The sequence below is a fragment of the Eggerthella sp. BIOML-A1 genome (assembly GCF_009875595.1).
Classification (GTDB): Bacteria; Actinomycetota; Coriobacteriia; order Coriobacteriales; family Eggerthellaceae; genus Eggerthella; species Eggerthella lenta.
On record NZ_WWRZ01000004.1, the window covers coordinates 148,664 to 206,016 of the forward strand.

The 57,353-nt window shown below is 65.4% G+C and carries 53 protein-coding genes (1 of these 53 cut by a window edge); 8 read left to right on the forward strand and 45 right to left on the reverse strand.

From position 1 onward, the window contains the following. Positions 1-94: 94 nt before the first annotated feature. The gene (locus GT590_RS05905; RefSeq protein WP_086414614.1) at positions 95-592 is read right to left on the reverse strand and encodes an FMN-binding protein; all 498 of its coding nucleotides are present in this window, start codon (positions 590-592) and stop codon (positions 95-97) included. Between the two features lie 21 nt (positions 593-613). Next, on the reverse strand, positions 614-1,174 hold the full coding sequence (locus GT590_RS05910) for a cytochrome c3 family protein (protein WP_086414615.1): 561 nt from the start codon (positions 1,172-1,174) through the stop codon (positions 614-616). Between the two features lie 794 nt (positions 1,175-1,968). Here GT590_RS05910 and GT590_RS05915 point away from each other — a divergent pair. The 5 genes from GT590_RS05915 to GT590_RS05935 all read left to right on the forward strand — a co-directional run bounded on the left by GT590_RS05915 (position 1,969) and on the right by GT590_RS05935 (position 9,725). Further along, positions 1,969-2,586, forward strand: a complete 618-nt coding sequence (locus tag GT590_RS05915) for a TetR/AcrR family transcriptional regulator (protein WP_009304476.1) — start codon at positions 1,969-1,971, stop codon at positions 2,584-2,586. A 107-nt stretch (positions 2,587-2,693) separates the two neighbouring features. Then, positions 2,694-3,692 carry a DUF5692 family protein gene (locus GT590_RS05920; protein ID WP_009304477.1) on the forward strand — a complete coding sequence of 333 codons (999 nt, stop codon included), beginning with the start codon at positions 2,694-2,696 and terminating at the stop codon, positions 3,690-3,692. 121 nt (positions 3,693-3,813) lie between these two features. Next, positions 3,814-6,162, forward strand: coding sequence for a cation:proton antiporter (locus tag GT590_RS05925; protein ID WP_009304478.1), 2,349 nt, complete (start codon positions 3,814-3,816; stop codon positions 6,160-6,162). Between the two features lie 410 nt (positions 6,163-6,572). Continuing rightward, a complete protein-coding gene (locus tag GT590_RS05930; protein ID WP_227100869.1) occupies positions 6,573-7,655 on the forward strand; it encodes a response regulator transcription factor in 1,083 nt (360 codons plus the stop codon). 258 nt (positions 7,656-7,913) lie between these two features. Beyond that, positions 7,914-9,725 (forward strand): FAD-dependent oxidoreductase, encoded by a 1,812-nt coding sequence (locus GT590_RS05935; RefSeq protein WP_009304480.1) that lies wholly within the window; start codon positions 7,914-7,916, stop codon positions 9,723-9,725. Between the two features lie 226 nt (positions 9,726-9,951). Here the strand turns inward: GT590_RS05935 and ppdK are convergent, their stop codons facing one another. From ppdK to GT590_RS06020, 17 genes are all read right to left on the reverse strand, one after another. After that, entirely contained in the window at positions 9,952-12,690 is a 2,739-nt protein-coding gene (ppdK, locus tag GT590_RS05940; protein WP_009609124.1) for a pyruvate, phosphate dikinase, read from the reverse strand. Positions 12,691-12,749: 59 nt separating this feature from the next. Next, on the reverse strand, positions 12,750-13,640 hold the full coding sequence (locus GT590_RS05945; RefSeq protein WP_009304482.1) for a pyruvate, water dikinase regulatory protein: 891 nt from the start codon (positions 13,638-13,640) through the stop codon (positions 12,750-12,752). A gap of 3 nt (positions 13,641-13,643) precedes the next feature. Continuing rightward, positions 13,644-15,734: a glycine--tRNA ligase subunit beta gene (gene glyS / locus GT590_RS05950; protein ID WP_086414630.1), complete on the reverse strand. Its 2,091-nt coding sequence runs from the start codon at positions 15,732-15,734 to the stop codon at positions 13,644-13,646. After that, the gene (locus GT590_RS05955; RefSeq protein ID WP_009304484.1) at positions 15,731-16,693 is read right to left on the reverse strand and encodes a glycine--tRNA ligase subunit alpha; all 963 of its coding nucleotides are present in this window, start codon (positions 16,691-16,693) and stop codon (positions 15,731-15,733) included. Before GT590_RS05955 ends, glyS begins: the two co-directional genes overlap by 4 nt. A gap of 46 nt (positions 16,694-16,739) precedes the next feature. Then, the gene (gene lepB / locus GT590_RS05960; RefSeq protein ID WP_161170952.1) at positions 16,740-17,306 is read right to left on the reverse strand and encodes a signal peptidase I; all 567 of its coding nucleotides are present in this window, start codon (positions 17,304-17,306) and stop codon (positions 16,740-16,742) included. A gap of 157 nt (positions 17,307-17,463) precedes the next feature. Beyond that, positions 17,464-18,030, reverse strand: coding sequence for a signal peptidase I (lepB, locus tag GT590_RS05965; protein ID WP_009304486.1), 567 nt, complete (start codon positions 18,028-18,030; stop codon positions 17,464-17,466). Next, positions 18,027-18,749 carry a tRNA (guanosine(37)-N1)-methyltransferase TrmD gene (gene trmD / locus GT590_RS05970; protein ID WP_009304487.1) on the reverse strand — a complete coding sequence of 241 codons (723 nt, stop codon included), beginning with the start codon at positions 18,747-18,749 and terminating at the stop codon, positions 18,027-18,029. Before trmD ends, lepB (GT590_RS05965) begins: the two co-directional genes overlap by 4 nt. Before the next feature lie 40 nt (positions 18,750-18,789). Beyond that, the gene (locus tag GT590_RS05975; RefSeq protein WP_229068478.1) at positions 18,790-19,266 is read right to left on the reverse strand and encodes a ribosome maturation factor RimM; all 477 of its coding nucleotides are present in this window, start codon (positions 19,264-19,266) and stop codon (positions 18,790-18,792) included. Positions 19,267-19,311: 45 nt separating this feature from the next. Next, a complete protein-coding gene (locus tag GT590_RS05980) occupies positions 19,312-19,566 on the reverse strand; it encodes a KH domain-containing protein (protein ID WP_009304489.1) in 255 nt (84 codons plus the stop codon). 5 nt (positions 19,567-19,571) lie between these two features. Continuing rightward, positions 19,572-19,817, reverse strand: a complete 246-nt coding sequence (rpsP, locus tag GT590_RS05985; RefSeq protein ID WP_009304490.1) for a 30S ribosomal protein S16 — start codon at positions 19,815-19,817, stop codon at positions 19,572-19,574. Positions 19,818-20,197: 380 nt separating this feature from the next. Then, a complete protein-coding gene (locus GT590_RS05990; protein ID WP_086414632.1) occupies positions 20,198-20,704 on the reverse strand; it encodes a GNAT family N-acetyltransferase in 507 nt (168 codons plus the stop codon). A 75-nt stretch (positions 20,705-20,779) separates the two neighbouring features. After that, complete coding sequence (locus GT590_RS05995; protein WP_114526168.1) at positions 20,780-23,215, reverse strand: ABC transporter permease; 2,436 nt, start codon at positions 23,213-23,215, stop codon at positions 20,780-20,782. A 13-nt stretch (positions 23,216-23,228) separates the two neighbouring features. Further along, a complete protein-coding gene (locus GT590_RS06000; protein WP_114526170.1) occupies positions 23,229-24,002 on the reverse strand; it encodes an ABC transporter ATP-binding protein in 774 nt (257 codons plus the stop codon). A gap of 132 nt (positions 24,003-24,134) precedes the next feature. Next, positions 24,135-25,382 carry a HAMP domain-containing sensor histidine kinase gene (locus GT590_RS14805; protein WP_161170953.1) on the reverse strand — a complete coding sequence of 416 codons (1,248 nt, stop codon included), beginning with the start codon at positions 25,380-25,382 and terminating at the stop codon, positions 24,135-24,137. Beyond that, positions 25,379-26,074, reverse strand: coding sequence for a response regulator transcription factor (locus tag GT590_RS06010; protein ID WP_114526174.1), 696 nt, complete (start codon positions 26,072-26,074; stop codon positions 25,379-25,381). The genes GT590_RS14805 and GT590_RS06010 overlap by 4 nt, the downstream gene beginning before the upstream one ends. A gap of 123 nt (positions 26,075-26,197) precedes the next feature. Next, the gene (gene ffh / locus GT590_RS06015; RefSeq protein ID WP_009304492.1) at positions 26,198-27,616 is read right to left on the reverse strand and encodes a signal recognition particle protein; all 1,419 of its coding nucleotides are present in this window, start codon (positions 27,614-27,616) and stop codon (positions 26,198-26,200) included. A gap of 1,054 nt (positions 27,617-28,670) precedes the next feature. Continuing rightward, on the reverse strand, positions 28,671-29,540 hold the full coding sequence (locus GT590_RS06020; RefSeq protein ID WP_157011139.1) for a hypothetical protein: 870 nt from the start codon (positions 29,538-29,540) through the stop codon (positions 28,671-28,673). A gap of 142 nt (positions 29,541-29,682) precedes the next feature. Here GT590_RS06020 and GT590_RS14500 point away from each other — a divergent pair, with 142 nt between their 5' ends. After that, positions 29,683-29,898, forward strand: a complete 216-nt coding sequence (locus tag GT590_RS14500) for a helix-turn-helix domain-containing protein (RefSeq protein ID WP_009304494.1) — start codon at positions 29,683-29,685, stop codon at positions 29,896-29,898. Between the two features lie 56 nt (positions 29,899-29,954). Here GT590_RS14500 and GT590_RS06030 read toward each other — a convergent pair whose 3' ends face one another. The 5 genes from GT590_RS06030 to GT590_RS06050 all read right to left on the reverse strand — a co-directional run bounded on the left by GT590_RS06030 (position 29,955) and on the right by GT590_RS06050 (position 34,041). Next, positions 29,955-31,100: a HipA family kinase gene (locus GT590_RS06030; protein ID WP_009304495.1), complete on the reverse strand. Its 1,146-nt coding sequence runs from the start codon at positions 31,098-31,100 to the stop codon at positions 29,955-29,957. Positions 31,101-31,193: 93 nt separating this feature from the next. Further along, positions 31,194-32,180 (reverse strand): MBL fold metallo-hydrolase, encoded by a 987-nt coding sequence (locus GT590_RS06035; RefSeq protein ID WP_009609129.1) that lies wholly within the window; start codon positions 32,178-32,180, stop codon positions 31,194-31,196. A gap of 1 nt (position 32,181) precedes the next feature. Then, positions 32,182-33,102 carry a signal recognition particle-docking protein FtsY gene (gene ftsY / locus GT590_RS06040; protein ID WP_021410536.1) on the reverse strand — a complete coding sequence of 307 codons (921 nt, stop codon included), beginning with the start codon at positions 33,100-33,102 and terminating at the stop codon, positions 32,182-32,184. Between the two features lie 53 nt (positions 33,103-33,155). Next, on the reverse strand, positions 33,156-33,707 hold the full coding sequence (locus GT590_RS06045; RefSeq protein ID WP_021410529.1) for a DUF2812 domain-containing protein: 552 nt from the start codon (positions 33,705-33,707) through the stop codon (positions 33,156-33,158). Further along, positions 33,700-34,041 (reverse strand): PadR family transcriptional regulator, encoded by a 342-nt coding sequence (locus GT590_RS06050; protein WP_009304499.1) that lies wholly within the window; start codon positions 34,039-34,041, stop codon positions 33,700-33,702. Before GT590_RS06050 ends, GT590_RS06045 begins: the two co-directional genes overlap by 8 nt. A 111-nt stretch (positions 34,042-34,152) precedes the next feature. Here GT590_RS06050 and GT590_RS06055 point away from each other — a divergent pair, with 111 nt between their 5' ends. Next, on the forward strand, positions 34,153-34,506 hold the full coding sequence (locus GT590_RS06055; RefSeq protein ID WP_009609139.1) for a hypothetical protein: 354 nt from the start codon (positions 34,153-34,155) through the stop codon (positions 34,504-34,506). A 240-nt stretch (positions 34,507-34,746) separates the two neighbouring features. Here GT590_RS06055 and smc read toward each other — a convergent pair whose 3' ends face one another. From smc to GT590_RS06135, 16 genes are all read right to left on the reverse strand, one after another. Then, the gene (gene smc, locus GT590_RS06060) at positions 34,747-38,307 is read right to left on the reverse strand and encodes a chromosome segregation protein SMC (RefSeq protein WP_114526178.1); all 3,561 of its coding nucleotides are present in this window, start codon (positions 38,305-38,307) and stop codon (positions 34,747-34,749) included. Between the two features lie 7 nt (positions 38,308-38,314). Next, entirely contained in the window at positions 38,315-39,160 is an 846-nt protein-coding gene (gene rnc / locus GT590_RS06065) for a ribonuclease III (protein ID WP_009304503.1), read from the reverse strand. A gap of 72 nt (positions 39,161-39,232) precedes the next feature. Beyond that, positions 39,233-40,255, reverse strand: a complete 1,023-nt coding sequence (gene plsX / locus GT590_RS06070) for a phosphate acyltransferase PlsX (protein WP_114526180.1) — start codon at positions 40,253-40,255, stop codon at positions 39,233-39,235. Between the two features lie 294 nt (positions 40,256-40,549). Continuing rightward, complete coding sequence (rpmF, locus tag GT590_RS06075; RefSeq protein WP_009304505.1) at positions 40,550-40,729, reverse strand: 50S ribosomal protein L32; 180 nt, start codon at positions 40,727-40,729, stop codon at positions 40,550-40,552. Between the two features lie 140 nt (positions 40,730-40,869). Continuing rightward, a complete protein-coding gene (locus tag GT590_RS06080; RefSeq protein WP_368854013.1) occupies positions 40,870-42,651 on the reverse strand; it encodes an ABC transporter ATP-binding protein in 1,782 nt (593 codons plus the stop codon). Continuing rightward, positions 42,623-44,065: a chloride channel protein gene (locus GT590_RS06085; RefSeq protein ID WP_368854012.1), complete on the reverse strand. Its 1,443-nt coding sequence runs from the start codon at positions 44,063-44,065 to the stop codon at positions 42,623-42,625. The genes GT590_RS06080 and GT590_RS06085 overlap by 29 nt, the downstream gene beginning before the upstream one ends. A gap of 220 nt (positions 44,066-44,285) precedes the next feature. Further along, complete coding sequence (locus GT590_RS06090; RefSeq protein WP_114519657.1) at positions 44,286-44,993, reverse strand: hypothetical protein; 708 nt, start codon at positions 44,991-44,993, stop codon at positions 44,286-44,288. Beyond that, positions 44,990-45,853: an ABC transporter ATP-binding protein gene (locus tag GT590_RS06095; RefSeq protein ID WP_114519656.1), complete on the reverse strand. Its 864-nt coding sequence runs from the start codon at positions 45,851-45,853 to the stop codon at positions 44,990-44,992. Before GT590_RS06095 ends, GT590_RS06090 begins: the two co-directional genes overlap by 4 nt. Next, on the reverse strand, positions 45,846-46,217 hold the full coding sequence (locus GT590_RS06100; protein WP_114519655.1) for a GntR family transcriptional regulator: 372 nt from the start codon (positions 46,215-46,217) through the stop codon (positions 45,846-45,848). Before GT590_RS06100 ends, GT590_RS06095 begins: the two co-directional genes overlap by 8 nt. Positions 46,218-46,346: 129 nt before the next feature. Continuing rightward, a complete protein-coding gene (locus GT590_RS06105; protein ID WP_114519654.1) occupies positions 46,347-46,904 on the reverse strand; it encodes a DUF177 domain-containing protein in 558 nt (185 codons plus the stop codon). Beyond that, on the reverse strand, positions 46,905-47,378 hold the full coding sequence (locus GT590_RS06110) for a hypothetical protein (RefSeq protein ID WP_009304513.1): 474 nt from the start codon (positions 47,376-47,378) through the stop codon (positions 46,905-46,907). It lies immediately after the preceding gene. A gap of 186 nt (positions 47,379-47,564) precedes the next feature. Further along, positions 47,565-48,047 (reverse strand): pantetheine-phosphate adenylyltransferase, encoded by a 483-nt coding sequence (coaD, locus tag GT590_RS06115; RefSeq protein WP_009304514.1) that lies wholly within the window; start codon positions 48,045-48,047, stop codon positions 47,565-47,567. Between the two features lie 26 nt (positions 48,048-48,073). Then, a complete protein-coding gene (gene rsmD, locus GT590_RS06120) occupies positions 48,074-48,667 on the reverse strand; it encodes a 16S rRNA (guanine(966)-N(2))-methyltransferase RsmD (protein ID WP_009608378.1) in 594 nt (197 codons plus the stop codon). Between the two features lie 6 nt (positions 48,668-48,673). Further along, entirely contained in the window at positions 48,674-50,878 is a 2,205-nt protein-coding gene (locus GT590_RS06125) for an ATP-dependent DNA helicase RecG (RefSeq protein ID WP_009304517.1), read from the reverse strand. Continuing rightward, positions 50,871-52,505 (reverse strand): DAK2 domain-containing protein, encoded by a 1,635-nt coding sequence (locus tag GT590_RS06130; RefSeq protein WP_009304518.1) that lies wholly within the window; start codon positions 52,503-52,505, stop codon positions 50,871-50,873. Before GT590_RS06130 ends, GT590_RS06125 begins: the two co-directional genes overlap by 8 nt. A 90-nt stretch (positions 52,506-52,595) precedes the next feature. Continuing rightward, the gene (locus GT590_RS06135; protein ID WP_009304519.1) at positions 52,596-52,943 is read right to left on the reverse strand and encodes an Asp23/Gls24 family envelope stress response protein; all 348 of its coding nucleotides are present in this window, start codon (positions 52,941-52,943) and stop codon (positions 52,596-52,598) included. 221 nt (positions 52,944-53,164) lie between these two features. On the opposite strand from GT590_RS06135, the gene rpmB reads away from it, so the two are divergent. Further along, entirely contained in the window at positions 53,165-53,356 is a 192-nt protein-coding gene (rpmB, locus tag GT590_RS06140; RefSeq protein ID WP_009304520.1) for a 50S ribosomal protein L28, read from the forward strand. Positions 53,357-53,466: 110 nt separating this feature from the next. On the opposite strand, the gene GT590_RS06145 is transcribed toward rpmB, so the two are convergent. The 5 genes in view from GT590_RS06145 to rpe are tightly spaced (at most 56 nt apart) and all read right to left on the reverse strand, a layout consistent with a single transcriptional unit that may run on beyond the window. After that, positions 53,467-54,186, reverse strand: a complete 720-nt coding sequence (locus tag GT590_RS06145; RefSeq protein WP_009608302.1) for a zinc ribbon domain-containing protein — start codon at positions 54,184-54,186, stop codon at positions 53,467-53,469. Between the two features lie 49 nt (positions 54,187-54,235). Beyond that, complete coding sequence (locus GT590_RS06150) at positions 54,236-55,141, reverse strand: Nif3-like dinuclear metal center hexameric protein (RefSeq protein WP_114519652.1); 906 nt, start codon at positions 55,139-55,141, stop codon at positions 54,236-54,238. Positions 55,142-55,187: 46 nt separating this feature from the next. Continuing rightward, positions 55,188-55,997 (reverse strand): histidinol-phosphatase HisJ family protein, encoded by an 810-nt coding sequence (locus GT590_RS06155; protein WP_114519651.1) that lies wholly within the window; start codon positions 55,995-55,997, stop codon positions 55,188-55,190. Positions 55,998-56,053: 56 nt separating this feature from the next. Further along, entirely contained in the window at positions 56,054-57,259 is a 1,206-nt protein-coding gene (locus GT590_RS06160; RefSeq protein ID WP_114519650.1) for a cysteine desulfurase family protein, read from the reverse strand. 5 nt (positions 57,260-57,264) lie between these two features. Continuing rightward, a protein-coding gene (rpe, locus tag GT590_RS06165; protein ID WP_114519649.1) for a ribulose-phosphate 3-epimerase crosses the window boundary here: on the reverse strand, positions 57,265-57,353 show its 3' portion. It continues 619 nt past the right edge of the window; 89 of the gene's 708 nt are visible here — the last part of the coding sequence; its start codon lies off the right edge, out of view — the gene reads right to left on this strand; its stop codon occupies positions 57,265-57,267.

The window sequence follows — 57,353 nt, forward strand, 5'->3', positions numbered from 1 at the left end:
CCCGCGGCGGCTCCCACCGTCAAGCCCGCCCTCGTCAAGAAATCGCGGCGAGACAGCGGCGCATGCGCGCCCGTCTGCCCGTGAACCTGCTTCGTCATCGGGATCCCCCCTGTTCCTGCTTCGCGGCGGTGGCTTCTGCCTGCGAGAGCGCGTCCTCCACCGCCTGCCTGACGCCCGCCGTGGTGATGGTGGCGCCGCTGATCGCGTCGATGCCGGCGCCTTGCGCGGCCTCGATCATGGCGGCGAACCTGCCGTCGCGGATGGCCTCGTAGCCTCCGCGGCTCTGGCTCTCGCCCTCCTGCGCGGTTTCCAAACACGAGATGCGGTTGTCCTGCACGAGCAGCTTGACGGTCACGAGGCCCTCCATCCCTTTGCCCGTGCCCGTGTACACGCCGTCGGCGAGCTCGCCTTCGGCCTTCGCGCCCTGATCGGCCTGAACCTCCTGAGCCCACGGATCGTCCAGGCGCATGGCCAGCTGCTCGGCGCTGGCCGCGTCCTTCGACCCCGAGCCTTCGAATCCCGCGCTGCAGCCCGTCATGCCCGCCGCCAGCACCGCGGCCCCGCATACGGCCGCTGCCGTCCTCTTCATCATCGCTCCTCCTTTTCGCACGCCCTACCGGGGGCTTTCCCAACCGTCGGGAACCGCGTAGTCGTGACACGCGTTGCAGTACATATACGACGATCCATGCGCGCCGTGGCAGTAGCTGCAATCGACGGCCTCGCCCTGATGCGACGCATGCGGGTTCACCCCCGCCTCGCCTCCCCAATCCTCGGTGGCGGCCAACACGCCTTCCCAATCATGGCAGCCGGCCGATGCGCACATCTTCTTGTCGGCCGTCACGCCATGGGTAGTCAGATGCCCCGTCTCGTCAGTGGCGAAATCGCCGCGCACCCACGACAGCCCTTCGGCGACCTGATCGGACAACTTCGCTTCGTGGCACTTCAAACACGTAACGTCGGCGCGCTCGTGGGCGTTCGCCATAAGCGTCGCGTCGTTGAAGTAGCCGTCCACGTAGGCGTCCATCGGATCGTGGCAAACGGCGTTGCAGAAGCTCGGCTGCTCATGCCAAACCCAGAAACCCGCGCCCGCCGCCACGACGACCGCCGCGATCACGCCGACCACGATAGGCCAGCGCCTCCCTCTCCGCTTTCCGCTCGGCTTGCTCTCCTCCATGACCCCTCCTTCTCGGTTTCGCGTCCGCTGCTCCGCGATGCCCTCGGCATCGGATCGCCCGACGCCGCCTCGGCCGAGATGCGACCCTGCGTCCGCTTGCTCCCTCATTAGTTCATCTGCGTTCTTTTTTCGTTTCACAAATGAACTTAATGACCTGCATACTAGCATCCTCGCAGGCAAAGAGGAAGCCGCGGTTGACGGCTTCGCGCGTTTCGTCATCGCATGCCGCGAACGCGCAAGGGCACGGAGGGTTCTCAATCGAAGCCGCATGCGCCTTGCCGTGCGGAGCGCCCGCATCGCATGCCGCTCGCACGGCTCGATCTTGCCAAGTCCTCGAGTTATGCGCATCTCTGACATCGAAAACCGTCGAAATCGACCATGTAGCCGAGTTATGAGCACCTTTTCAGAGGGTTTTTCAAGGCTTGTCTCATGCCCCGCCCAACTCCATCTCTCTCTGAACTGGCATTTTACTGAAGCCGTTTCGAATGTCGTCCCCATCAAGCGTCGATTCACCTGACAGAAGTGCGCATAACTCGGGGACTTGGCTTTTTTCAGGCTTTTCGATGGCAGGAGCGCGGCGCGAGCGAGACGAGCGGCATCTCGCTCGGCAACCGGATGCCGCCCTCGCCATTCGCCGTCCCCGTTCCTCCCCCTCGTTGACGAATCCCTGAAACTGTCTATTGACGCTCCGTCAACCAGGGGCGTATGCTGCGCTCATCAGGGGATCGAACGAAACACGCCGCCATGGCGGCGAACCGCAGGATCGTTCAAGCGAACGGGGCAAGGAGGGCGGCATGGCAACCTCGAACGAGAAGGCGCGCAACGCGGCATCGGCCGAGCGTCGAGCCGACATCGTGGCCGCGGCCCGCGAGCTGTACGAGGAGCAGGGGCTCTCGAAAACCTCCGTGCAGGACATCACCAACCGCATGGGCGTGGCGCGCTCGCTGTTCTACCATTACTTCCCTGACAAGGAGGCCGTCACCTCGGCCGTCCTCGACGACTACGTGGCCGACTTCATCGAGGCCACTCATTACTGGAACGCGCAACGGCACCCGGGCGACATCGAAAGCGCCCTTTCCAGCGTCGTAAAGCTCATGCGCCTCGGCGTGTTCGAGCACGACGCGTTCCGCCGCTCGCTGGCCTCGCACGAGAACGCGGCGCTTTACATCGACTTCGTGAACCGCGTGGCCGACCGCGTGGCCACGTACATCGTGGACACCACGGTGCGCGACTACGGCGCGCTGCACGAGATACGCATCGAGCACGTCTACGAGACGTTCTACGTGCTCATCTTGGGCATCGTCGGCTACCTGCGAACGCATCCGGACGTCGACGACGAGGTGCTGAAAGATCTCATCGCCCAAACGCTGCACATGGACCGCGGCGCGAACGGCGCACCCGAAAGCGGATAGAACCTGCGCAGGCGAACCCGCATGCAACGGTATCGATAATCTCATCTGAAGAAACAGCAGGCCGGAAGGCGGCCTGTGCGAAGCGTACCCTGAAGAAGGAGGGTGTCATGTTGTTCCAAGTCTACGGGGAGAACGCCCTGTACCAATGGCTCGGCTGGGCCATCGTGTTCATCGGGTTGATCCTCATCAACGAAGTGGCGCGCCGCACGAAGGCGGGCGGCGTGTTCTGCTTCATCGTGCTGCCCGTCGCGTTGACGGCGTACTTCGTCGCCATTTCCATCGGCGCCGGCATCGGCCAGCAGTGGGCGCTCGACAACCCCACGCACGTGCACATGAACAGCTGGTTCCACTACGCGAAGCTCTACGCGGCCACCATCGGGTGCATCGGCTTCATGGCCATCAAGTACTCGTGGGGCGCTATCGGCAAGGCGCACTGGTTCAAGTGCTTCCCGTTCGTCATCGTGGCCATCAACATCCTCATCGCCGTGGTCAGCGACTTCGAGAGCGCCATCCGCGCCTGGGGCACCACCTGGGTGTCCTCCGAGGGCGTCACGCTGTACGGCGGTTGGCACAACGTGTTCAACGGCGTGGCGGGCATCATCAACATCGCCTGCATGACCGGCTGGTTCGGCATCTACATTTCCAAGAAGCGCCAGGACATGCTGTGGCCGGACATGACCTGGGTGTTCATCATCGCCTACGACCTGTGGAACTTCTGCTACACCTACAACTGCCTGCCCACGCACTCCTGGTACTGCGGCCTGGCCCTGCTGCTGGCCCCCACCGTGGCGGCGTTCTTCTGGAACAAAGGCGGCTGGATCCAGAACCGCGCGTTCACACTGGCCATCTGGTGCATGTTCGCCCAGTGCGTGCCGGCGTTCCAGGACTACAGCGTGTTCAGCGTGCAGTCGGTGAACAACCCGAACGTGAACCTGGCCGTGTCCGTCATCGCGCTTCTGGCCAACATCGCCGCGTTCGCCTACATCATGTACCGCGCCAAGAAGCTCAAGGTGAACCCGTACATGAACGAGGTGTTCGCCGGCACGAAAGACTACGACAAGGCCATGGCGCGCCGCGCCACCCCCGCGGAGCTGGCGGAATCGTAAGAAACCAGAAACCGATCCATGTTTGGGAAGCGGCCCGCAAGGGCCGCTTCTTTTTCGTCCGCCGACGCGTCTCGGCTTGCTACAATGAGGTTTCGACCGTACAGTGCGCGAAGAGGAACCTATGCAGTCCATACCCCAGCTCGTCAACGACCTCGCCTTGCTGCTCGCCGTGGCGGCGGTGGCCACCATCGTCTGCCGGCGTTTCAAACAGCCGCTCGTGCTGGGGTACGTGGTGGCCGGATTCCTCGTGAGCCCCGCTATCGGCTGGATCCCCAACATCGTGGAGACGGCCGACGTGTCCACCTGGTCGCAGATCGGCGTCATCTTCCTCATGTTCGGCCTGGGACTGCAGTTCAGCGTGGTGAAGCTGACCACCGTGGGCCGTCCGGCGCTCGTCACGGCCGTCGTGGAGATGTCGCTCATGATAGCGGCAGGGTTCGCCTGCGGCACGCTGCTTGGCTGGTCGCCGTCAACCAGCCTGTTCCTCGGCGGCATGCTGGCCATCTCGTCGTCCAGCATCATCGTGAAGACGTTCGGCGAGCTGGGCCTGCGCACCAAGGCCTTCGCCCAGCTCGTGTTCGGCGTGCTGGTCATCGAGGACATCGCAGGCGTGTTCCTGCTCGTGGTGCTGTCCACGGTGGCGGTCAGCGCGTCGGTGGACGGCGGTGCGGTGGCCGTGCGTATCGGACGCATGGCGCTGTACCTCGTGGTATGGTTCGCGCTCAGCGTCATCCTCGTGCCGAGCGCCCTCAAGCGCCTGCGTTCCGAGCTCAACGACGAGATCCTGCTCATCGCGTCCATCGCGCTGTGCTTGGGGATGGTGGTTCTGGCCGACGCCATCGGGTTCTCTTCGGCGCTGGGCGCGTTCCTCGCCGGATCCATCCTGGCCGGCACCGTGCAGGCAAAGCGCGTCGACGCGCTGTTCAAGCCCATCAAGGATCTGTTCGGAGCCGTGTTCTTCGTATCGGTGGGCATGCTGGTCACACCCGCGGCCGTGACGGAGAACCTGGGAGCCATCGTCGTCATCGCCTTGGTGGCCATCATCGGACGCTCGCTGTTCTGCGGGTTGGGCGCTCTGTTGTCGGGGGCAACGCTGAAAACCTCGGTGATGAGCGGGCTCAGCCTGGCGCAGATCGGCGAGTTCTCGTTCATCATCGCCGCGCTAGGATCGGCGACGGGCGTGACTCCCGACTTCCTCTACCCCGTCATCGTCACCGTGTCGGTGGCGACGACGCTCGCCTCGCCTCTTCTGGTGAAGAATTCCGAACGCATCTACCACCTCCTCGTGCGCGTCTTGCCCGAAAGCCTGTTCGCACTGCGCCATGAGCATCTGGAGCGCGCGCAGGAAGAGGACGGCGAACCGAACTTATGGGTGGACTACCTCAAACGCTGGACGCTCAAGCTGGGGCTCGTGGTGCTGGCCGGCATCGCATCGGTGGAGGTGCTCATGAACACGGCCCTTCCTTTGCTGTCGGGTTTCGTGCCGGAGGCCGTTCTCAACCCGTTGCTTGCCGCGGTGGGCATCTTCGTGACGGGACTGTTCCTGTCGAACCTGTTCTACACGGGACGAAAGAACGAGTTCGGCGTGCTGTGGATGAAGAGCCGTCGAAACCATGTGCCGTTGGCCGTCCTGATGCTGGCGGGCGGCGCGGCGTCCTGCGGCGTGGTGGCCTACATCGTGCATGCGGCCGGCGCGCGCCAATCGGTGTGGATGTTCGTTCTGGCGGCGACGTGCTCGCTGTTGCTCGCGCGCTCGCGCACGCTGCATTCGTGGTTCCTCAAGCTGGAGACGAGCTTCGTCGGCAACCTCAACGAGTCCATCCTGGCCGAGCGCCTGGCGGAATCCGACGAGGAGGAACGCGCCGGGTGGGTGGAGGAGCGCCTGTACGTGGTGGAGGTCGAAGCGTCGCGCACGCTGCGCCGATTGGGCGCCGAGCGGTCGAGCGACTTCCTGTTCGGCATAGCGCACAACCTGGATCTCATGGCCATCGAGCGCGAGGGCGTGCGCATGGGATCGCAAGCGCTCGCGCGACTGACCAAGGAGGAGCTTGTGCGGCGCATCAACGACCCGGCCGACCCGCTGGGCATACGCGAGGGCGACGTGCTGACGTTCCTCGGCACCGAGAACGAGGTGGACGCCTACCTGCAAACCCTGCTCAAGGAGGACTCCATCGACGAGGCCGATGCCGTCAGCGCATCGTTCGACGAGTACGCGGCCGCGCACCCCGACAAGTTGGATCTCGCATGCGTGTCGCTTTCCGTGGAAGCGGGCTCGCCCTTCGCCGGCAAGACCATCGGCGCCGTCGATTTCAAGGGCTCCTTCGGCTGCCTCGTCGTCGCACACGAGCATGAGAAGCTGCTCAAGATGAAGCCGAGCCGCAACACGCGCCTGTTCCCCGATGACCGCATCTGGCTCGTGGGCGAAACGGCGGCCGCCCAAGCGCTACCGGAAAAAGACGGTGCCGCATGACCGGAGCGCGAAGATCCATGCACTTGGCAGATAGGTACAAGCGAGAAGGATTCGACATGAGCCAGCCATCCGCATTCGAACAAGTTTGTTTCGTAGCCTTTTTCGCAACCTTGCCACTCTACTCCCCGAACATGATATTCAGCCCCGACTTGGCAGGCTTCGACTTGGCCATGCCGTATTTCGTCCACTCCACGTTGGCGAGCGCCATGGTCGCCGGCATGGCAGCCGCGTGCATCGCGCTGTGCGCGAAAGAACCAAGTCGGATAACATTCCTAACTCCTCTTCGAATGACGATCGTCGCGCTTCTCTACCTGACGGGGCTTTTCCTGCTCTTCGCTTCCCTTCTTCTCCCCGGAGTTCCGGTCGAATTGTGCTCCTTGCTCGGAGGAACGCTCTGCGGAACGACGACCTTGCTCCTTTGCATCGCTTGGGGAAGCGTATTCTCCACCCTCACGTTCCGGGAAGCCCTCATTCGCCTGAGCGTCCTGCTGGCCATCTGCGCGCTCATCAATACGGGATTCGTTTACATGGGTCCCGAAACCGGGGTCGCGAGCTTTCTTCTGCTCAGCATTCTCGGACTCGTGCCCCTGCTGATCCGCTCTACGCACGGCGAGTTCGTTCGCCTGCTGAACGTGCAACGCGATGCGAAAAGCCAAGATTCCACCGTGTTCCACTCCTTCTTCTCGGTCGCCCTCGGTCCGTTCGTGGGTTTTTTGCTGTTCGCCTTGACGATGGCGGTACGCAAGATCGCGGTTTTCGGCAACATGTACGCCGAAAGCATCGGCACGATCCTCGCCGTCGTCTCGGTTCTGCCTTTATGGCTTAGGAAGTCGGACAAGCCTCTTTTGCCGTTCGTGTTCCAAATATACCTGCCCATCTTCGCCGCCATATTGTTGTTTCTCAGCAGCTTCCCCACAGGTCATGCGGTGCACAGCATCGGCATGATCGGCATTTACGTGTTCTTCGGCGCTATAGGGGTGCTTGCGCTGGCCTCGTTCTGCGCGATCGCGCACGCGCAAGAGTTCTCGGTGCCTCTGATCTTCGGTAGCTCGATCTCCGCTTTTTGCTTGGTTTCGATCATCGGCTTGCATTTCGGCGATCTTGCGGGCATCAGCGGGAACGAGGAAGCAGTATTGCTTGCGCTTTCCACCCTGTACTTCATCTCGTTGGTTCTGGTGCCCAATATACGCTCGTGGAAAACAATGTACCTCCCTTCGCAGCAGGCGAACAAGCCGAACCTGCTGTCGGACTTGGAAACATGCTGCAATCGGGTTGCCGACAAGGGCGGCCTGTCGAAACGCGAGAGAGAGGTGCTCTTGTTCCTAGGGCGCGGCTACTCCCCCGCCTACGTCGCAAAGAAGATGTTCTTGTCCGACTCCACCGTCCGCTCCCATATCAAGAGCATCTACAAAAAGCTGGACATCCACTCGCGCGAGGACCTTCTGCAGCTTATAGAAAACGAGAACGAGCCGTCTTCGATGACGGATTTCTAAAACCGGAGACTCGTCGCCCAAGCAGCTTCGCTCCGGCGAACCGGCGAACGCCATAAGCGTTTCACCTCGTGTTTTGCGTAATTCCCCAAAAACCGCGATGCTTTCCAGGCGCTTTGCAAGGACTCTTTTCCCAATTCCCTCAATATCGCGATTCCGAAAAAGAAGCGGTTTGCGTAGTCTTTGCCTTGCTGCCCGGCTTGAAGGCAAACCGACCGGCAGCATCTTTCGTGTTAGCTGTTGAGATGAACGGAGAGAGGGATGGATAGGCGTAGTTTCATCAAAGGCGCAGCGCTTGCTGGCGTAGGAACCGTAGGAGCGGGTTTCTTGGCGGCGTGCTCGCCGAACGGAAAAACGGACAGCGACAAGTCCGATGAGAAGAACGTATCCGACGGCAGCGCGACGGAGGGCGCAATCTCTTGGCGGACGCCGCAAGATTACTCCGCGCAAGCAAGCGAAGCCGGTGATTACGATGCGGTCGTGGTGGGCCATGGGTACGCGGGCGTAACCTCGTGCCGAGAGCTGTCCGAGCAGGGTTACCGGGTCGCCCTTCTCGAGTTCCAACCCGAAGAAACGTACATGGCAACGGGCAACGAGAGCTGTGGCGTCAACTCGAACCTTGTCAACAAGATCACCGAAGGCAACCAGTACCATGATGTCGACCCGGTCGAGTACTACCAGAATTGGATGACCATGATCGGCAACCAGGGCAACCCCGGGCTCATCATGAGGTACTGCCAGAACATGGGCGATAACATCGATTGGTACTACGACAGCCTGACCGATTCGGACATCGCCACCTTGAGCCATAGCGGATCCCCCGCAGCAGGCGAAACATGGCCGCACCTGCTGCCCAATATCGGACCCATCAAGTTCTACCCCGGCGTCATATCCGCATATGCGGAAGAGTGTAATCAGACCAAGATCCAGGGATACAACCGCGAAAAGGCGAAAGCCGCAGGAGCGGAGTTCTTCTTCAACACGCGGGGACTGCAGATCCTGCAGGACAATGGCAAGGTGTCCGGCGTCATCGCCGAGAACCGGGCCGACGGGTCGTACCTCAAGTTCAGCTGCAAGGCCGTGGTGGTGGCCACGGGCGGCTTCGCCTACAACGAGGAAATGCTCAACGACCTGATGCCCGACATCAAGAACAACATGATCGAGGGAGAAGCTTGGAAAGATGCCTTCGGCAATGAAAGGTTCGTCGGGGACGCCTCGAATTGGCAGTATCAAGGCGACGGCATCAAGATGGCTCATTGGGCGGGAGCTCATTTGGAGAGCATCATCCCCGGCATGAACGCCAAGCACATCCAAGCACCCACTTCTATGAACAACTTCCCTCAAGCTGTATGGGTCCGCTCCGATGGCAAGCGCTTCATGAACGAGTTCTACCCCGTTGTCGAGCAGCGCGGCGTGCCGAACGTGTATCTGCCCCGAGAGCCCATCTCCTGCGTGTTCGATTCGAACTTCCCCGAGTACCGCCAGTACACCGTGCCGCAACACGGCATGTTCAGCCCGACAACGTCCGCGATCGAAGAGCTAAAAACAGGCATGGACAAGGCTTATCAGAAGTTCAAGGGAACCTGGGTCGAGCCCGAATCCTCCAAGGAGGACAACCAGGCTGGAGCGATGTTCGCAGCACCGGAATTCATCGCGGACGACACGCTGGAGGGCCTGGCGAAGCAGCTCGGGCTCGAAGGCGATGCTGTCGAGACGTTCGTCGCGGAAATCGAGAAGTACAACAAGTTCTGCGAATACGGCATCGACGAGGATTTCGGTCGCTACGCGGAAGTGCTCTTCCCCGTCAAGGATGGTCCGTTCTACGCGCTCGCGGGCAATCCGGGACTTGGCGAGATCATGAGCACCTGCGGCGGAATCATCACCAACGCAGAGCAGAACGCCCTCGATGCCAACTTCGAGCCGATTCCCGGCCTGTACGTTTCCGGCAACGATTGCGGTCGTCGTTTCGGCGTGGAATACATCACCCCCACGCCCGGCGTAAGCCTCGGCATGGCCATCGTGTTGGGCCGCGAAGCGGGCAAGAGCGTTGCCAAGTACCTTGAGACGGTCTAGCTGCTCCCAACAGAGCCGGCACATCGCGCGACCTGTTTTGCAGCATACAGTTTGAAACAAGCTGTCCAAGCTTTCAAAAAGGGCTCCGTCAACAAGATGGAGCCCTTTTCGCACCCTCTCACTGAAGGTTTCGCGTCCCGTCGCACTCGCAACTCGACGCCGAACGCGAAAGGGCCCGCAGCGCGATGCTGCGGGCCCTTCGATCATGCGAGGTCTCGGACGGAGGCTACTTGTCGCGGCCGTCGCCCATCTTCTCGGCCAGGGCGGCCTGACCGGCGGCCAGACGGGCCAGCGGCACGCGGTACGGGGAGCAGCTGACGTAGTCGAGGCCGATCGTGTGGAACGTCTTCACGGAATCGGGATCGCCGCCGTGCTCGCCGCACACGCCGCAGACGAGGTCGGGGTTGCCCTTGTGGCCCAGCTCGACGCCCATCTCCACGAGCTTCGCCACGCCCGGATCGATGGTGGCGAAGGGGTTGTAGGGCAGCAGGCGCTCGGCCAGGTACTGCGGGACGAACTCGGCCTCCACGTCGTCGCGGCTGAAGCCGAACGTCGTCTGGGTCAGGTCGTTCGTGCCGAAGCTGAAGAAGTCGGCAACCGCGCCGATTTCGTCGGCCGTGACGGCAGCGCGCGGCAGCTCGATCATCGTGCCCACGGGGATGTCAAGCTCGACGCCCTGCTCGGCGGCGACTTCGGCGATAGTGTCCTCGGCGACCTTGCGCAGCTTCTCGAGCTCGGCCACCACGGACACGAGCGGGATCATGATCTCGGGCTTCGGGTTCAAGCCCTCTTTCTGCAGCTCGGCGCAGGCGGTGGCGATGGCGCGCACCTGCATGACCGGCAGGATGGGGTACACGATGCCCAGGCGGCAGCCGCGCAGGCCCAGCATCGGGTTCGCCTCGCTCATGCCGTCGATCTGCTCCATGAGCATGCGCTTCTCGGCGATGAGCGCCTTATCGCCGCCCGCGGCCTCGAGCTTGGCGATCTCCACGTCGAGCGCGCGGGGGCTCTCCAGGAACTCGTGCAGCGGCGGGTCGAGCAGGCGCACGATGACCGGCAGCCCGTCCATGGCGCGGAACATGCCCAGGAAGTCGCCCGTCTGGGCGGCCAAGAGCTCGCCCACGGCCTTCTCGCGCACGGCCGGATCCTCGTTGAGGATGAAGGTCTGGATGATCTGCTTGCGGTCGCCCAGGAACATGTGCTCGGTGCGACACAGTCCGATGCCCTCGGCGCCGAAGCCGCGGGACAGCTCGGCGTCCTCGGGGTTGTCGGCGTTGGCGCGCACGCCCAGCGTGCGGAACTCGTCGGCCCACTCCAGGATGGTGTCAAGGTCGCCCGTCATCTCGGGCAGCACGAGCTCGACCGCGCCCAGCACCACGGAGCCGGTGGTGCCGTCGATGGAGATCATGTCGCCTTCCTTGATGACGATGTCGGTGCCCACGACGCTGGCCTGCTTCTTCTCGGCGTCGATGCGCAGCGCCTCCACGCCGCAGACGCACGGGGCGCCCATGCCGCGGGCGATGACGGCCGCGTGCGACGTCTTGCCGCCGTGCGAGGTGAGGATGCCCTCGGCGGCGATCATGCCGGCGAGGTCGTCGGGGTTCGTCTCCCAGCGCACGAGCACGCACTTGCGGCCCGCCTCGGCCACGGCCACCGCGTCGGCGGCGGAGAACACGGCCTCGCCCACGGCGGCGCCGGGGGAGGCGTTCAGGCCCTTGGCGACAACGTCGTAGGAGGCGTTCTTGTCGAACTGCGGGTGCAGCAGCTGGTCGAGCTGCTCGGGATCGACGCGCATGACGGCCTCCTCCTTCGAGATGAGGCCCTCCTTCTCCATCTCGATGGCGATGTGCAGCGCGGCGGCGGCGGTGCGCTTGCCCACGCGGGTCTGCAGCATCCACAGCTTGCCCTGCTCGATGGTGAACTCGATGTCGCACATGTCGCGGAAGTGGTTCTCGAGGGTGACGAACACCTCTTCGAGCTCGCGGCCGGCCTCTTCCAGACCGTCCACGTCCTTGAGCTCGGCGATCGGCGAGGTGTTGCGAATGCCGGCCACGACGTCCTCGCCCTGGGCGTTCACCAGGTAGTCGCCGTAGAACTCCTTCTCGCCGTTGGCGGGGTTGCGCGTGAACGCGACGCCCGTGGCAGAGGTGTTGCCCTTGTTGCCGAACACCATGGACTGCACGTTGACGGCGGTGCCCAGATCGTCGGCGATCTTGTTCTGCTTGCGGTACAGCGTGGCGCGCGGGTTGTTCCAGCTGCCGAAGACGGCCTCGATGGCCAGCTGCAGCTGCACGCTGGGATCCTGCGGGAACTGCACGGCACCGTCCACGACGAGGCTCGGATACGCCGCTGCATCCACGTTCTCGGCGAAGATCTGCTTGAACTCGGCCACGAGCTCCTGCAGGTCCTCGGCGGTGAGATCGGTGTCGGACGCCGCGCCGCGAGCGTGCTTCATAGCCGTGATGGCGTTCTCGAACAGGTCGCCGTCGAGGTTCATGACCACGTTGGAGAACATCTGGATGAAGCGACGGTAGGAATCCCAGGCGAAGCGCGGGTTATCGGTCTGCTTGATCAGCCCGTTGATGGACTGATCGTTCAGGCCGAGGTTGAGGACGGTATCCATCATGCCCGGCATGGACATGGGGGCGCCGGAACGCACGGACACGAGCAGCGGGTCCTCCGCATCGCCGATCTTCTTGCCCATGCGGGCTTCGAGATCCTCGCGATACTCCTGGATGGTGCCGAGCGCGCCTTCGGGCCACGCGTTGCCCGCATTGGCGTACTCCATGCAGGTCTGGCACGTGATGGTGAATCCGGGAGGCACGGGCAGCCCGATGTTGGCCATCTCGGCGAGGTTCGCGCCCTTGCCGCCGAGGATCGCCTTCATGCTGGTGTTGCCCTCAGTTACGTTGTTGCCCTGCGCGTCCTTGCCGAACGCATACACTCGCTTGACTTCTTCAGTCACCTTTTTCTCCTTAACCCGACGTACCGACTTTACCTACCTATACATTGGGAACCCTAGTCTCAGGCTGACCCTATCATATCAGCTGATGGAGGATGGGCTCGCTCATAGTAGCGCAAAATTTCCTGCGCCGTTTCCTCAACGGCACGATTTTCGGTGTGGATGACAATACAGCCCAGTTTGCGCATGAGCGCGCGGGCGTCCTCCAAGTCCCGGTACACGTATTCGGGATCGGCATAGCGCGAAGCGACGGCGCTCGCGCGCCCCAAACGGCGCTGCCGGATGCCGATGAGCACCTCGGGCGTCGTCATCAATCCGAACAGCCGCGTGCGGTCGACCTGCTCGAGCTCCGCCGGAGGCTCGGTGGTGGGATCGAGGGGGATGTTCGCCACTTTGTAGCCCTGCTGCGACAGGTAGATGGACGTGGGCGTCTTCGACGAGCGCGACACGCCCAGAAGCACGATGTCGGCCTGGTGGAGCTCCTGCGGGTTGCGGCCGTCGTCGTGGGCGATGGTGAACTCGATGGCCTCGATGCGCCGGAAGTAGTACTGGTCGGCAACGTGCAGGCCGCCCGGCTTCGTGGACGGCTGCTTGCCCGTCATGTGCGCGATGGCGCCGATGGCGTCCGTCACGAGGTCGACCGCCACGATATCATCGCGGCCGCCGGCGTATTCGGCCAGTTGGCGCGAGAGGTCGCGGTCGACGAGCGTGTAGAACACGAGCATGCGCCCGTCGCCGGTGTTGCGCTTGTGCACGGCGCTGTGCTCGTCGATGAACTCCTTGATCTCCTCGAACGTGCGCACCTTCGGCAGCACCTCGATGACGGGGTTCGTGACGCCGAACTGGGCGGCGGCCGCACGGGCCACCGCCTGGGCCGTCAGACCCACCGAGTCGCTGATCACGTGGATCGTGGGCAACTCGGTGGAGCTTCCGTAGGCGATGAATTCGTCCATGGGCTACTTCGCGCCCTTGGCCATCTTGCCGAAGTCGGCCACATGGGCGAACACGGCGACGAAACGGTTGAGCAGGCGCAGGCGGTTCTCGCGCAGGGCGAGGTCGTCGTCCATGATGAGCACGTCCTCGAAGAACGCGTCGATGGGTGCGCGCAGTGCGGCGAGGGCGGCGAGGGCCGCTGCGTAGTCGTCGGCGGCGAGGGCGTCCTCCACGCGCGCTGCCGCCTCGTCGGTGGCGGCCAGCAGCGCGCGCTCGGCATCGGCGGCCAGCGCCTCGTCCGCTTCGACGCCCAGATCGGCGTCGCGCAGGTTGTTCGCGCGAGCGTAGGCCGTGGCCAGGTCGGAGAACGTGTCGGGATCGTCCACGCGCGCGGCTTCCAGCGCGCGGGTGCGCGCGATGATCTGCGCAGGCTCCTCCACGCCGGTTGCCAGCACGGCCTCCACGGCATCGGGCGAGCAGCCGCCGTCGCGCAGCATGACCTTCGTGCGCGTCACGAAGAAGTCGGCCACCTCGGCGCGGATCGCATCGCGGTCGAAGTCGATTCCGGCATCCTGGTAGGTGTCGAGCGCCGCATCGATGGCGGCGGCCAACGACACGGGCAGGCCCGCTTCCAACATGGCCACGATGCCGATGGCGCTGCGGCGCAACGCGAACGGATCGGACGAGCCGGTGGGACCCTGGCCCACGGCGAACAGGCCGCAGACGGTGTCCAGCTTGTCGGCCGTGGCCACGATCCGTCCCACGTCCGACGCGGGAGGCTCGTCGCCGGAGAAGCGCGGGCGATAATGGTCGGCGATGGCGCGGGCAACCTGGTCGCTCTCGCCGCAGGCGGCGGCGTAGTAGGAGCCCATGACGCCCTGCACGCTGGTGAACTCCACCACGGCGTTCGTCACGAGGTCGGCCTTCGCCAGGTACGCGGCGCGCTCGGCGTCGGCGGCGTCCGCCTCGCTCAGCTGCGCGTCGGCGGCCAGATGCTTCGCCAGGGCCACGATGCGGTCGGCCTTCTCCTTCATGGTGCCCAGCGTCTCCTGGAACACCACCTCGTCCAGGCGGTCGACGTACGTCTCCAGCGGATGCTTGAGATCCTCCTCGTAGAAGAACTTCGCGTCGGACAGGCGGGCGCGCACCACGCGCTCGTTGCCGCCCGTGATGGTGTCGGCGTGCGCCGGGTCGCCGTTCGACACGACGATGAAGTTGTTGGTCAGCTTGCCGTCCGCGTCGTACAGCGGGAAGTAACGCTGGTGCATGAGCATGGCGTCGACGATGATCTCCTCGGGGACGCGCAGAAACTCCTCGTCGAACGTGCCCACCAGCACCGTGGGCTGCTCGCAGAGGTTCACGACCTCCAAAAGCGTCTTCTCGGGAAGCTCGGCGCGGGCGCCCGTGCGCTGCTCGGCCTGCGCCACGCCCTCGCGGATGACCGCCTCGCGCGCCTGCTCGCTCGACACCACGTGCGCAGCCTCGACGACGCCCAGCAGATCGGCGGCCGTGGCCACCTCGTGCGGCCCGGGAGCTAGGAAGCGATGGCCGCGCGTGAGGTTGCCGGCCGTAAGGCCCGCGAACCGCACGGGGATCACGCGCTCGTCCAACAACGCCACGAGCCAGCGCACCGGCCGCGAGAAGTACTCGCTCGTGGTGCCCCAGCGGCACGACTTCGGCCACGAGATGCCCGTGATCACGCCTTCCAGCACGCCGGGCAGCAGCTCGGCCACGTCGCGGGCGGCGATGCTCTTCGTGGCGAACACATACTCCACGCCGTTCTCCTCGCGGCGTTCGAGCGCGTCCACGTCCACGCCCTTACCGCGCGCGAAGCCCGTGGCGGCCTTCGTCGGGTTGCCGTCGGCGTCGAAGGCGATCTTGGCGGACGGGCCGCGGAACACCTCTTCGAGCGCCTCGGTCTCGTCGGCCACATCGGCCACGATGGCGATGAGCCGGCGCGGCGTGGTGTAGACGGCCACGTCGCCGTGCGGGATGCGCACCGCGTCCAGGGCCTCGGGCACCAGCTTCTCCAGCTGGAGGGTCGCGCGGTGCAGGTCGAACGCCGGAATCTCCTCGGTGCCGATCTCGAACGCAAGCGTATGCAGGCTGCTCATCGTCCGGCCTCCTTCCCTGCTTCGTCGTCCTCGGCGGGCTTGATGCCCACCACGTGCTCCATGTACGAGGCGCACACCGCCTTGGCGATGGTGCGCACGCGCAGGATGTAGGCCATGCGCTCGGTGGCCGATATCACGCCGCGCGCGTCCAGCAGGTTGAACGCGTGGCAGCACTTCAGCACGCTGTCGTAGGCCGGCAGCGGCAGGCCCGCCTCCAGCGTGCGCAGGCACTCGGCCTCGCGGTCGTTGAACTCCTGGAACAGGAAATCGGTGTCGGCCACCTCGAAGTTGTAGCGCGAGTACTGGCGCTCGTTCTCCAGGTACACGTCGCCGTAGGTGAAGTTCACGCCGTCGGCGCCGCGGCTCCACACGATGTCGAACATGCTGTCCACGCCCTGGATGTACATCGTCAGGCGCTCCAGGCCGTAGGCGATCTCCACCGGCACGGGGTTGCACTCGAAGCCGCCCACCTGCTGGAAGTAGGTGAACTGCGTCACTTCCATGCCGTCGATCCACACTTCCCAGCCCAGCCCCCAGGCGCCCAGCGTGGGGCTTTCCCAGTCGTCCTCGACGAAGCGCACGTCGTGCGCGTCCACGTCGATGCCGATGGCGCGCAACGACCCCAGGTACAGCTCCTGGATGTTGTCGGGCGAGGGCTTCATGAGCACCTGGAACTGGAAGTAGTGCTGGGTGCGGTTCGGGTTCTCGCCGTAGCGGCCGTCCGTCGGACGGCGGCTGCCCTGCACGTAGCAGGTGCGCCACGTGTCGGGGCCAAGCGAGCGCAGCGTGGTGGCCGGGGCGTTGGTGCCGGCGCCCACCTCGTTGTCGTAGGGCTGCAAGACGACGCAGCCCTGGTCCCCCCAGTATCGCTGGAGGTTCATGATGACGTCCTGGAACGTCGGAGGGAGCTGCGCTGCAGCCCCCTGCTCCGCAGCGGCGGATGCATGTTCGGTTGACATGGTTCTCCTTGTCTCGATCAAACCCGTACCCCCTCGGCCGCGTGCGCTAGTCGAGTAGGCTGAAATCGTTGAGCGGCCAGTACACCAAAGCGCCCCTTCCCGTCACCGAGGAGACGGGTATGGCTCCGAAGAATCGAGAATCCTGCGAATTCGTGCGGTTGTCCCCCATCATCCACAGATAGCCCTCGGGCACCGTGTAGGGATAGGAGACGTCGCTGGCCAGCGTGTAGGAGGGCAAACCGCGGGTGTACGGTTCGGACAGCGCCACGCCGTCCACGTACACAAGGCCGTCCTCGTCGTTGATGTCCACGGTCTGCCCGCCCACGGCGATGCAGCGCTTGATGAGCACGCGCCCGGGGATCTCGGGGTCCTGGAACGTCACGATATCGCCCGGCTCGGGGTCGCGGAAGTAGTAGCTCACCTTCTCGGAGAACACCATGTCCCCCACCATGATGGTCTCCTCCATGGAGCCCGAGGGGATCTTGTAAGCCTGGAACACGTACGTGCGCAGCACCCACGACAGCCCGAATACGAAGGCCACCATGACCAGCAGGCTGAGGAAGGTTCTGAGTATGCCCGGGCTCTGGCGGTCGGCGTGCTGTCCGGAATCCATGTAGTCTGTCTATCCTTTCGAAGCGGGCGCTCGGCGCCCGAACAAGATCACGAGCGTATATGATAGCGCGTCGGCGCAATTCGTCCGGCGCGTTCGACAAAGTTTGCAGAAATTCCCGATCACCGGGCGAAACCCTCGCGACGCGAGAGGCGGGAGGCTATCCCAGCAAGCCCACGTCGCCCAAGGGCCAGAGCACCGCCACGCTGCGCGCCTCCGCCGACGCGACGGACACGGCGCCGAAGTAACGCGAATCTTGCGAGTTCGTTCGGTTGTCGCCCATCATCCACATCATGCCTTCGGGCACCGTGTAGGGGTAGGAGACGTCGCTGGCAAGCGTGTACGTGGGCAGGCCGTCGGTGTAGGGCTCGCGCAGCGCGACGCCGTCCACGTACACGAGGCCGTCCTCGTCGTTGATGTCCACGGTCTGCCCGCCCACGGCGATGCAGCGCTTGAGCAGCAGGCGGCCGGGGATATCGGGGTCTTCGAACATAACGATGTCGCCGGGCTCCGGGTCACGCAGGTAGTAGCTCACCTTCTCAGCAAGCACGCGGTCGCCGGTCATGATGGTCTTTTCCATCGAGCCGGTGGGAACAGCATAAGCGTGCCCCACGTACACGAACGTCAGCCACGACAGCAGCGCAACGAAGCCCGTCCAAGCGAGCAGGCCGAAGAAGCGGCGCAGGATGCCGGGCTTCTGGTACGCAGCGTGCTCTCCGGAATTCACAGGCCCAGATCCTTAAGATAGGCGCGATCGGCCGCGCTCAGATCGACGTCCTCGAGCAGATCGGGTCGCAGGCGCGCGGTGCGCTCGAGGCTCTGCTTGCGGCGCCAGTCGGCTACGGCCGCGTGGTTGCCCGACAGCAGCACCGGCGGCACGCCCATGCCGCGAAACGTCGCCGGACGCGTGTACTGGGGATATTCCAACAAGCCGTCGGCGAAGCTCTCGCCCAGGGCGCCCGTCTCGGCGCCCAGCACGCCGGGCAGCTTGCGCACGGCGGCGTCGATGACCACCATGGAGGCCAGCTCCCCGCTGGTCAGAACGTAGTCGCCCAGCGAGATCACGCGATCGGCCAGCGCGTAGGCGCGTTCGTCGATGCCTTCGTAGTGGCCGCACACGAACAGCAAGCGCTCCTCACGCGACAGCTCGCACGCCACGGCGTCCGTGAACGGCTCGCCGCACGGCGACAGGAACACCGTGGTCGGGCGCGGGCCCGCGCCCGCTATGTCGTCGTAGGCCTCGAAGATGGGCTCGCACTTCATCACCAGGCCGTCGCCGCCCCCGTACGGGTCGTCGTCGGTGGTGCGGTGGCGATCGTGGGTCCAGTCGCGCAGATCGTGCGCCTTGAACTCGAGGATACCCTTCTCCTGGGCGATGCGCATCATGGAGGAGCCCATGACGGAGGCGTACATGTCGGGGAACGTCGACAACGTTTCGATGATCACGGGCGGGTCCTTTCGGGTGCGGGGGCGAGGGCGCGGCCCGCTACAGGTCCAGCAGGCCGTCCGGCAAGTCGACGTCGATGCGGCGCGCGTCCTCGTCCAAACCGACGACCAGCGCGTCCACGAGCGGCACGAGCACGCGCCTGCCCCCGTCGGCGGGCGCGACGCTCAGCAGGAACTGCCCGGGATTCTCCACCACCGACTCCACGACGCCCACGAAGCCCGCGCGCGCGTCGCGCACTTCGAAGCCTTCCAAGCCGTCGGCCTCGGCGGCCAGCGCGCTTTCGGGCAGATCGGCGCGGCGCACGAGGCAGCTGCACCCCACCAGCAGCTCGGCGACGTCGATGGAGTCGACGCCTTCGAACGTCACGAGGAAGGCGTCTCTGCCCGCGTCCTGCACGGACAACACGCGCGCGCGGCGCGGCGCATCGTGCCGAGGCGGCACGAAGGCCACCTCCATGCCCTCTTCCAGCAAAAAAGGAAGACCCGGCGCGCAGCGCGCGACGAGCCCTCCTGTCAAGGTCTTCGTTTTAGATAGCTCGGCAACGTTCGCCCACGTACGCATTTAGTCGAGAAGCTCCACTTCGACATGGGTGTTCGTACGCGATGCAGCGGCACGCGCCAACGTGCGGATGGCCTTGATGACCCGCCCCTGGCGACCGATGACCTTGCCGGCATCTTCTTCGTTCACGCGAACTTCGACGAGAATAGAACCGTCCTCGGCATCGCTCGACGTGATCTCCAGATCGTCGGGAAACTCGACGAGCGGGCGCACGACGGACTCGACGAGACCGACGATGTCTTCCGTCTGCTCGGCCATGATGCTTACGCGTTCTCGCGAGCGCGCTTCAGCAGGCTGGCAACCGTATCGGTCGGCTGGGCGCCGTTCTTGATCCACTGGTCGACCTTCTCCAGGTCGAACTGCACCATGGCAGGCTCGGTGCAGGGGTTGTAGCGACCCACTTCCTCGATGAACTTGCCGTCGCGCGGGCAGCGGGAATCGGCAACGACGATGCGGTAGTACGGGCGCTTCTTGGCGCCGTGACGGGCCAGGCGAATTTTGACTGCCATGAAGATGAACTCCTTTTGCTTCTTACATTCGATTCGATGCGTGCAGCGCGTATGCGGTGCAGCGAAAACAGCAATTGCTTATGATACGGCGTAATCTGCTGTTTGACAAGCGATTACCAAGCAGAATTGTAACGCGCCGGACTTACGAGCGCATCCCCGACCTCCCGCATCCTCGAAAATCCCACGTTTGGCGGCAAAACGCCTCTTTTGCAGGAGAACCGGGCACTTCGCGCGCATCGTCGCCCAAAACGTACGGTTTAGGCTGTGATTCCGTCCGTTTCGGGCGACAACGCGGGCGGCGCGACGGCGATGCGAACGCCGCGACGGCGATGCGGGCGCTATGGCTACAAGGCGCGCTCGGACCGGGCGCGTGGCTAGCCTCAGCTGGGAAGCGCCGCGCCGAAGCAATCCTTGTAGTAGATGTGCATGTCCTCGAAATTGCCCAGAATGCTGCAGAAGCCGCCGGGTATGGTGCCCACGCGCGTGAATCCGAGGTCCTCGTACAGGTGGATGGCGGCCTCGTTCGAAGCCACCACGGCGTTGAACTGCAAGCCGCGGAAGCCCTTGCGGGCGGCCTGCGAGAGCGAGTCCTTCACGAGCTCGCGGCCCAGCCCCAAGCCGCGCGCGCTGGACGCCACGGCGTAGCTGGCGTTGGCCACGTGCACGCAGCGCCCCACGTTGTTCGGATGCAGGATGTACAGGCCGAACAGCTTGTCGTCGATCGCGGCCACTGTGGTCAGCGTCTGCTCGGCGAAGAACGCGCGTGCCGTCTCCATGGTGAGGGGCTCGACTTGCGGGAACGCCTCCCCCGCCTCCACTACTTCGTTCCATACCTTGATCATGCCCGCGAGATCCTCCTCGCGGTACGGCCGAATTTCCAACGCCACGGCGCACGCCCCTTTCGTAAAGTCAACGCAGGCAGTATAGCACCGGCACCCCGCTCGAGGGCGCCGGCGTGCCGGCTATTCGGTCACCAGCTCGCGCACGTCCACGCGTTTCACCTTGCGGGCCGACACGTAAGCAGCCACGAGGAACACGAGCGCGAGCCCCATCGCCAGTCCCGACACCATGAGCGGGTTGGCGTCCAGCGAGAACTGCGACACCCCGAACAGGCTGAACAGCTTGCTGACCAGCCATCCTCCGCCGAGCGTGGCCGCCGTCGCCCCCAGCGCGCAGCCGACGAGCGCCACGCAGAAGAATCGCAAGGCGAACTGCACGCGCAGCGCATGGCAGGTGAAGCCGAGCGCGCGGTACGTGCCGAGGTCGCGTCGCTCCACCGTGAAGAAGTGACCGATGATCAGCGACACGGTCAAGAACACGAGCGCTGCGGCCACGAGCGCCATGCCGTAGTTCAAGAAGACGAACAGGCTCTGGATGAGCTCCACCATATCGCTCGTGCCGGAGAACAGCCCGCCTGGCCGCGCGTCGATCCCATCGCCGAAGCGCGCTTCCAACGCGGCGCGCGCCTCGTCGGCCTTGCCCGGATCGGCGAGCGCGTACTGGCGCGGCACGCCGGAGGCGTAGAGGTCGCTGCCCGTCAGGTCGCACAAGCCGCCGAACGTGAGCACGCAGCCGTACCCCGCGTTGAGCATGCCAGACAGCGTGCCGCACACGAGGAAGGAGCGCTCGGTGCCGTCCACGCCTCTCACCGCGAGATCGTCGCCCATCTCAAGGCCCATGAGCGCAGCCAGGTTCGTGCCAACGAGCACCTCGTTGTCGTAGAGCGGCGCGCGCCCTTCCGAGGTGTTCGACACGAGCGAGGTGTCGGTGAGGCCCACGAACGTGCGGATCTCGCCTCCGAGTTTGACCATCGTGAATGACTCCTGCCACTTCCGCTCGATGGGACTCACATCCTCGATCACGCGTTCCACCTCCTCGAAATCGAGGTCGGGCGAAACCGCAGCGACGGTCACGTCGCTTCTCCATATCCCGAATGTGTCGTAGGCGGCATCCGGCTTGCCGAGCGTCCCGCAGACGCCGAACACGAGCACCACGAACGCGCTGAGCAAAAACGCGCAGACGGCCAGCCCCACGTAATGCCGCTTCGCGGAGACGACGGACCGCAGCGCGAGCTGCAGGTTGAGTCGCGCGCCGGTGATTGGCCGCGATGCACGGCTGACGAAGCTCACGTCCTCCGTCCCTGCGCGCAGCGCGACGAGCGGCGAGATGGCTCCGAGCTTGCGCGCGCGCAAGCAAACGACCGCCGCAACGAACGCGAGGAGCGCGGCCAGGGCCGCGAACACTTCGACGGGCACGGCATCGTTGCTTGCGAGCACGCCGGTCAGCGGGGCGAAGAACGGGAGCGCGAGCGGGAGCGCCGCCGCAGCCAACGCGAAGCCCAACGCGAAGCCCGCGAGGCTCGCGCCGACATGCTCGACGATGAGGACCCCTGCCAGCATGCGCTGATCGAGGCCGACGGCCTTGAGCATGCCGTAATCGGCGTAATGCTCCTCGATGGACGACGAGATGGTGTGCGCGCAAATGACGAGCGCCACCACGAACAGCAGGCAGGCGAACGCGCCCATGACCGCGGCTCCGATGACCACCACCATCATGGCGTAGCCGGCCAGCGTCGTCGAGCTGAACACTCCCGGCGCGATCGCGCCCCAGGCCGTGTCGTCGACGATGGCGCGGGTCAGATCCGACGGCTCGGCCCCGCGCGAGCGCGCCTCGTCCGACAGGAACACGTTCACCTCGACGAGCCGGTGCGCGAACGGCCCGGCCGAGTAGATGTCGACGGGCTCGCCGCGCACGGCGACGGCCTCGTCTACGGCGCGCGCAAGCTCTTCATAGGTCTCGAGCGCCACCTCGTAGCGCTTGAGCTCCATGAACGAGGTCCCCATCTGCGGATCCTCGATGAACCCGGCGACGGTGAGCGTTCGGGATCGCGCGCCCACCTCGAGCGTCACCGTGTCGCCGATCTCCAGACCGGACGAGGCCTTCAGCGGAAGCGGCACGTACGCTTCGCCGTCCCCCGGAGGCTGCGGATCGTCGGCGAACCCGGTGCCGTCGGGCGTGAGCAGCTTGCAGGACGCGCCTTCGCCCCATGCCTTGTAGAGCACCGCCAAAGGCGGGTTTTTGTCGGCGCCCTCCCCCTCCCCGTCGTCGAGCAACGTGGGGATGTTGAGCGCGCCGTTGGTGCGCACCTCTCCCACCTCGTCGAGGCCTTCGAGCTCCCTCGCCGCTTCATCGGTGAAGCGAGACGACAGGTCGTACGCGTACACGTCGCCGGCTCCCGCCTCGACCAGCGCCTCGGTCTCGCGCGCGTTCAAATCGACGTACATGCACAGAGCGAACGTGAGTGCGGCAGCCGTCAACGCCATGAGGAACAGCAAGCCGAGAAACGGGCCTTTCCCGCTTTTGATCCCTGCCGCCACCAGCGTGCGGATGAGTGCCATGATGACCGCCCCCTCACCAGGAAAGCGAAGACAGCCAGGCACTCACCTGGGCTTCGCGCGCTTTGACGTAGGCCACGCCGCCGCTTGTGCACCAGGCGGGCAAATCCAGCTCGCCGCAGACGGCGCCGTCTTCCAGGTAGAGGATGCGGTTCGCGCGCACGGCACATTGAACATCGTGGGTGACCATGCAGATGGACTGGCCGTTGCCGTTCAGCTCGCACAAAAGCGCGAGCACCTCGATGGTGTTCGCGCGGTTGAGCGAGCCGGTGGGCTCGTCCGCGAACACGATGTCGGGGTCGTTCACCACGCTGCGCGCCACGGCGCAGCGCTGCTGCTGGCCGCCGGAAGTCTGGCTCGGCAGATGGTGCGCTTCCTGCGTCAGCCCCATGCGCTCGATGAGCGCGCTCGCGGCCGCGCGCGTCGCGGCCGTCGATCGGCCCTTCTTGAGGTAGCCGGGCACGGCCACGTTCTCGAACAACGTGAGGTTCGACACGAGGTGCGCCTGCTGGAACACGAACCCGAAGTGCTGGGCGCGCAGCTCGGCCATGTCCCGCTCGCGCAGGCCGGTGACGGATCCTCCCCGGTAGCGCACGTCGCCGGCCGTGGGCGTGTCCATGCCGGACAGGCAGTAGAGCAGCGTCGACTTCCCCGAGCCTGACGGCCCCATGATGGCGGTGAAGTCGCCTTCGTGCAGCACGAGGTCGATGTTGCTCAGCACGTGCGTCTGCACGCCGTCGGCAGCGTAGCTCTTCGAGAGCTTCTCGGTTTCGATGATCGGTGTCTTCATTGGCGGCCTTTCAGATGAGTCTGTCGTCTGAAAGGGATCATAGCCGCACCGACATTAAGGAATCCTTAAGAGATGCGACATCTTGAAACACCGTCAATGCCGTGACCTGCGTTTTTAGAAACGTCAAGACCATCAACGCTGGGAAAACGCCCATTCAGGATATCCCAAGGATATGGAGGAAGCGAGACGGGAACCATGCTCAAGGGGCAGTTCGATCGTCACGCGCAGGCCGGGGTCGGCGTTCTCGAGGCGCACGGCGCCGCCCATCTGCTCGACGAGGTAGCGGACGATGAACAGGCCGAGGCCCGCGCCCGGCGCGCCGTCCGCGTTGGCGCTGCGGTAGAAGCGGTCGAAGGCGAACGGAAGGTCTTCGGGCGCGATGCCGGGCCCGAAGTCGCGCACCTCGATGCAGTACCCGTCGCCCTGCGCGCTCCCGGTCACTTCGATAGGGGATCCCGGAGCGTACTTGCTGGCGTTTGCGACGAGGTTCTCGAGGGCTTCGGCAAGACGCTTAGGATCGTGCGACACGACCGCCTGGTCGAGGCGTCCGAGTCGTACGGAGTCGCCGACTTCGAAATCGGCCACCGCCTGGCGGACGGCGCGGTCGATGGGGGCGCCCTCGCACGACACCGCGATGCGGTCGAGATCGGCAAGCGCATGCAGGAACAAGTCGTCAGTGAGCGATGTCACTTCATCGCATTTTCGCACGATGGTCCGCGCGAAGCCCGCGCGCTCTCCCTCGTCGCGAGCAAGCCCCAGCTCGAGCGCCTCGGAGTAGGCGCGGATGGACGCGATGGGCGTCTTGATGTCGTGCGACAGCGCGGCCACCGTAGTCTTGCTCTGCTCGAGCGCCTCGGCCTCCGCTGCGCGAGCACGCTTGATCTCCTTGCGCATGTTGTCGAATGCCCAGGTGAAACGTCCGAACGGGTTACCGCGCTCGTAGCCGAGCGGCAGGTCGAGGTTGCCGCGCGCCACCTCGTCGGCGAACGATTCCAGCCGCGAGAACGGTCGCACGACGCTTGCGTGCAGGGAGCCGGTCACGATCCAGACGGCGGCGACGCCGACCGCGCAGAGGGTCCACACGAGCGCGAACGGCAGGCCGCCGCGCTCATCAGCGACGCTGCGCAGCGTTTCCTGCGCGTCGGCGAGCGCCCGATCAGCGTCTGCGAACCCTGCATCGACCGCCAGCTCGGCGCGCGCACCGTTGAGGGTGACGACGCCTTCGCGCGCCCGCGAGGCCGCACTATCCTGCACGAGCGCCGCCGTCGCCACAGCGGTCGCGATCGCCAGCGCGAGCGTCGCCGCGAGCGCGCAGGCGAGCAGCCGGTTCCTGGCAGCGCGCGCCTCGCGGCCGGTCGGAGCCGTTCGCGCCCGCGTCACGACGGCTCCCCCGACGCGTCGAAGCGGTAGCCCCGGCCGCGCACGGTTTTGAAGTAGGCCGGGCGGGAGGGGTCGTCTTCCAGCTTCGCGCGCAGCCAGCTCATGTGCACCGACACCGTCTGCGGCTCCACCTCGGTAAACGCGCCCCACACCTCGGCCAGCAGGCGCTCCTTCGACACGGCCTCGCCTTCATGGGCGATCAGGAAGCGCGCGAGGGCGAGCTCCTTGGGCGACAGCGGCACGTTCTCGCCATGCTTCGCAAGGGTGCCTGCGCCCTCGTCGAGCGAGAACGGACCGGCCGCGAGCACGCCGCCCACGCTGCCCGCGCGCCCCTGCGAGCGCCTGAGCAGAGCGTTCACATGCGCCAGCAGCTCGCGCAGCGAGTAGGGCTTCGGCAGGTAGTCGTCGCCGCCCGTGTCCAGCCCTACGATGCGGTCCGTCTCGCTCGTGCGTGCCGAGGCGAACACGATGGGCACGTCGCTCGCCCGCCGAAGCGCCGCGCAGGCGGCGAACCCGTCGTCGCCGGGCAGGTTGATGTCGAGCAACACGAGGTCGAACGGGCGCGCGACCAGCACGTCGTAGGCCTCCTCGGCGCTTGCGGCGCGCTCGACCGCGAATCCCTCGCTCTCGAGATAGCGCGCCGCGATGGCAGACAGGTCCGCATCGTCGTCGACTATGAGAATGCTCGGCACGGCTCTCCCCTCCCAGTAGATTCGCGCGCGGCGCGAAAACAATGCGCCAGGTTGGCGCTAGCAAGCCAGCGAGGCCGGCCGCAGCGTCGGCACGTTCCGCTGGCCGAAGGCCGGCGGAACCCCCTACTCGCCCAGCATGTCCTGGAGCTTCTTGAGGTCGGCCATGTTCATGCCGCCCATGCCGCCGGGCAGTCCCATGCGGCGCCTGCGGCCTTTCTTCCCCTTCTTCCCCTTCTTGCCGCCCTGCATCTCCTCCACGGCAGGCATCATCTTCTTCATCATCTTCTTCGTCTCGTTGAACTTCTTCATGAGCTGGTTCACGTCCGAGACGCTCACGCCTGCACCGGCCGCGATGCGCGCACGGCGCGAGCCGTTCAACAGCTCGGGCTTCTCGCGCTCGGCCTTCGACATGGAGTTGATGATGACCTCCATGTGGTCGAACGCATTCTCGTCCACCTGGCCGGCGGCCATGGCCTTGTCGCCGCCCGGCAAGGCCGACAGCAGCTTCGATACGCCGCCCATCTTGCGGATCTGTCGGTTCATATCGATGAAGTCGTTGAGCGTGAGGTTCGCGCGCATCATGCGCTCGGCTTGCTCCTGCTCGACCTCCTCCTGCTGCACCTTGACGGCGCTCTCGATGAGGCTGACCACGTCGCCCATCCCCAGGATGCGCTTCGCCATGCGGTCGGGGTGGAACTCTTCGAGCGAGTCCGGCTTCTCGCCGGACGAGATGAACTTGATAGGCTTGCCGGTGACCTGCTTGATGGAAAGCGCGCCGCCGCCGCGGGCGTCGCCGTCCATCTTCGACATGATAACGCCATCGAAGTCGACGCGCTGGGAGAACGCGCTGGCCACGTTCACCACGTCCTGGCCGGTCATGGCGTCCACAACCATGAGGATCTGGTCGGGCTTCACGGCGCGCTTGATGTTCTCGGCCTCGTCCATCATCTCGTCGTCCACGTGCAAACGGCCCGCCGTGTCCACGATCACCACGTCGCGCAGGTTGTCGATGGCGTCCTGGATGCCCTCCTGCGCGATCTTCACCGGATCCTGGCCGTCGCCGCGGTACACGCGCACGCCGATCTCGCCGCCGAGGGTTTCCAGCTGGTCGGCCGCGGCGGGGCGGTACACGTCGCAGGCCACGAGCAGGGGCGAATGGTTCTCCTGCTTCAGGCGGTAGGCCAGCTTCGCGGCAGCCGTCGTCTTGCCGGAGCCCTGCAGGCCTACCAGCATGATGACGTTGGGGATGCGGCTGCTCAGGACGAGCTTGCTGTCGGTGCGGCCCAACAGCTCGGTCAGCTCGTCGAGCACGATCTTGATGACGTTCTGCGCCGGCGTGAGCGAATCGAGCACCTCGGCGTCGAGGCAGCGCTCCTTCGTGCGGGCGACGAACGACTTCACCACCTTGAAGTTGACGTCCGCTTCCAGAAGCGCCATGCGGATCTCGCGCATGGCGTCGTTGATATCGTCCTCGGTCAGGCGACCCTTGCCGCGCAGACCGCTGAATATGCCCTGCAGGCGCGTCGATAGGTTCTCGAGCATGGTAGATGACTCCTCGTCGTATGCGTCGATTGAGCGTAATGCATGGAATTATACGCCAGCAAGACCCGCCGAGCCACAAACACACAAGCAATCCGAGCGCTCGTCAGAACCATCCGCCGCGGAGGCATCCGTTGCGGAATACTTTTTCAAACAGGAAACAATAAAGTATTCCGCATTCGGAATACTTTATTGCCATCGAGCAAACCAACGCGTTCGGACGGTTATAAGCTCTTCATCGGAATCACCCTGGAAATCGCAAGATCGAAAGGATGGAGCTCGTTTTCTTCTTCGTACTCAAACGTAACGCACGATCCGTTTTCGTATTCCATGCGTTCCAGATTTCCTCTTGCATCGTACCCAAAAGAAATGCTTCCGCAGAACGTATCACCATAGTACTCGTCGCAAAATGTCACCTGTCCACGACCGTCAGAGCAAACGCGCGCGAACCCTTCGACAGAACGCAGCGGAAGGAAAATGACGACAGGCTCTCATTTCTGCCCCACCGTTTTAACATACATGAGCTTTCCTGCGAATAATCAAGAATACTATCGACGCGGCAATACCTGCCGGTATCGCGAACATCGGCAAGCACATGATCAAACTCGAGAATATCATAGGGACAATATCAGCATCACTCGTATGCCCTTCGGCAGTCCAATAGCCAGCACAATAGACGATGCTTGAAACGACTGCGGTCGGACAGAAACAAGATATGAAAAGGTCTGAAAAGCTTCTGCTCGTCTTACAACATAAAGTCAAGGCAGTCGCAGCAATCACAAGGGTCAGCAAACCACTCCCTAACACGAAAGCCATAGCGACCTTCTCAGCTTCTTCTATGCTGTAGGACATGAAATACGCGGGCAAAAGCGCAGGAACGCCTATCATAAAGACTATGGACAACACTGCCAACAAGCATCCCGCAGCAAAGCTACCCGAACCTCGATCGACATCCCTTTCGAAAAAGTAAAAGATCTTCAAAGCCGTTCCTCTATTCATTTTTCAGATGCACTTTCACAAGAGCGTTGGATACGAAAAACTTATGCGGTAGCGCATTCTACGTCAATTGGCCAAACATCGTCTGTCCTGCACGCGACAGAATCGAAGCCATTGTTGAAGGATTTTCTACTTTTTGGTATTCATACTCAAAAGAGTAAGCTGAAGCATATGCATTAGCTATCGAAATGGATTTGAGATTTCCGTAGTCATCATAAGCGAAAGCGCGCTCCTCAATCACTCCAAGACCTTCTTGAGATACAGAAACAGCGACCAATCTACCAGACTCATCGTATTCGCATGACTTCGAGTAGCTATCATCTTCGTAGTTGCCGCTCACGCCGATAAGAAACCCGGTTTCGTCATAACACGACGATCTCGCATAGCTTTCCCCATTTTCCGTTTTCGATTCGCTTGATATTTCCGCCAAACCACCTTCTGGACTATACGAGTAGCGATCCACGCCAGAAGCACGAGTAACTTTATCGGAGCCAAAGCTCACTTCAGATTCCCACTCAGCACTTAATAGTCGCCCTTCGCCGTCCGGAGTGCATTGGAACCTCGTCGAAGTTACGACGGTACCTGCAGTTTCGTCTGACAACTTCTTCTCAACGATTCGTCCGACTGGAAAACCCCTCTCATCGAACTCCGACTCGACGACCACGATATCGGAGCCGCTGTCCTGGTTGCGATAAACCGCTCGGATAACATTTCCTCTATCGTCGAGTTCCATGGTTGCTATATTCTGAACCACGTTGACCGCACTACCATCATGAATTGTAGCGTGAGCATCGATGCTTTTTAACACGAACGCAGGTTGCAAATTAGCATCTTCTTGCTCTTCATCACCTGCATCATGGACTCCGTTGCCCGAACATCCGAACAAGCAAAGTACAGCGATCAAGCTAAAAGCAGTCGTTAGACCCCTCATCGTTTTCACTCCGCCCCTCCTTAACAAAGCGCAACTGCTTTCCACTAGTCGCTCTAATCGAATTAATCCGAGCCTTGTACACTTCCTTTGATGACTTGTTATAGCAAGTCATCAAAGGAAGTGTAGCACATACTCTGAAACCATGAAAAGCGACGGCCGTAGAATAATACTGGGCAAGACAATAAAGATGCTGCGCGAGGAGCAACACCTTTCCCAACGTCGTTTCGCTCTTATGGTGGGTACGAACCAAACTCACTTATGGCAAATCGAGTGCGGCCAGGTGAGCGTCGGGATCGATCTCTTGTGCAGGATTGCCGATGGACTCGATATCAAGGTCAAAGATCTCATAGATTTCTAAAAACCAGCTTTGCAGACAGCCGATTCAACCACGCCATAATCTTCAGGAACGCAAGATCAGGACAGTCCCAACAACGCTTCCAACCGCAAGCGGATGTAGCCGTTCAAAAGCTCCGTATACCGCTCGTCGAGCGGGAAGTCGGAGTGCGGAGCAAACTCGAAGCCGCGCAGCGTCGCGAGACGATCGCGCAGGTCGTCCGTCATCACGCGTTTCGCCTGATAATCCAGCAGCACGTTCGACGGGCTCTTGTACCACGCGGCTGATCGATCCAGGTCGGAAGCCGTCAAACCCGCGTCGATGTCGCGGATGAACAGCGACAGGTTGTTGTCGAAGATGGGCGCAGCGGAAACGAGCGAGCGCGTCCGGTTGTCGAACAGGAATCCGAAGTTCCCAAGATGACGATCGTCGTTGGCGATCAGCGCGTCGAAGACCGTCATTTCCGAGAAACGCTCGAACGCCTCCGTCCCCTGTTCGACGTAGACCGCCGCCACCTCGTCGAACGACAGCGTGCCGAACATGCTGGAGAACGTCGCGAAGCCGGTGTCGCGACTCGTGAACAAGGGGCTGGCGCTGCACAACTCGCCATGCCATCGCGCCAGATCGTAGGACGCATGGGAAAAGCCCAGGGCTTCGGCCAGCTGCGCCGCATAGTACTCGGCATGGGGCTCGAGCCCGTTCGAGTTGGGAGCGCCGGCCTTGTACAGATAGCGCTCGCCGTCGACGACGCGCCAGGCTTTCGGAAACTGGCCGCTCGTGGTCAGCTCGCCCGACAGTCCCTCCGGCACCCTCGACGTGTCGATCACGCCCGAGAACGCCGCCGTGGCGACGAGCTCGTCGAACGGATTCTCGTACAGGTTCTTCTCCGCGAACATCGCCTTCGACCCGTCGGGAACGACCCAATACGCATCGTTGAGCGAAAGGCCGTTGCACGCGTCGAGCATCTGCATCGCGTCGTCGAACCGTATGCCGTACTGGCGCACGATACGGGAGGCGAACGTCCGGTTCTTCGAAAGGGTGCGCGATTCGATCCACCGCTCGAACGAAGCCGCGTCGCCCGTCACGCGAAACGGCAGCAGCCCGCGCTCCGACTCGTCGCATTCCGCGCTCGCGCAACGCACGGCGCCGCTCGCGTCGCGCACCAAGGTGAACGACGCGAGGTCGTCGTCGTAGAGCTTCAGCAGGTATGTCCGCGTTTCCTCCATGCGCTCATTCTACCATCGCGCCGCGAAGCGCGTTCGGAACGCTTTTCCAACGTACGGCGCCGAAAGGCGTCTCGCGCTCGGATACGCCGCCCTTTAGAAATACCGATTGATCCCCGATTCGTCCTTCTCGCGGCGGATGGCGCCGCTGCCGACCAGGTGGTTGAGGATGACGACGCCCTCGGTGACGATGCACCAGCGCTGCACAAAGGATATCTCCTCCCAGGTGGGATACGGGACGTTCCACTTGATGGCGCGGATGACCTCCTCGCCGGCCAGCCCCGGCCGGTCGCGCACGATGCCGCACGTCTCCTCCAGGCGCTCCAGGTGGTGATCGCGCAGCCAGCCGATGCGCTCGTCGAAATCGTCGCGCGGCTCGCCGTGCGCGACGAACAGTTTCTCGCAGCGCAGCGCCCGCACCTTGTCCAGGCTGTCGAGGTAGGCCTGCAACCCGTCCGCTCCGTCGGGGAACAGCGCGATGCTGGGCGATATGACGAACAGCACGTGGTCGCCGCCGAACAGGATGCGCGATTCGGGCTCGTAGAGCGCCAAGTGCCCGGGCGTGTGTCCGGGCGTCTCCACCACGCGAAACCGGTAGCGCCCCACCTCGATGGCATCGCCGTCGCACGACGCCACGAGCTCCAGTCGCGAGGCGTCGAACAGGCGCGGCTCCACGGCGTAGCGCGCGTACCCCGACGCGTCGGACGGCGGCACGCCCTCGGCCGTGAACGCGCGCCGCGCCGCATCATAGGATGAAGCCGCGCGCGACGCGCGCACCGACTCGAAGTCCACGGGGCTTACGTACAGCTTCGCGCCGGGCAGCGCCAAGCGGTCGACTAGCCCCGCATGGTCGAGATGCAGGTGCGTGAGGAAGAAGCGCATCCGCGTGCGGTCGACATCGAGCTCGGTCAACGCAGCGTCGAGGATAGCGAAGCCCTCGTCCGACGGCGCTCCGGTGTCGATGACGAGCGTCTCGTCGCCGTCCTTCACGATGTAACAGTTCGTGTCGTTCGTGGAGATGTTCTGAAACGGCACGCGCACCTCGAACACGTCGGGGTCATGATGGACCTGGACGAACGCCATGCTACGCCCGCTCGTCGAACTCGCCGACCAACGCACGAGCGAAATCGTGCGCGTCGAAGTCGCGCAAGTCGTCCAACCCTTCGCCCACGCCGATCTTGAGCACGGGCAGCCCCAGCTCATGGGACACGGCCAGCGCGATGCCGCCCTTGGCGGTGCCGTCGAGCTTCGTGACGATGACGCCGTCCAAATCGAGCGCGCGGTCGAACTCGCGCGCCTGCGAAAGGCCGTTCTGGCCGGTGGTGGCATCGGTGACCAGCACGGTGTACACAGGCAGCTGCGAACGCTTGCGCACGACGTTCACCACTTTCTCCAGCTCGCGCATGAGGTCGGCCGACGTGTGAAGGCGCCCCGCCGTGTCGATGAGCACGAGGTCGGCGCCGCGGCTCTCGGCGCGCTCGATGGTGTCGTAGCACACGCTGGCCGGATCGCTGCCGCGCTCGCGGGTGACCACCTCGACGTTCGCGCGCTTCGCCCACACTTCCAGCTGCTCGATGGCCGCCGCGCGGAACGTGTCGGCGCTGCCGAGGATGGCCGTGCGGCCTGCGTCGGTCGCCTCCTTCGCCAGCTTGCCCACCGTGGTGGTCTTGCCGGTACCGTTGATGCCCACGAACAGCACGAGCGCGGGCTGGCCGCCCAGCACGTCCTCGCCACCTTCCGTGAACGTGGAGGCGATCTGGTCGTTCAGCAGGTCGAGCACGGCGTAGGCGTCGGGCAGCGCCTTGCGCGTGGCCTGATCGCGCAGGCCCTCCACGATCTCGGCGGCCGCGGCGCCTCCGACGTCGGCCAGGATGAGCGTCTCCTCGAGGCCGTCCCAGAACTCCTCGTCGAGATCGGGGCCGCGGTCGAGCAGGACGTTCATCTGCTCTTTGAACTTGTCGCGCGAGCGGGTAAGCCCCTCGCTGATCCTATCGAAAAATCCCATGTCGGGCTCCTTTCTTGGTCGCCTGAACAGTGTATCCCAAATGAAGCTGCGCGTCAGCGGCGCGGATCCTCCTCCTGCTCCCTACGCATATTGCGCAATGAGCGCGTATAGCCGACGAAAGGGAAGAACGAGAACACGAACCCGGCGGCGAACACCGCGCAGGCCGCAAGGCACGCCCACGACCCCGGCACGTTGCCTTGGACGGAGAGCCGCGCCTGCAACGCGAAGAGCAGCGCCGCCGCCAGCGCGCAGACGAGCGCCGCCCAGCCCAAGCCCGTCCGGCTCGCGCCGATCGTCTCAGCCTGCGCGTCGTCGTCGGTGTACAGCGGGACGGTGCCGGCCTCGGCGCGCACGATCTGCCACGACGAACCCATCGCAACGCTCTGCCAGCCGCCGATGCGGTACAGCTCCTGCGCCTCCGCCGAGAAGTCGCGCTGGAAGTCCACCGCGTAGTCGTACGCATGGGGCTCGCCCGCCTCGAAGCGGTACAGGATCCCGCACGAGAACCCGCTCAGATGCCATCCCCGCGCGCTCATGTCCGCGAGCATCGCCATGTCGTGCTCCGGCATAATGGCCAACCCGCCGCACAACCGGTATCTAGCCATGGTTCTCCTCGCCCGCCTCTCCCAGCTGCGCCTCCGCGAAGGCGACCAGCCGCTTGCGCCGAACGAAATCGCGCTCGAGCACCGCGCGCCCCTCGTCGGTGGCCGCGTACAGGATGCGGCTCTCGTCCTCGGCGATCTCGACGATCCACCCCGCCGCCTTGAGCTTCTTGAGCGTCGTGTACATGGTGGCCGGCCCGATCTTCACCGCGCCGTCCGTGGACTCCTCGACGCCCTGCATGATCCGGTAGCCGTGCACCGGCTCGAGCGTAGCCAGCAGGATCAGGAAGATGCTGTCGGACAGCTCCCCCGTCTCGTACGGGCTCTTCTTCGCCATTTCGTTCCTCTCGTATATCCATGATGGATACTATGCTACAATGAGACTGCTTGCAAGCGAACAATCTTCGATCTTCCCACTATACTCTATCTGGAAATGGAGCGTCCCATCATGGCTGAAGAGCGTTTGGAAGCGTCGGCTGCAAGCGAGCAGGCAGCAGGAAATTTCGCATCAGGAGAAAGCTCCCCTTGGGGCAAGGAGCGCGGCAACCGGGCGTTCCGGATCATCACGCTGATCGCCCTGCCCCTTCTGTGGATCGGGTTCTTCCACTCCCTTTTCACGGGCAACGAGGGCAACATGTCCAGCTATTCGCTCGTGATACTCATGTTCTCGCTGTTGAACGCGGACGTGCTGATCAAAGGCGAGAAGCTGTCTAACAAGGTGCTCGACGTGCTAGCGAAGACCAACTGCGTGCTGCTGTTCCTCTGGGCAGCCGCCACCATCGTCCACGTGCTAGTGAAGTAGCGATCCGCAACCGGAGGATGAGACACTTACCCCGCCCCTCCGTCTCATCCTCATCTCCTCCTCTCGCAGCCAGAAGCTCGAAACGTCACCGGTTCGGAACGCGTTCTACATGAAGGAAGGCCGGCGGGCGTGCCGCGCGCAGTTCCGCACGAGCCGAAACGCCCAGCGGGCGTTTCGTGCGAGCTCAGGACTGTTTGAGCACGGCATGCCCGCCGGCCTTCGCAACACGCAGGTCAAAAGCTATTCCGCGTGCCGCAGCGCGTTCTCGAGCTTCTGGCTGACTACCTTCGTCACGCCGTCCGCCTGCATGGACACGCCGAACAGCATATCGGCCATCTCCATGGTGCGCCGCTGATGCGTGATCATGATGAGCTGCGTGGTGTCGCGAAGCGTGTCGAGGTACATCGTGAGACGGCGCAGGTTCGAGTCGTCGAGCGCGGCCTCCACCTCGTCGAGGATGTAGAACGGCGTCGTGCGGATGCGGTACACCGCGAACAGGAGCGCGAGCGCCGTGAGCGACTTCTCGCCGCCCGACATGAGCATCATCTTCGTGATGCGCTTGCCGCGAGGCTGCGCCGTCACCTCCACGCCCGTATTCTCCAAATCGTCGGGATCCACGAGCGTGAGCTCGGCCGAACCGCCCGGGAACAGCACGGCGAATATCTCGCTGAAGTTCTTGTTCACCGCTTCGAAGGTGCGTACGAAGTCGTCCTTCATGCGCGCGTCGATGACGCGGACGATCTTGGCGAGCGAGCGGCGCGCGCCGTCCAGGTCCGAAAGCTGCGCAGCCAGGTAGTCGTAGCGCGTCTTGAGCTGCTCGTACTCCTCGGCGGCGTCCGGATTGATGGTGCCCATGTTCGCGATGCGGCGTCGCAGCTTGAACGCCGCGTCCTCGGTGGCACCGCGATCCTCCAGCTCCGGCGTCTCGAGCGCGCGGTCGAGCGGAACCTTGCAGTCGTGGACGATGGCGTTCACCGCCGCGTCCACCTGCACCTCCAAGCGTCCCTTGTCCACGCGCGCGGCGGACAGGCGCGCGTTGGCGTCGTCGAAGGCGTCGTGGGCGGCTCGCGCTCGGGCGCGCGCCTCGTTCACGGCGTTGTGCAGGCCCGTCGAGGAATCCTGCGCAGCGGTGGCCGCCTCCTCGAGGTCGCGCGTCCAGCGACGGGCGCTGGCCACGAGCTCTTCGAACAGCGCGAGCAAGGGCTCGATGCGCCGCTGCGCCACCTGCTTCTTCACAAGGCTCTCGCGCGCCTCGGCGTCGCTCGATGCCACGGCCTCCAAATCGCGCGTGCGCGCGTCCACCACACGGCTCGTGTACGTCTGCCGCTCGGAAAGCGTGGCGGCCTTGAGCTTGGCTTCGGACAGCGCGTCGCGCAGGCGCGCGGCCTCCTTGCGAAGCGGCACCACCGCCTCCTGCGCTTCCTCGTAGCGCGCGGCTGCCGACTCCAGCTCCTGCTTGAGAGCGGCCAGCTTCTGCTCGAGCGCCTCCACCGAGGGACGCGCTTGGGCCACGGTGCGCTCGGCCTCGCCGCGCTGGCGCTCGATGTCCTCGAACTCGCGGCGCACGGCCGCCAGCTTCTCTTCGGCGCGACGCGCCTCGGCGCGAGCCGAATCGGTCTTGCCGCGCAGCTCGGCCAGCTCCTGCGACAGGCGCAGGCTCTCGCCTTGCGCTGCGCGCAGGGCCTCCTCGGCTGCCGCCGCACGCTCCTCCGCGCTCGCCCGCTCGCTCTCCGCGGCGCGCAGCTGCGCGCGCAGCTCCTCCAGGCGGCGAGCGCGCGCGAGCACGCCATCCTCGTCGTCAACCGCCGCGGCGCCCAAGGTCACCTTGCCGTTCGGCCACACGACGCATCCGCCGCGCGTCACGAAACGCACGCCTTCCGCCCCGCGCGCATGCGCGGCGAACGCCGCGTCGACGTCGTCGCATACCGCCACGTCTCCCAGCAGCGCTTCCACCGCCGCGGCGTCCTCGTCCGCGTACGCCAGCTCGTCGACGAGCGCGCGCCCGAGGCCGGCAGCGGCCGCCTCGCGCGCAGGGCACGCGCGGCGCGCCTCGCCCGCGCGCGGCACGAGCACCACCTCGCCCTGCTCGTCGCGCGCCGCCAGCGCCGCCACCACAGCGTTCGCCCGCACGGCGTCGTCCACCAACAGCGCCGACACGTCCGCCCCCAGCAGCCGCTCCACGAGCGCCTCGAAGCCCGCCGAGGCGCGCACGACGTGCGCGATGGGAGCGAGGTTCACGTCCAGGTCGACGGCATGATCCATAAGCCAAGCGCGCGCCGGGCCCGCGGCTGCGCTCGCGCGCTCGACCTCTTCGAGCCCCTTGATCTCGGATGCCAGAAGCGATGCCGCGTCGCGCGCCTCGTCCAGCGCGCCGCGCGCCGTCTCGCGCGCGCCCAGCGCCTCGCCCACGCGGGCGCGCGCGGCGCCCTCGGCCTCGACGAGCGCCTCGAGCGCCTGCCCGGCCTGCGTCGCGGCCTCCGCGAGCGACACGGCCTCCGTCTTCGCGCGCTCCAGCTGCAGCTCCAGCTCCTTGCCATGACCCTCGATCAGCTTCACATGCGCAAGGCCGCTGGTCAGCGCCTCCTGCGTTTCGGCCAGCTCGCGGCGCGCCTGCTCCTGCGCACGCTCGCCATCGCGCTTCGCGCGCTCCAGCTCCTCGGCCTCGCGCTCGAGCGAGCGGCGCTTCTGCGCGTTTTCGGACTGCTCGGAGGCCAGGCGCGCCACGTTCGCGTCGGCCTGCTCGCGGTCGCGCTGCACCTCGGCCAGCTGCTCGACGGCCTGCGCGCGATCGGCTTCGGCCTGCGCGCGCTTCGCGGCATTGGCCTCAAGCGTCACGCGCAGCTCGGCCTCGTAGCTCTGGGCGGCGCGGCGCTTCTCGTGCAGCAGCAGCGTCGCACCGTCGAAACGCTCGACGGCCGAAGAGGCGCGGCGGTGCCGGCGGGCCAGCTCTCCCGCGTCCACGCTCTCGCGGCGGATCTTCTCCTGCAGCTCCTCGGCCGCGGCCTCGGCCTGGGCGATGGCGGCGCGCTTCTCCTCCAGCTCAGCTTCCAGCGCCCGCTCGCGCGCGAGCGCGTCGTCCCACCCGCGGCGCAGCGTGCGCAGGTCGTCCACTGCGAGGGACAGGCTCAGATCCGCCAGCTCGTCGGCCAGCCCCTGGTAGGTGCGGGCGCGCTTCGCCTTGCGCTCCAGCGGCCCCAGCTGACGCTCCACCTCGGCGGCCACGTCCTTCACGCGGGCCAGGTGCGCGTCCATGGCCGCCAGCTTGCGCTCGCTTTTCGCCTTGCGCTGCTTGTGCTTCAGCACGCCGGCGGCCTCCTCGATGAGAGCCCGGCGATCCTCCGGCTTCGACTGCAGGATGGAGTCCAAGCTGCCCTGCGAGATGATGGAGTGCGTCCCCGTGCCCAGCCCCGAGTCGTGCAGGATGTCGAGCACGTCCATGCGGCGCGCCACCACGCCGTTGATCAAGTACTCGCTCTCGCCCGAGCGGTACATGCGCCTGGTGACGGCCACCTCGTCGAAGTCCACCGGCAGCGTGCCGTCCGAGTTGTCCAGCACGAGATCCACCTCCGCGATGCCCACGCTCTTGCGCGCAGACGATCCGGCGAAGATGACGTCCTCCATCGCCTGGCCGCGCAGGTGCTTCGCGTTGCGTTCGCCCAGCACCCACAGCACGGCGTCCGAGATGTTCGACTTGCCCGAGCCGTTCGGCCCCACCACGGCGATGATGCCCGGCTCGAGCGCCAGCACGCTGCGATCGGCGAACGACTTGAAACCCTTGAGGACCAGCGATTTCAGATGCATGGAACGGCTACCCCTGCTTGCGCTGCTTCGCGCGCTCGCGCTCGGACTTCTTGCGGGCCTTCTCCTCGGCGCGCGCGGCGGCCTTCTCCGCCTTGGCCTGTTTGGCGGCCTCGGCCTTCTCGGCGCGGGCCTCGCCGTCCACTCCCAGGCCGAAGAACTCGCCCAGGCGGGCGAGCGTGCTCTTGGCAGCCTGGCTCTCGGCTTCCTTCTTCGTACGGCCCGTGCCGCGGGCAAGCCCCTGGCTGCCGGCGAACACCTGCGCGACGAACGTGCGGTCGTGCGGCGGGCCTTGGGTCTCCACCAGTTTGTACGTGGGCGTGATGCCGTCTTCCTGCAGCTTCTCCTGCAGGGCGCTCTTGGGATTCTCGGGCTCGCGCGCCATGTCGGCCGACATGCGGGGGATCAACGTGGCGCGCACGAAACCCTCCGCAGCCTCGATGCCGCCGTCCAAGAACAACGCGGCCACCACGGCCTCGTACACGTTCTCCAGCGCGGAATGCAGCCCGCGCCGCCCCGTGCCCGTCTCGGAAGAGCCGAACACGATGACGTCGGCGAAGCCCAGTCGCTCGGCGACGTCGGAGAGGCTCGCGCCCGACACGAGCGCAACCTTGATGCGGGTCAGGCCGCCTTCGTCCAGATCATGGAACCGATCGAACGCGATGGTGGCCACGATGGCGCCCAGAATGCTGTCGCCCAGGAACTCGAGGCGCTCGTAGGAGTACTTGACCGATTTGCCCTCGGTGGCGGAAGGATGCGTGATAGCCGAAAGCAGCAGCTGCTCGTCCGCGAAACGGTAGCCGAGGATTTCCTGCGCTACCGCCAGTTTTCTCTGCTGTTCATCGGTGAAGGTCATGGCATGCTCGGGCTTTCGTTCAGGCTGCTGACGAGGTGCAGGGGAAGGGCTCCACGATTGATCGGGCATGGCCTACTCGCCCTCCGTCGCTTCGGCGGCGCAGGGCGTTGCCACCGTTTGCGCGATTATATCAGATACGCCGGTTCGCGCGATGCGAGCCGTGGTCAGCACGCCGTTCTTCACCGCCAGCGCGCTGGACGAGCCGTGCCCCACCAGAAGCGCGCCCTTCACGCCCAGAAGAGGGGCGCCGCCGTACGTATCGGGGCTCACCTGCGCCATGAGCTGCTTCAAGCCTCCTTTTATGGCCAGAGCGCCCAGCTTCGTGAGCGGTGTGGACATCATGATGCTCTTGAGCGTCTTGAACAGGGTCTTCGACGTGCCCTCGATGGTCTTCAGGCATACGTTGCCCGTGAAGCCGTCGGTGATGATGACGTCGAAGTTCGCAGGAAGGATATCGGAGCCCTCCGCGTTGCCTGCGAAGTTCGACAGCCGCTCCCTCAGCAGGCCGTGCGCTTCTTGCGCGAACTGCGAGCCCTTCGTGTCCTCCTCGCCGATGTTGAGCAGCGCGGCGCGAGGATGCTCGATGCCGATAACCTTCTCCGCGTAGATCGACGCCATCTGGCCGAACTGTACGAGGTACTCGGGTTTGCAGTCGGCGTTCGCCCCGATGTCGCACATGACGACGGGTCGCACGGGCGACGGGATGACCGTGGCCAGCGCAGGGCGGGCGACGCCCTTGATGCGACCCATCACCAACGTGCCTGCGGCCAGGCAGGCACCGGTTGACCCGGCAGAGAAGAAGCCTTGCGCCGCGCCCTCCTTCACGAGGCGGCAGCCCACGACGATGGACGAGTCCTTCTTCTTGCGCACGGCGTTCGCCGGATGCTCCGCCATGGCGATGACCTCGCTGCATGCCTGCGGCGTGCAGCGCTCGTGGGCGGCGGCGAACGGCTCCACCACGTCGGCAGGCCCGCACAGGACGATCTCGAGGGCAGGGTCGGAGGCAAGCGCCTGGGCGACGCCGTCGAGCACCACGCCGGGAGCATCGTCGCCCCCCATGGCATCGACGGCAACAACGACCTTTTCGTCAGACATATCGAAAACCTCACTCTCGCGTATCGGTCAGCGAGAGGCTTTGAGGTACCTGATATTGCGCCAGCGCAGACGCGGCACAGCGCCGACCCCTTCGAGGAAGCATGCTTCGATACGCGAAGAGGAAACGCGCAAGGGCAAGATCAGGTGCATCAAAGCCTCGCAGTGTCGAGCGGTTCCGCCGTTCGCAGAACGGCGGAATGCAAGAAAAGCCTCCCGGCGCATCGCACGCGAAGCGCGATGTGCGAGGAGGCTTGTCAATGCGCGGCGGCAGAACGCGCGCGCATGAACGGTACGCTACTCCGTCTCGATGACTTCGCGGTTCTTGTAGAAGCCGCAGTTCGGGCACACGCGATGCGGAAGCTTGACCTCGCCGCACTGCGGGCACACGGAACGCGAGGGCGCCGCGATCTTGTCGTTGGTGCTGCGACGGGCGTGGGTGCGGGCACGGCCCATTTTGCGCTTAGGTACTGCCATGATTCTCTATCTCCTTCTTTAAGCCGAGCGATCACGATCGCTCGTTCTCGCTTAAGTAAACACGCGAAACGGTATAGTACCAAACGAGAACCCGCGCCGCAAGCCCCGATCACCCGCAAAATCCAATCCGCACCCAGGTTTCACAAAACCGCGCCCTGCTCCACCGGGCCGAACTGCATTTCATAATAGTGGGCGTAGGTGCCGCCGAGGGCCAACAGTTGCTCGTGCGTGCCGCGCTCGGCCACGCGCCCGTCCTCCACCACCGCGATGAGGTCGGCGCCGCGTATGGTGGACAGGCGGTGCGCGATGACGAGCGTCGTGCGCCCGGCGGACAGCTCCTCGAGCGACTTCTGGATGGCCCGCTCGCTCTCGTTGTCCAGCGCGCTCGTGGCCTCGTCGAGGATGAGGATGCGCGGATCCTTCAAGAACACGCGCGCGATAGCGATGCGCTGCTTCTGCCCGCCGGACAGGCGGGCCCCGCGCTCGCCCACGTAGGTGTCGTAGCCGTCGGGCAGCCCGCGCACGAATGCGTCGATGTTGGCGCGCTTCGCCGCCTCCACGATCTCGGCCGTCGTGGCGTCGGGGCGCCCGTAGGCGATGTTGTCGCGGATGGTGCCGCCGAACAGGTACACATCCTGCTGCACGATGCCGATGGCGTCGCGCAGCGACTCCACGGTGACGGCGCGGATATCGATGCCGTCGATCTCCACTGAGCCGCGCTCCGGATCGTAGAAACGGGGCAAGAGCGAGCACGTGGTGGTCTTGCCGCCTCCCGACGGCCCCACGAGCGCCACCGTCGCGCCCGCCGGGATGGCCAGGTCCAGCCCGCGCAGCACCTCGTGGACGCCGTCGTAGCTGAAATGCACGTCGCGGTAGCGCACCTCGCCGGCCACGTGCCCATCCGGGCCGCCGCAGCGGGCGCGCTCGGCGGCGCCCAGGTCCACCGCGTCGGGCGCGTCGGCGATGTCGGGGCGCACGGCCAGCACCTCCATGAAGCGGCGGAACCCGGCGTAGCCCTTCTGGAACGTCTCGACGAAGTTGATGAGCTGCTCGATGGGCGAGATGAAGATGCCGATGTACAGCGCGTAGATGGCCAGGTCCGACACCGCAAGGCCGCCCGTGGCCACGAAGTAGCCGCCGCCCACGATGGTAACCGTGTACAGCACGCCGATGAACAGCGAGTTCACCGCATGAAACGACCCCATGAACCTGTACGAGCTCTCCTTCGTGGCCACGAAGCGAGCGTTCGTGCGGTCGAACTTCTTGATCTCCACCGGCTCGTTGCCGAACGACTTCACCACGCGGATGCCGCCGAGCGAGTCCTGCAGGCGCGCGTTGATGTCGGCCATCTTCTTGCGGTTCTCGGTGAAGATGACGCGCTTCTGGTAGTTGCGCCAGAACGAGTACGCGGCCAGAAGCAGCGTCGCCACCAGCATGATGGCGGTCAGCGGCACGTTGATCAGGAACAGCAGCGCGAACGAGCCCACGATCTTGAGGATGCAGATGAACAGGTTCTCCGGCCCGTGATGGGCCAGCTCCGAGATGTCGAACAGGTCGGTGACCAGCTTGCTCATCATCTCGCCGGTGTTGTTGCGATCGTAATAGGAGAAGCTCAGGCGCTGGTACTGCTTGAACAGGTCCATACGCATGTCGGCCTCCATGCGCGCGCCCATGATGTGGCCCCAGCTGGTGATGAAGTACTGGCAGGCCGTGCGCACGCCGTACAGCACGACGAACAAGAGCGCGATCCACCAAAGCGAGCCGATGATAGCCTCGGGCGAACTTTGGAAGAAGTCCTTCGTGAAGAAGCTCAGGAACTGGGGGAACGCCAAGTCGACGCAGGCCAGCACCGTCGCGCACACGAGATCGAACACGAACAGGAAGGTATAGGGTCTATAATAGCTCGCGAACTTCGCGAGCACCTGACGCGCCGAGACCGGGCTCGCGTCCGGGGCGGTCGAGGACGCGGCGCCTTGCTCCGGCGCCGCGCCGGCGGACGGCTCGGTTTCGCGCGGGCCCGCCTTCTGCTTGAGCTTTTTCAGGGTTTCCATGCCCCACATTGTACCGCTCCTTCGAGCCCCGAGCGCCTCGAATCGGCGCGGGGCCCGGCGCTTCACGGGCTTCGCGTAAACGCGGCGCCGCGGTTGCCGCTCGTTCTCGCGCATCCTCATCGATCCTCCTCGAGCGACGGCTCGTCGCGCCGCGCACGCCGGCGCACGCGCGCGAGCTCGCTTGCCGCGCCGCGGCCGAGAATCCCGCCGGCGCGCCCGTGGCCAGCCCCAGCGAGCAGCCCAGCAGCGCTCCGATGGAGAACATGGGCATGATCTCGCCGCCCTTGAAGCCGAAGCCGAGCACGAGCACGGTGAGCCCCGCCTTCACGGCGAAGTCGGCCGGAGCGGCGCTTCCCGCAAGCGCCCCGCGCAGAAGGCCCATGCCCGTGCCCTGGAACGCCTGCCAGCCGCATGCCAGCACGATACCCGCGAACGCAAGGCCGCCCACGGCCACCAGCGCGAACGGACGAGCCTTTGCCCGGCGGCGCATCGCGCGGCGCAGCGCGCGCAGACAGGCGGCGAACAGCGCGCCGCCCACGGCGCAGCACAGGCCCACCAGCAGGCAGTGCGCGGCGACGGCCCACGAAAGGCCGGGCAGCGCCACCCGCGGGATATGGTCGCCGATGCCGACGGCGCGGGCGATGGCGTAGGCGACGAGGGCGGCTGCCAGCATGGCGGGCGCATGCCGCAGCACCGCGCGGTCGAAGCGCACGAGCTCCAGCACGAACATGCACGACCCCAACGGGGCGAAGAACAGGGCGCTGAACGCCGCGGCCATGCCGATGGCGCCCGGATAGCCGTCGGAAGCGCCGTCGCGGCCGCGCGCGGGCGGCAGCTTGAACGCGCGGCCCAGCACGGAGCCCGTCGACGCGCCCATCTGCAGCGCGCCCGCCTCCATGCCGACCGAGCCGCCGCCCAGCAGCGTAAGGCAGCTGCCGCCCAGTATCCCGACCGTAAGGCTTCCCGGGACGCGACGGCCCGCGCGCAGCTCGTCGACGACGCCTTCGGTGGTCAGGGCCGCGGGCAGGCGCAGCAGACGATACAGCCCCACGGACAGCGCGCCGAGGACCGGCAGCGCCAGCAGCAGCCAGGGAAAACGGGCCGGAAGGCTTTGCGCGAACCCCGTGGACAGAGTGAGCACGATGGACGAGGCGGCGCCCGCTGCGCCCGCAACGAGGACGAACGACGCGCGCCGCGAGAGCCGCCCGAGGGCCGTACGGCCGTCGCGCGAAGGTCCCTCCCGCCGATCGTTGCGTGCATCCACGCGCGCCTCGCCTCCCGTCATGCTCCGAATGCTTGCACATCCGCTCCATGGTACGGAGCCGTCGTGTGGAAGGACGGGCGCGGCGGGAGGAGGTTGCCGCACCGTCGCGCTCCGTTAGCCGCTGCGTTGCCGGCGCGCCGCGGCGGGTCGGGAAGCGCATCTTCGCCCGAAAAACACGCCTCAGCATCTGGAGCGTGTTTTCGGAGCGAAGATGCGTTATCGGGAGCGTCGGACGCAGGCGTCAGCGCACTTCCGCGCGGCGCGTCAGCAGGTAGGCGGCCGTCGCCGACAGCGCGGCGACGACGGCGAACAGCGCGATGGGGTTCGCCAAATCGATCCCGTGGGCCGTGAACCCGAGCGCAGGGAGAAGAGCCGCCCCCGCGGCGTCGGCCGCGCCCGGCACCACCTGGAAGACGGTGGGCACCAGCACGAACGCCAGGAGGCCGAACGCCAGAAGCCCCAGCAAGAACGGAGCCTTCCCCACGCGTCCGTGCAACACCACCAGCGCGTAGGACAGAAACACGATGGCCAGGTTGAACGCGAGCGTCCAAGCGAAGCCGAGAAGCCCCGGCCCGTAGCCCTCGCCGTACAGCGCGACGATCGACTGCTCGCCCCACAGGGGCAGCACCGCCAAAAGCAGCTGGTCGACCAGGGCGAAGACGAGCGCCACCACGCCGAACGACAGCGCGGTGCTCAGATACGCCTGTGCGCGGGTCACGCCGCATTGCAGCGCGAACTTGAAGTCGATGGAATACGATATGCCGCCGCACAGACCCAAGAACACGCACATCCACAGGTACATGCCCTTGAACGGCGTGCCCCCTTCGCCGGCGAACGCGATGATCGCCCACCCGAGCCCGAAGCAGGCCGCGAACACGATGAAGAACACGCTCATCGAGAACAGGATGTCGACCATCTGATAGCGGACGATCGCCTTGAACTTCCTCATCGCGCTTCCTCCTTCTCGGTCAGTTTCACGAACAGCTTCTGCAGGTTGAGCGGCGCGACGTCCAGCCGCTCGTTCAGGCGCGCCGCGTCGGGCTTGCCCTGCACGTACGCCACGCTCAAGCCGCCCAGCTCCTCCACGTCGAGCACCTCCATCCCCGCGCAGTAGGCGGCCACGTCCGCCGTGCGCCCCGACACGCTGTAGCCGCTCGCGCGCAGCTCCTCGGCCGACGAGGCCAGCAGCACCCGCCCGCGGTCGACGATGGTCACCTGCTCCACGAGGTTCGCCACCTCCTCGATGAGGTGCGTGGCGATGATCACCGTGCGCTGCTTCTCCAGGTAATCGTCCAGCAGCAGCTTGTAGAACAGCTCGCGATGATTGGCGTCCAAGCCCAGTACCGGCTCGTCGAGCAGCAGGTAGTCCACGTCCAGCGACAGCCCGACGACCAGCTGGTAGATGGAGCGGTAGCCCGTGGACAGCGCGCCGATCTTCTTGCGCGCGTCCAGGCCGAACGCCTTGGCATGCCGGGCGGCGTCCGTCCGGTCGAACCCCTCGTAGAAGCGCCCCATCTCCTCGAACAGGTTGTCGAGGCGCAGGTTCTCGGGATACATCTTCTTGTCGTTCATGCAGTACAGCTTGGTCAGGGCCCGCGCGTTGTCGGCGGCGGGCTCGCCGTCCACGAGGATGCGGCCGCTCGTGGGAACCAGGCGGTTCGCGATGAGGCCCAGCAGCGTCGACTTCCCCGCCCCGTTGCGTCCGAGCAGCGCGTGGATCTTCCCGTGTTCGAAGGACAGCGACACGTCGTCGAGGGCCTTCGCCTTGCCGAACGACTTCGACACATGGTCGACGCGTATCTCACGCATGGTCGTATCCTTTCTCCACCAGGTCGACGACCTGCTGTTTCGTCAGGCCGAGCTTCTTCGCCTCGGCGACAAGCGCTTGCACGAACCGCTCGTCGAACGCGTTTCGGCGCTTGGCGCGCACGAGCGCGCCGGCTCCCGTCTGCACGTACATGCCCATCCCCCTTCTCTTGTAGATGATGCCCTCGTCCACGAGGATGTTCATGCCTTTGAGGACGGTGTGCGGATTGATGCCCAAAAGCGCGGACAGCTCGTTGGTCGACGGGATGCGGTCTCCCTCGGCGTACGAGCCGGTGAAGATATCCTCCTCGATACCCTCGGCGATCTGGACGAACAAGGGGACGTCGCTTCCCGGGTCGATGTTCATGCGGCGCGCCTCCTCTCTGCTAGTTAGTTACTTAAGTAACTAACTAGCATTCTAGAGAGCGCACGACGGGTTGTCAAGGAGAGAAAAAAGAACGCCCGCCGTGAAGGGCGGGCGTTCGGTCGTGCGAAGCTAGTTCTGCGGCTCGCCGAAGGGAAAGTCCTTGAGCGCGGCGAAGGGGTTCGGCGGCGTATCGTCATCGTCGTCTGCGGCGGGCTCGCAGCCGCAGGGGCCCTCGTTCAGGTTCGCGCCGCACTGGGGGCAGAGGCCCTTGCACTCCTCGTCGCACAACGGGATCAGAGGGAACTCCAGCAGCAGCGCCGCGGTGATGAGCGGTTCCAGGTCGATGACTTTGTCGGCGGGCAGCACGTCGAACTCGTCCTCGTCCATATCCTCGGGCGCAGCCTTCGTCTCGTCGAGCAGAAAATAGCCTTCGATCTCGCCCGTCACCGGGAACGAAACCTCGTCGAGGCAGCGCGCGCAAGCCGTTTTGGCCTCGCCTTCAACCGTGCCGGTGACCAGGAGCGCGTCGCCGGTGTTGGAGATGTCCGCTTGCCAGGCAAGCGGCCCCGCGAAATCGTACAGATCCGGGCCGGCCTTCATAACGGGGATGGCGATCGAGCCTTCAAAATGAGAACTCTCCGCCGGAGCGAAGAGCTCGTGGGGTACCTGGATGCGGAGCGCGTCCATTTAGCGCCCCGAGGCCAAAGAATTGGCGTTCAAGCGATCACGGCAGCGCCGCACGTTGTTGAGCAGCGTATCGAGGCTCTGCTCGACATGGCCGAACACCTCGTCGGCGTAGTCCTCGGCGCCGGCACGGGTCTGGCGCTCCAGCTCGCGGGCGTCGGAGAGCACCTGGTCGGCCTGCTGCTGGGAGATGCGGACGATCTCCTGCTCGCTGGCGATGGTCATGGCCTGGCTGCGTGCATCCTCGATCATGCGGTTGGCCTCGGCCTCGGCATCGTCGAGCAAGCTCTGGCGCTCGCGAACGATCTGACGGGCCTGAGCGAACTCGCTGGGGAACGTGTCGCGGATCTCATCCATGATCTCGAACGCCGCGGCGATGTCGACCTGGCGCATGTTGCCCTTGCCGAAAACCGGCTTAGAGTCCTCAAGCAGAATCGAGAGCTCTTCCAACAGCCCCAAGACTCCTGTTTCGTCCATGATTGTCCTTCCACCCAGGCGTGCTGCGTTTCATCTGCGTTGGCGCGCACGGGTATCCTCGCGTGCATGCGTCGCAATATTCTAGCATGTCTGTTGGGAAAGCCAACCTCCAATGCACAAAGCGCGCACATTTTACCCGGTCGGAACCGCGCCGACGCGAAACCGTGACCTGCTAACGGGCAGTTTCTACGCGTCGCCGAACTTCTTCAGCAACGCCTCGTTCACGCATGCGGGAACGAACTGCGCCACGTCGCCGTGCAGGCTCGCGATCTCGCGCACGATAGACGACGACAGATACATGTACTGCGGCGGCGACATGATGAACAACGTCTCCAGCTCCTGGTTCAGCTGGTAGTTGAGCGCGGTCATTTGAAACTCGTACTCGAAGTCGGTGATTGCGCGCAGGCCCTTGATGACCACGGTGGCGTCGAGCTTCGCCGCAAGGTCGACGAGCAGCTCGTCGAACGGTTCGACGCGGACGTTGGGCAGATGGCTCGTCGCCCGACGTACCAGCTCGGCACGTTCTTCGAGGGAGAACAGGGGCTTCTTCTTCGGCGAGGCCGCCACGGCGACGACGACCTCGTCCACCAGCTGCGCTGCTCGGGTGATGACATCGAGGTGTCCGCTCGTGATAGGATCGAACGTTCCGGGCGTCAGTGCACGTTTCATGTAAGGCTTTCCGTTCCTTCTTGGTTTCAGTCGATCGCATCGTGCAGCGCTGTAGCGCGCAGCACGTCCACGACAGTATCCCCGTACTTCTTGCGCTGCGCAATAGACAAATCGCGCGCTTTTGCCGCTTCCTCCACCTCGTCGTTCGCCGCCGAGGCATGCTCGTACACCACGATGGCATCGTCGGACAGCGCCGCGCGCGTGCGCAACGCGACGACGAGCCCGAGCACCTCGGCGGCGGCGCATGCGTACGGCGGGTCGAGGAACACGAGGTCGAACGGTGGACGCGCGTAGGGCACGTCCTTCAGCACGTCGCCCTTGCGCACGCGCGCGCGGCGCGCGTCGAGCCCGAGCAGCCTCACGTTCGCGTTGAGCGCCCGCAGCGCCTCGCCCCCGCGCTCGCAGAACTGGACGCTGCGCGCCCCGCGGCTGAGCGCCTCCAGGCCGAGCGCGCCCGACCCTGCGAACGCGTCGAGCACCACCGCGTCGTCGAATCCACCGCGCGCGCTGTGCACCGTGCTCATCATGGCCTCGCGCACGCGGTCGGTGGTGGGGCGGGTGCCCTCCCCCTTCGGCGCCTTGAGCGTGCGCCCGCGAAACTCGCCTGCGATGATCCTCATTGCGTATCAGCCTCCTTGCGCCACGTGGTCGTTGGCGTACACGATGCGCACCTCGCGCGCAAGCGCGCGGTGCGCGGGCAGTTCCAGGTTCGGATCCTCTTCCAGGATGGCCGCCGCGTCGGCGTGCGCGGCCTCGATCACCGCGCCGTCGCGCATGACGTTCACCAGCTTGAGGCCCGACGCGCCGTGCTGCCGGTTGCCCAGGATATCGCCCTCGCGGCGCAGCGACAAGTCGTAGCTGGCCAGCTCGAAGCCGTCGTCGGTGTCGACCATCGCGGACAGGCGCGTAAGGGCGGCGTCGGACTTCGAGGCCGACACGAGATGCACCTCGGCGGCTTTCTCGCCGCGGCCGACGCGGCCGCGCAGCTGGTGCAGCTGCGACAATCCGAAGCGGTCGGCGTCTTCAACGATCATGACCGTGGCGTTGGGCACGTCCACGCCCACCTCGATAACCGTCGTGGCCACGAGCACTTGCGTCTCGTTGTCGCGGAAGCGCTGCATGACGGCCTGCTTCTCGGAAGCGGGCATGCGCCCGTGCAAAAGCTCGACCCGATAATCGGCGAACACGGTTCCCTGCAAGTAGGACGCCTCTTTCGCGGCGGCCGCCACGTCGTCGCCCTCCAGGTCGTCGTCGGTCTCGATGCTGATGGCGGCGTACTCGTAGGCCTCCTCGTCCGCCTCGCGCCGCCGTCCGCCGCTTCCGCCGTCCGCCGCCTTCGCGTCGCGCTCGCCGCTATCCTGGCCGATGAGGGGGCACACCACGTACACCTGCTCGCCGCGCGCGAGCGCCGCGCGGGCGGCGTCGTAGGCATGGCCGCGGTCGGCCTTCTGATGCACGAACGTGGCGCGCTGCGCCGCGTCGTGCGGTCGGTGCTTGAGGTAGGACAAGGTCAGGTTGCCGAACAGCGCCAGCGCCAGCGAGCGCGGGATGGGCGTGGCCGTGAGGTACAGCGCGTCGGGCGCATCGCCCTTCGCCAGCAGCTTGGCGCGCTGCTCCACGCCGAAGCGCTGCTGCTCGTCGATGACCACGAGGCTGAGCCGCCTGGGCGCCACATCGTCCTCGAGCAGCGCGTGCGTGCCGATGAGCACGTCCACCGAGCCCTCCGCCACGCGCGCGAGGACGGCCTCGCGTTCGGCCGAGGGCGTGGAGCCGGTCAGCACCGCCCAGGAGATGCCGGCGGCATCGAACAGCGGCCCCAGACTCTTGCCGTGCTGGCGCGCGAGCACCTCGGTGGGAGCCATGAGCAGAGCCTGCGCACCCGTGTCCGCGGCCGCCGCGAGCGCGAAGGCGGCGACGACGGTCTTGCCGGTGCCCACGTCGCCCAGCAGCAGGTGGTTCGCCGTTTGCGGCGCAGCGAGGGCGGCGAGGATGTCGCGCTTGGCCTCCTCCTGCTCGTCGGTAAGCCGGAAGGGCACCGCCTCGGCGAGCGCCGCCATGCGCGGCCCGTCCACCGCGTGGACGACCGGTTCGCACCCGTCCGTGCGCTCGCGCGACTCGCGCATGAGCATCAGCTCGAGCAGCAGCAGCTCCTCGTACACGAGGCGGCGGCGCGCCTCGGCCACTTCGTCCATCGCATGCGGGAAGTGGATGCACGACAGCGCCGCGCCGCGGCTCATCAGGCGGTACTTCGCACGCAGCTCGAGCGGCAGCGGATCATGCAGCCCGCATACGGCCTCCAACGCGTTTCCCACGAGCCGTCGCATCCACGCAGCGGATATCTTCTCGCAAGCGGGATGCACGGGGATGATCATGCCCTCGGCCGCCCCTTCGCCGTCGAGGACTTCCAGATACGGGTTCGTCATGCGCTTGAAGCCGTAGTTGAATTCCAGCTTGCCCGCCACCGCGATGCGCATGCCGGGCTTCACCTGGTCCATGAGCCATGGCTGACGAAAGCACGTCACCATGAGCACGCCCGTGCCGTCCACGAGCGACAGCTCAACGAGCGTGAGGCGCGGCTTGGGCTTCTTGAGCTTGATCTCGTGCACCGCGCCTTCGACGGTGCACTGCTCGCCGATGACCCCAGCGGCCACGGTTGCCTTGCGCGAGAGGTCGATGTAGCGCCGCGGGAAGTGCGTGGCCAGGTCGCGCACCGTGCGGATGCCGAGCCCGTCGAGCGCGCGAGCGCGCGCCGGGCTCACCAAACGAACGCGCCCGACCGATTCGTCGAGCGCGAGCGTTGCTGCAAGTCTGTCGGGCCGGTCGTTATTCAACGGACATGACCACCGGGTACAAGGGCTGGTCGCCGCGGTGGGCGTCGATCTCGAGGTCGTCGTAGGCATCCTCGATGCGCGCGATCAGCGCGTCGAAGGCGTCATCCCCCATATCCTCGCCCGCCAGGATGGTGAGCGTGTCGGCGTCTTCGGCCTCCATCGTGCCGAGCAGCGCCATGACCACGTCCTCGGTCGTGGAGCCCACGGCCTCGATGGCCCCGTCGGCGATGCCGATGACGTCGCCCTCCTTGATGGGGTTGTCGTGCGCGTCCTTGGAATCCTTGATTGCCACGGTCACCTCGCCGGTCTTCACATCGGCGTAGGCCTCGGTCATCGACTCGACGTTCTCTTCGAGGCTGGCGCCCTCGTCGAAACCGAACAGGGCGGCAAACGCCTCGGGCACGCTTCTCGTGGGAACCACGGCGCACGGCGTCTCGGCCAGCTCGCAGGCGCTCTGGGCGGCCATGATGATGTTCTTGTTGTTGGGCAGGATGATGACGGCGTCGGCGTTCACCTGACCCGCCGCATCAAGCAGGTCCTTCGTGGACGGGTTCATGGTCTGCCCGCCGGACACCACCACGTCCACGCCCAGGCTCTTGAGGATCTTCGCGTTGCCCTCGCCCGCGGCCACGGCCACGAATCCGAGCGGCTTGGGCGCCTCCCCCTGCTCGGCGGCCAGCGCGTCGGTGCGCGCGGCGCTCTGCTGCTGCATGTTGTGGATGTGCACCTCGGAGATCTGCGCATCGTGCGTGAGGAACCAGCCCAGCACCTGGTCGGGGCGGTTCGAGTGCACGTGCACCTTGAAGTTGGGGTGCATGCCCACCATGAGGTCGCAGTCGCCCATCGTGGGCAGGAAGTCCTTGGCCGCGTCCACGTCCACCGTGTCGGAATGCACGAGGAACTCGGTGCAGTAGCGGTACGCCGACCCCTCCCAGTCGTTGATCTGCTCGATCTCCACCTTCGGCGCCGTGCCGCGCGCGAACGCCAGCTCGTCCACCATGGGGCCTTCCTTGCCCAGCAGCGCTGAGACGAACGCGTCGAAGAAGATGGCCAGGCCGAAGCCGCCCGCGTCCACCACGCCGTTCTCCTTGAGCACGGGCAGCAGGTCGGGCGTGCGCTGCACGGAGGCGTAGGCCTCCTCCACCACGTAGGCCAGCGCCTCGTCGCAGCCCATCTTCTTCTTACGGGCGTGCTTCGCGGCGGCGGCGCTGTCGCGCAGCACGGTGAGGATGGTGCCCTCGACCGGCTTGCGGACGGCCTGGAACGCCACTTCCTGCGATTTCGCGAACGCCGCGTCGATGCTGTCGGCGTTCAGCTCGTCATGGCCTACGCTGCCCTCGCACAGGCCGCGCAAAATTTGCGAGGTAATGACACCGGAGTTTCCGCGTGCGCCCATGAGCGCGCCGGTCGTGATCGCCTTGCGAATTTCCGCGCCGGCCGCTCCGATGGGCAGGTTGGCCAGGTTCTCGACGACCGTCTCCAGCGTCAGCGACATGTTCGTGCCCGTGTCGCCGTCGGGCACCGGGAACACGTTCAGACGGTTAATCTCGTCCTTGCGCTCGCTCAGGGTCTTGCTCGCGACGGCGATGGCGTTGAGCAGGTCGTTCGCGGTATAGGGTTCTGGCATGCTGATCTATTCTCCTTAAACGTTATGCCGCAGAGCGCCTTCGCCCCTCTCTCCGGGCGGGCAGCGGCTCATCATGGCAGGGAGGACGCGCTACTTGCGCACCTTCACGCCCTGCACGTGCACCTCGACGCCGTCGAGCGGAACGCGAGCGTACTCGCTCAACGCGAACGTCACTTGGTCGACGAGGTTCTGCGACACCGTGTTGATGTTCGTGCCGTACTCGATGACGACGTACAGCTCCACGTGCACGCCGACCTCCGTAGTGGTGACCACCACGCCGCGGCGCAGGCGGGACGCGGGGAGGATCTTCGCGATGCCGTCGGCGGCGTTCGGGGCGGCCATGCCCACGACGCCGTAGCACTCGAGCGCTGCATTGCCGACCATGTCGGCCAGTACGTCATTGGCAACGTGGAGGTTGCCCGCTATCGTATCGTTCATGGCATTCCTTTCACGGCGCGGGGGTGCCGCGCACGACAAAAAACCTGCTAACGCAGTATAGCGCAAGGGCTTGCCGCTGTGCGGCGCGCCTGGTAGCAGGCGAAAGTATACTACACGAAAAATTCTTGTAACCCTTTTCGTTTATGTGCTATAGTGTGAGGGCTTTTTTGTCATCAACGGTTTTTGCCGATGAGTACCCAACGTACATGGAGTGATGAACGATGTCGAAGATTTGTGAAGTTTGCGGTAAGGCGCCGAGCGCAGGACGCAACGTCAGCCACTCGCACCGCGTGACGAACCGCTGGTTCCGTCCGAACATTCAGCGCGTGACCATCAAGGACAAAGAGGGTCACGTCCGCAAGGCCAACGTCTGCACGAAGTGCATGAAGGCCGGCAAGGTCGAGCGCGCATAGCACGTCCGCCGGCCGATGAGGCCGGCCAACAAGCCGACATTGAAAAGCCCGCTCGCGCGGGCTTTTTGTTGTTCTCTCGATGGGCGCGAGCAGAGCCCGCGCCGTATCCCCTACTCCAGGATGAGCAGCCTTCCGCACTGAGGGCACGGAGCCACGTTGCCCTGGCCCTTCATGTCGATGAGGCGGCCGCCCTCGATGGCCATGCGGCACACGCCGCAATTCGAGCCTTGCAAGCGTCCCACGGCCACGCCGCCCGTGCGCGCGGCCGTTTTCTTATAGGCGTCAAGCAGGTCGGCGGGCAACGAGGACGCCAGCATCGCTCGTTCGGCCTCGATGCGCGCGAGCGCGTCTTTGAGCGCGCCGCCTTCCTTCACGAACGCCGCCGTGGCCTCGGCCTCCTGGCGCTCCAAGCTCTCTAACGCCGATGCCACCTGCGCCTGCACGCCTTCGATCTTCGCCAGCTCGTCGCCGACGGCGGTCAGGTCGGCTTCCAGCGTGTTGCGGCGCTTCGCGAAGCCGTTGAGCTCCTTCGTGCGCGCCTCCACGCCGCGGTAGTCGCCGCGCACCGCGTCGATCTCGCTCTGCACCTGACGCTGCTTCTCGGAAAGCGAGCGATCCTCGTCGTCGATACGCGAAAGCTGCGCGTCGGCTTTCGCATGGAGCGCGTCGAGCTGGGCTCGCTTCTGCTCGATCGCCTTCTTCTTCGAGCGCGCTTCCAGGATGACGGCGCGCTGGGGAAGCTCTTCAAGCTTCTTCTTGTCGCGCATGGCTTCCAGGTCGAGATGCTGCATCTTCAGCAGCGTGGCAAGATCGTCGGTGTCTACGTGCATGCGCATCCTTTGTTCGAACGGAGCGCCGCCGCTGCGACGCTCCTTAGCATTATACCCGTACCGTTTCAGGGTACGACCAGTTATCTCCCTGATCGAGCACCGTCACCAGATCACCGGGAATTCCTGCGTTTTCCACCGCAGCAGCCAGCACGGCTGCGAGCGGCAGCTCGCTGGTGTCATGACCGAGATCGACGACGGCCAAGCCCGCCTGGGAGAGCTCGAGCGCATCATGGTACTTGATCTCGCCGCACACGAGGCAGTCCACCTGCGCCCGCAGACACGCGCGGCCCAGATCGCCAGCCGACCCCGTGCAGGTGACCACGCGGTCGAGCTCGCGAGGGAAGTCGCCCCATACGCGCGGCGCCCGGCCGAACACCGAGGTGCAGCGCGCGGCCAGCTGTCCCAGCGTGAGCCCGTCGTCCTCGCCGAGGGTGCACAGCTGACCGTAGCCCTTCTCGCGCGACCCGGGAATGGGATCGAGCACCTGCTGAAACGTCAGGCTCAGCATGCCGGGCAGCACGCGTTGCGCCCGCACGCTCACGTCGAGCGCCGTATGGTACGACAGGATGGATACGCCGCGCTCGACCGCGCGCCACACGCCCGCGCCCGGATTGGCCGCCACCGAGGAGGCCGGCATGAAGGAGACGGGCGGCGCGAGGAACGCCGGATGATGAGTGACCAGCACGTTCGCACCCATGTTCGCAGCCGCCTCAATAGCTTCGACCGTCGGGTCGAGCGCGACGGCCACACCCGTGATCAGGCGCGCCGGATCGCCCACCGACATGCCGGTGCGATCCCACGGCTCGGCGTCGGCAGCCGGGAACTCGGCCAACAGCGCGCGCTCGAGCGCGCCGGTGGTGACCGCCGTGACAGGCTTGGAAAGCAACCCCGACGCACGGCGCGCCAAACCTTCCCGACCCTTGGAATCCTTCTGGTTCTTCTTCGCTGCAACCATGGCGCGGCTCCTTCGCTCGTGTTCGAACTAGACTTTCGATCCCACGTTACTCGATAGCGATGGCCCGACGGTCGCCGTCGGCTGTCGGGACCGTTACCGTTCTATAACCCGCCTCGTACATAAGGCGATAGGCTTTCTCGATGTCGCGCGCGACGTTGGCGGGCACATGCGCGTCGGTGCCTACCGTGCAGGGAACGCCGGCGCGGCAGAACGCGGCCAGCAGCGCCGGCGCGGGGAACATCTCCTTGCAGGCGTAGTAGGATCCCGACGTGTTCACCTCCACCATGCGCCCCGCCGCGGCGCAAGCCTCGGCAGCCTGCTCGTACAGCGGCTGCGGGTCGAAGCTGGGATAGAAGCCGAACTTCTTCGCCAGGTCGGGATGCGACATCACGTGGAAGGGCGCGTCGGAGGACACGGCCTCGCACCATACCTCGAAGTAGCGCCGCCAGATGGGGTCGGCGCCCACCTCGTCCCAGCGGCCGCGCTGGGCGGGGTCGTCGAAAGGCCAGCGGTCGACGAGATGCACCGAGCCCAAGATCAGCTGGAACGGCGCGACGTCCTCCGCCGTGATGACGCGGTCCTCGTCGTCTCCCAGCCAGTCCATCTCGCAGCCGACCAGCACCTCGATCTCGGGATGCGCCTCGCGCGCGGCCTCGACGGCGGCCAGGTACTCCCCCATCCGCTCGGCCGGCATCGACAGGTAGCGGTCGGGGTCGAACGTCGCGGTCATCGGATAGTGCTCGGTGACCGCGATGGTGGAGACGCCCGCCGCGACGGCGGCGGACACGAGCTCTTCCACCGTGCCCTCACCGTGGTTGGTGAAGCAGGTGTGGGTGTGCGTGGTGATCAATTCCATAGGCTCAGCGCTCCTCGACGCTCATCGACGCGATCAAGCTCGCGCGTCCTCGATCCTCAGTTCCAGTTCAGGCTCTTCTCCATGGCGACCGCGAAGGCTTCGACATCGGCTTCGTCGGTGTAGCGCCCCATCGAGATGCGCAGGGCGCCGTGCGCGCGGTCGGCGTCGATGCCGAGGGAACGCAGCACGTGGCTGGGTTCCAGCGAGTGCGACGAGCAGGCAGACCCGCCCGACACGCCGAAGCCCTGCATGTCGAAGCGAAGGATGAGCGTTTCGCTTTCCAAACCGTCCACCAGCACATGCACGATGTTCGGAAGGAAATCCTCGCTGCCCGGCGCAGCGTCCACGGTGGCCTCCACCGCGTCGATGGCGCCCAGCCGCTCGTACAGCCTGTCGCGCAGAACCCGCAGGCGAGCCGCCTCCGCCTCCTGCATCGCGGTCGCCGCATGCACGGCTGCCGCGAACCCGACGATGCCGGCCACGTTCTGCGTGCCGCTGCGCCGGCCTCCTTCCTGGCCGCCGCCGATAGCGTAGGCATGAAACGGCGTGCGGGCGCGCAGGTACAGCGCGCCGACGCCTTTGGGGCCGCCCACCTTGTGAGCCGAGAAGGACGCGGCGTCCACGTCGAGCTCCTGCAGGTTCACGCGAGCTTTCCCCAGCGCCTGCACGGCATCGGTGTGGAACAGCGCGGCATGATCGTGCGCGACACGGGCGAGATCGGCGATGGGCTGGATGCTGCCGACTTCGCTGTTGGCGGCCTGCACCGACACGAGCACCGTATCGGCGTCGAGCGCCGCCTCCAACGCGCGCTCCTCGATGAAGCCCTGACGGTTCGGGGCGAGCCGCGTGACGCGGAAACCCTGCGATTCCAGACGCTTCGCGGGCGCCAGCACAGCGTCGTGCTCGACCGCGGTGACCACGACGTGCGGGACGAAATCCCCTGCTCCGCGCCGACGGCGCTCGTCCGCGGCGGCCTGCGCGATGCCCAGCAGAGCCGCGTCGTCGGCCTCGGTGGCGCCGCTGGTGAACACGATCTCGTCGGGACGACGCGCGCCGAGGTCGCGCGCGATGGATCGGCGCGCTTCCTCGAGCGCGGCGAACGCGGCACGGCCGGGCCCGTGGAGCGAATTCGCGTTGCCGCCGACCGCGAGGTTCGCGCGGCCGGGCACCTGATAAGGAGCCATGGCCTCGGCAGCCTCCTCGCACAAGGGCGCCGTCGCGGCGTAGTCGAGGTACACGTAGTCGTTCGGCACGGACGCCATTGCGCTTACGCCTCCTTCGACACGGCCAGCGCCGCCAGGCGCGCCTCCTCGGCCGCCGCCTGCACCGCCGCGAGCGCGGCGGCAGGATCCTCGG

Excerpts from the sequence above, each read along its gene's own strand:
- GT590_RS05905 (WP_086414614.1), bottom strand. The coding sequence starts at position 592 with ATGATGAAGAGGACGGCAGCGGCCGTATGCGGGGCCGCGGTGCTGGCG.
- GT590_RS05910 (WP_086414615.1), bottom strand. The coding sequence starts at position 1,174 with ATGGAGGAGAGCAAGCCGAGCGGAAAGCGGAGAGGGAGGCGCTGGCCT.
- GT590_RS05915 (WP_009304476.1), top strand. The coding sequence starts at position 1,969 with ATGGCAACCTCGAACGAGAAGGCGCGCAACGCGGCATCGGCCGAGCGT.
- GT590_RS05920 (WP_009304477.1), top strand. The coding sequence starts at position 2,694 with ATGTTGTTCCAAGTCTACGGGGAGAACGCCCTGTACCAATGGCTCGGC.
- GT590_RS05925 (WP_009304478.1), top strand. The coding sequence starts at position 3,814 with ATGCAGTCCATACCCCAGCTCGTCAACGACCTCGCCTTGCTGCTCGCC.
- GT590_RS05935 (WP_009304480.1), top strand. The coding sequence starts at position 7,914 with ATGGATAGGCGTAGTTTCATCAAAGGCGCAGCGCTTGCTGGCGTAGGA.
- GT590_RS05945 (WP_009304482.1), bottom strand. The coding sequence starts at position 13,640 with ATGGACGAATTCATCGCCTACGGAAGCTCCACCGAGTTGCCCACGATC.
- glyS (WP_086414630.1), bottom strand. The coding sequence starts at position 15,734 with ATGAGCAGCCTGCATACGCTTGCGTTCGAGATCGGCACCGAGGAGATT.
- GT590_RS05955 (WP_009304484.1), bottom strand. The coding sequence starts at position 16,693 with ATGTCAACCGAACATGCATCCGCCGCTGCGGAGCAGGGGGCTGCAGCG.
- lepB (WP_161170952.1), bottom strand. The coding sequence starts at position 17,306 with ATGGATTCCGGACAGCACGCCGACCGCCAGAGCCCGGGCATACTCAGA.
- GT590_RS05980 (WP_009304489.1), bottom strand. The coding sequence starts at position 19,566 with ATGGCCGAGCAGACGGAAGACATCGTCGGTCTCGTCGAGTCCGTCGTG.
- rpsP (WP_009304490.1), bottom strand. The coding sequence starts at position 19,817 with ATGGCAGTCAAAATTCGCCTGGCCCGTCACGGCGCCAAGAAGCGCCCG.
- GT590_RS05995 (WP_114526168.1), bottom strand. The coding sequence starts at position 23,215 with ATGGCACTCATCCGCACGCTGGTGGCGGCAGGGATCAAAAGCGGGAAA.
- GT590_RS06000 (WP_114526170.1), bottom strand. The coding sequence starts at position 24,002 with ATGAAGACACCGATCATCGAAACCGAGAAGCTCTCGAAGAGCTACGCT.
- ffh (WP_009304492.1), bottom strand. The coding sequence starts at position 27,616 with ATGCTCGAGAACCTATCGACGCGCCTGCAGGGCATATTCAGCGGTCTG.
- GT590_RS06020 (WP_157011139.1), bottom strand. The coding sequence starts at position 29,540 with ATGAGGGGTCTAACGACTGCTTTTAGCTTGATCGCTGTACTTTGCTTG.
- GT590_RS14500 (WP_009304494.1), top strand. The coding sequence starts at position 29,683 with ATGAAAAGCGACGGCCGTAGAATAATACTGGGCAAGACAATAAAGATG.
- GT590_RS06030 (WP_009304495.1), bottom strand. The coding sequence starts at position 31,100 with ATGGAGGAAACGCGGACATACCTGCTGAAGCTCTACGACGACGACCTC.
- GT590_RS06035 (WP_009609129.1), bottom strand. The coding sequence starts at position 32,180 with ATGGCGTTCGTCCAGGTCCATCATGACCCCGACGTGTTCGAGGTGCGC.
- ftsY (WP_021410536.1), bottom strand. The coding sequence starts at position 33,102 with ATGGGATTTTTCGATAGGATCAGCGAGGGGCTTACCCGCTCGCGCGAC.
- GT590_RS06045 (WP_021410529.1), bottom strand. The coding sequence starts at position 33,707 with ATGGCTAGATACCGGTTGTGCGGCGGGTTGGCCATTATGCCGGAGCAC.
- GT590_RS06050 (WP_009304499.1), bottom strand. The coding sequence starts at position 34,041 with ATGGCGAAGAAGAGCCCGTACGAGACGGGGGAGCTGTCCGACAGCATC.
- GT590_RS06055 (WP_009609139.1), top strand. The coding sequence starts at position 34,153 with ATGGCTGAAGAGCGTTTGGAAGCGTCGGCTGCAAGCGAGCAGGCAGCA.
- smc (WP_114526178.1), bottom strand. The coding sequence starts at position 38,307 with ATGCATCTGAAATCGCTGGTCCTCAAGGGTTTCAAGTCGTTCGCCGAT.
- rnc (WP_009304503.1), bottom strand. The coding sequence starts at position 39,160 with ATGACCTTCACCGATGAACAGCAGAGAAAACTGGCGGTAGCGCAGGAA.
- plsX (WP_114526180.1), bottom strand. The coding sequence starts at position 40,255 with ATGTCTGACGAAAAGGTCGTTGTTGCCGTCGATGCCATGGGGGGCGAC.
- rpmF (WP_009304505.1), bottom strand. The coding sequence starts at position 40,729 with ATGGCAGTACCTAAGCGCAAAATGGGCCGTGCCCGCACCCACGCCCGT.
- GT590_RS06085 (WP_368854012.1), bottom strand. The coding sequence starts at position 44,065 with ATGACGGGAGGCGAGGCGCGCGTGGATGCACGCAACGATCGGCGGGAG.
- GT590_RS06090 (WP_114519657.1), bottom strand. The coding sequence starts at position 44,993 with ATGAGGAAGTTCAAGGCGATCGTCCGCTATCAGATGGTCGACATCCTG.
- GT590_RS06095 (WP_114519656.1), bottom strand. The coding sequence starts at position 45,853 with ATGCGTGAGATACGCGTCGACCATGTGTCGAAGTCGTTCGGCAAGGCG.
- GT590_RS06100 (WP_114519655.1), bottom strand. The coding sequence starts at position 46,217 with ATGAACATCGACCCGGGAAGCGACGTCCCCTTGTTCGTCCAGATCGCC.
- GT590_RS06105 (WP_114519654.1), bottom strand. The coding sequence starts at position 46,904 with ATGGACGCGCTCCGCATCCAGGTACCCCACGAGCTCTTCGCTCCGGCG.
- GT590_RS06110 (WP_009304513.1), bottom strand. The coding sequence starts at position 47,378 with ATGGACGAAACAGGAGTCTTGGGGCTGTTGGAAGAGCTCTCGATTCTG.
- coaD (WP_009304514.1), bottom strand. The coding sequence starts at position 48,047 with ATGAAACGTGCACTGACGCCCGGAACGTTCGATCCTATCACGAGCGGA.
- rsmD (WP_009608378.1), bottom strand. The coding sequence starts at position 48,667 with ATGAGGATCATCGCAGGCGAGTTTCGCGGGCGCACGCTCAAGGCGCCG.
- GT590_RS06130 (WP_009304518.1), bottom strand. The coding sequence starts at position 52,505 with ATGCCAGAACCCTATACCGCGAACGACCTGCTCAACGCCATCGCCGTC.
- GT590_RS06135 (WP_009304519.1), bottom strand. The coding sequence starts at position 52,943 with ATGAACGATACGATAGCGGGCAACCTCCACGTTGCCAATGACGTACTG.
- rpmB (WP_009304520.1), top strand. The coding sequence starts at position 53,165 with ATGTCGAAGATTTGTGAAGTTTGCGGTAAGGCGCCGAGCGCAGGACGC.
- GT590_RS06145 (WP_009608302.1), bottom strand. The coding sequence starts at position 54,186 with ATGCACGTAGACACCGACGATCTTGCCACGCTGCTGAAGATGCAGCAT.
- GT590_RS06150 (WP_114519652.1), bottom strand. The coding sequence starts at position 55,141 with ATGGTTGCAGCGAAGAAGAACCAGAAGGATTCCAAGGGTCGGGAAGGT.
- GT590_RS06155 (WP_114519651.1), bottom strand. The coding sequence starts at position 55,997 with ATGGAATTGATCACCACGCACACCCACACCTGCTTCACCAACCACGGT.
- GT590_RS06160 (WP_114519650.1), bottom strand. The coding sequence starts at position 57,259 with ATGGCGTCCGTGCCGAACGACTACGTGTACCTCGACTACGCCGCGACG.